Annotated in this window: 51 protein-coding genes and 1 pseudogene (1 of these 52 cut by a window edge); 29 read left to right on the forward strand and 23 right to left on the reverse strand. The window is 71.4% G+C overall.

All coding sequences use genetic code 11. The annotated features are described in order from the left end of the window. Positions 1-128 precede the first annotated feature (128 nt). Positions 129-1130 (reverse strand): Gfo/Idh/MocA family protein, encoded by a 1002-nt coding sequence (locus ACFV5H_RS25415; RefSeq protein WP_385197416.1) that lies wholly within the window; start codon positions 1128-1130, stop codon positions 129-131. A gap of 140 nt (positions 1131-1270) precedes the next feature. Here ACFV5H_RS25415 and ACFV5H_RS25420 point away from each other — a divergent pair, with 140 nt between their 5' ends. The 6 genes from ACFV5H_RS25420 (at position 1271) to ACFV5H_RS25445 (ending at position 7855) form a co-directional block, all read left to right on the forward strand. After that, positions 1271-2644: a multidrug effflux MFS transporter gene (locus tag ACFV5H_RS25420; RefSeq protein ID WP_385197418.1), complete on the forward strand. Its 1374-nt coding sequence runs from the start codon at positions 1271-1273 to the stop codon at positions 2642-2644. Continuing rightward, positions 2596-3774 (forward strand): serine hydrolase domain-containing protein, encoded by a 1179-nt coding sequence (locus tag ACFV5H_RS25425; RefSeq protein ID WP_385048491.1) that lies wholly within the window; start codon positions 2596-2598, stop codon positions 3772-3774. Before ACFV5H_RS25420 ends, ACFV5H_RS25425 begins: the two co-directional genes overlap by 49 nt. Positions 3775-4150: 376 nt before the next feature. Continuing rightward, positions 4151-5197, forward strand: a complete 1047-nt coding sequence (locus tag ACFV5H_RS25430) for a S66 peptidase family protein (protein WP_385048517.1) — start codon at positions 4151-4153, stop codon at positions 5195-5197. A gap of 78 nt (positions 5198-5275) precedes the next feature. Beyond that, a complete protein-coding gene (locus ACFV5H_RS25435) occupies positions 5276-5728 on the forward strand; it encodes a hypothetical protein (RefSeq protein WP_385197420.1) in 453 nt (150 codons plus the stop codon). A gap of 69 nt (positions 5729-5797) precedes the next feature. Next, a complete protein-coding gene (locus ACFV5H_RS25440; RefSeq protein ID WP_385197422.1) occupies positions 5798-6631 on the forward strand; it encodes a transposase family protein in 834 nt (277 codons plus the stop codon). Positions 6632-6856: 225 nt separating this feature from the next. Then, positions 6857-7855, forward strand: a complete 999-nt coding sequence (locus ACFV5H_RS25445) for a small ribosomal subunit Rsm22 family protein (protein ID WP_385197424.1) — start codon at positions 6857-6859, stop codon at positions 7853-7855. Here the strand turns inward: ACFV5H_RS25445 and ACFV5H_RS25450 are convergent. Further along, positions 7798-8019 carry a DUF6243 family protein gene (locus ACFV5H_RS25450; protein ID WP_385048515.1) on the reverse strand — a complete coding sequence of 74 codons (222 nt, stop codon included), beginning with the start codon at positions 8017-8019 and terminating at the stop codon, positions 7798-7800. The two genes, ACFV5H_RS25445 and ACFV5H_RS25450, sit on opposite strands and share 58 nt — an antisense overlap. A 123-nt stretch (positions 8020-8142) precedes the next feature. Between ACFV5H_RS25450 and ACFV5H_RS25455 the strand changes: the two genes are divergently transcribed. Continuing rightward, positions 8143-8760 (forward strand): TetR/AcrR family transcriptional regulator, encoded by a 618-nt coding sequence (locus tag ACFV5H_RS25455; protein ID WP_385048479.1) that lies wholly within the window; start codon positions 8143-8145, stop codon positions 8758-8760. A gap of 37 nt (positions 8761-8797) precedes the next feature. Here ACFV5H_RS25455 and ACFV5H_RS25460 read toward each other — a convergent pair whose 3' ends face one another. Continuing rightward, positions 8798-9664 carry a glycerophosphodiester phosphodiesterase gene (locus ACFV5H_RS25460; protein WP_385197426.1) on the reverse strand — a complete coding sequence of 289 codons (867 nt, stop codon included), beginning with the start codon at positions 9662-9664 and terminating at the stop codon, positions 8798-8800. 214 nt (positions 9665-9878) lie between these two features. Here ACFV5H_RS25460 and ACFV5H_RS25465 point away from each other — a divergent pair, with 214 nt between their 5' ends. Then, on the forward strand, positions 9879-10619 hold the full coding sequence (locus ACFV5H_RS25465) for a bifunctional DNA primase/polymerase (RefSeq protein ID WP_385048473.1): 741 nt from the start codon (positions 9879-9881) through the stop codon (positions 10617-10619). A gap of 72 nt (positions 10620-10691) precedes the next feature. On the opposite strand, the gene ACFV5H_RS25470 is transcribed toward ACFV5H_RS25465, so the two are convergent. Both ACFV5H_RS25470 and ACFV5H_RS25475 read right to left on the reverse strand, forming a co-directional pair. Beyond that, positions 10692-11672 (reverse strand): hypothetical protein, encoded by a 981-nt coding sequence (locus ACFV5H_RS25470; RefSeq protein ID WP_385048470.1) that lies wholly within the window; start codon positions 11670-11672, stop codon positions 10692-10694. After that, a pseudogene (locus ACFV5H_RS25475) lies at positions 11569-11791 on the reverse strand (hypothetical protein); the annotation flags it as partial. The pseudogene ACFV5H_RS25475 and the gene ACFV5H_RS25470, both read right to left, overlap by 104 nt. 140 nt (positions 11792-11931) lie before the next feature. Between ACFV5H_RS25475 and ACFV5H_RS25480 the strand changes: the two are divergent. Continuing rightward, positions 11932-12219, forward strand: coding sequence for a hypothetical protein (locus ACFV5H_RS25480; RefSeq protein WP_385197428.1), 288 nt, complete (start codon positions 11932-11934; stop codon positions 12217-12219). A 161-nt stretch (positions 12220-12380) separates the two neighbouring features. After that, positions 12381-13025, forward strand: coding sequence for a PhzF family phenazine biosynthesis protein (locus ACFV5H_RS25485; RefSeq protein WP_385048465.1), 645 nt, complete (start codon positions 12381-12383; stop codon positions 13023-13025). A 225-nt stretch (positions 13026-13250) separates the two neighbouring features. Here the strand turns inward: ACFV5H_RS25485 and ACFV5H_RS25490 are convergent, their stop codons facing one another. Both ACFV5H_RS25490 and map read right to left on the reverse strand, forming a co-directional pair. Continuing rightward, the gene (locus ACFV5H_RS25490) at positions 13251-13898 is read right to left on the reverse strand and encodes a heme oxygenase (biliverdin-producing) (protein ID WP_385048462.1); all 648 of its coding nucleotides are present in this window, start codon (positions 13896-13898) and stop codon (positions 13251-13253) included. 133 nt (positions 13899-14031) lie between these two features. After that, entirely contained in the window at positions 14032-14889 is an 858-nt protein-coding gene (map, locus tag ACFV5H_RS25495; protein WP_385048459.1) for a type I methionyl aminopeptidase, read from the reverse strand. A gap of 75 nt (positions 14890-14964) precedes the next feature. Here map and ACFV5H_RS25500 point away from each other — a divergent pair, with 75 nt between their 5' ends. Continuing rightward, positions 14965-15195, forward strand: a complete 231-nt coding sequence (locus ACFV5H_RS25500) for a hypothetical protein (protein ID WP_385048456.1) — start codon at positions 14965-14967, stop codon at positions 15193-15195. A gap of 20 nt (positions 15196-15215) precedes the next feature. On the opposite strand, the gene ACFV5H_RS25505 is transcribed toward ACFV5H_RS25500, so the two are convergent. Further along, complete coding sequence (locus tag ACFV5H_RS25505) at positions 15216-15830, reverse strand: hypothetical protein (protein ID WP_385197429.1); 615 nt, start codon at positions 15828-15830, stop codon at positions 15216-15218. A gap of 140 nt (positions 15831-15970) precedes the next feature. On the opposite strand from ACFV5H_RS25505, the gene npdG reads away from it, so the two are divergent. Beyond that, positions 15971-16690, forward strand: coding sequence for an NADPH-dependent F420 reductase (npdG, locus tag ACFV5H_RS25510; protein WP_385048450.1), 720 nt, complete (start codon positions 15971-15973; stop codon positions 16688-16690). A 66-nt stretch (positions 16691-16756) separates the two neighbouring features. Continuing rightward, entirely contained in the window at positions 16757-16948 is a 192-nt protein-coding gene (locus ACFV5H_RS25515) for a hypothetical protein (protein WP_385048447.1), read from the forward strand. Here the strand turns inward: ACFV5H_RS25515 and ACFV5H_RS25520 are convergent. Next, the gene (locus tag ACFV5H_RS25520) at positions 16938-17738 is read right to left on the reverse strand and encodes a site-2 protease family protein (RefSeq protein ID WP_385197431.1); all 801 of its coding nucleotides are present in this window, start codon (positions 17736-17738) and stop codon (positions 16938-16940) included. The two genes, ACFV5H_RS25515 and ACFV5H_RS25520, sit on opposite strands and share 11 nt — an antisense overlap. Before the next feature lie 475 nt (positions 17739-18213). On the opposite strand from ACFV5H_RS25520, the gene ACFV5H_RS25525 reads away from it, so the two are divergent. Next, on the forward strand, positions 18214-21495 hold the full coding sequence (locus ACFV5H_RS25525; RefSeq protein WP_385197432.1) for a BTAD domain-containing putative transcriptional regulator: 3282 nt from the start codon (positions 18214-18216) through the stop codon (positions 21493-21495). On the opposite strand, the gene ACFV5H_RS25530 is transcribed toward ACFV5H_RS25525, so the two are convergent. From ACFV5H_RS25530 to panB, 3 genes are all read right to left on the reverse strand, one after another. Further along, positions 21496-22314: an ABC transporter permease gene (locus ACFV5H_RS25530; protein WP_385048440.1), complete on the reverse strand. Its 819-nt coding sequence runs from the start codon at positions 22312-22314 to the stop codon at positions 21496-21498. Beyond that, positions 22311-23339, reverse strand: coding sequence for an ATP-binding cassette domain-containing protein (locus ACFV5H_RS25535; RefSeq protein WP_201263093.1), 1029 nt, complete (start codon positions 23337-23339; stop codon positions 22311-22313). The genes ACFV5H_RS25530 and ACFV5H_RS25535 overlap by 4 nt, the downstream gene beginning before the upstream one ends. Before the next feature lie 333 nt (positions 23340-23672). Then, positions 23673-24551: a 3-methyl-2-oxobutanoate hydroxymethyltransferase gene (panB, locus tag ACFV5H_RS25540; protein ID WP_385048437.1), complete on the reverse strand. Its 879-nt coding sequence runs from the start codon at positions 24549-24551 to the stop codon at positions 23673-23675. A 191-nt stretch (positions 24552-24742) separates the two neighbouring features. On the opposite strand from panB, the gene ACFV5H_RS25545 reads away from it, so the two are divergent. From ACFV5H_RS25545 to ACFV5H_RS25555, 3 genes are all read left to right on the forward strand, one after another. Then, the gene (locus tag ACFV5H_RS25545; protein WP_385197433.1) at positions 24743-26338 is read left to right on the forward strand and encodes an MFS transporter; all 1596 of its coding nucleotides are present in this window, start codon (positions 24743-24745) and stop codon (positions 26336-26338) included. A gap of 76 nt (positions 26339-26414) precedes the next feature. Beyond that, a complete protein-coding gene (locus ACFV5H_RS25550; protein WP_385048432.1) occupies positions 26415-27035 on the forward strand; it encodes a TetR/AcrR family transcriptional regulator in 621 nt (206 codons plus the stop codon). Between the two features lie 184 nt (positions 27036-27219). Further along, the gene (locus tag ACFV5H_RS25555; RefSeq protein ID WP_385197434.1) at positions 27220-28269 is read left to right on the forward strand and encodes an endonuclease/exonuclease/phosphatase family protein; all 1050 of its coding nucleotides are present in this window, start codon (positions 27220-27222) and stop codon (positions 28267-28269) included. Between the two features lie 83 nt (positions 28270-28352). Here ACFV5H_RS25555 and ACFV5H_RS25560 read toward each other — a convergent pair whose 3' ends face one another. From ACFV5H_RS25560 to ACFV5H_RS25570, 3 genes are read right to left on the reverse strand one after another with little or no spacing between them, the layout of a single operon-like run. Further along, positions 28353-30119 carry an NAD+ synthase gene (locus ACFV5H_RS25560; RefSeq protein WP_385048427.1) on the reverse strand — a complete coding sequence of 589 codons (1767 nt, stop codon included), beginning with the start codon at positions 30117-30119 and terminating at the stop codon, positions 28353-28355. A gap of 49 nt (positions 30120-30168) precedes the next feature. After that, complete coding sequence (locus tag ACFV5H_RS25565; protein ID WP_385197435.1) at positions 30169-30792, reverse strand: DUF305 domain-containing protein; 624 nt, start codon at positions 30790-30792, stop codon at positions 30169-30171. Further along, positions 30789-31454 (reverse strand): DUF3105 domain-containing protein, encoded by a 666-nt coding sequence (locus tag ACFV5H_RS25570; protein ID WP_385048422.1) that lies wholly within the window; start codon positions 31452-31454, stop codon positions 30789-30791. The genes ACFV5H_RS25565 and ACFV5H_RS25570 overlap by 4 nt, the downstream gene beginning before the upstream one ends. Positions 31455-31720: 266 nt before the next feature. Here ACFV5H_RS25570 and ACFV5H_RS25575 point away from each other — a divergent pair, with 266 nt between their 5' ends. Both ACFV5H_RS25575 and ACFV5H_RS25580 read left to right on the forward strand, forming a co-directional pair. Beyond that, entirely contained in the window at positions 31721-32164 is a 444-nt protein-coding gene (locus ACFV5H_RS25575; protein WP_344565026.1) for an Rrf2 family transcriptional regulator, read from the forward strand. Positions 32165-32387: 223 nt separating this feature from the next. Next, positions 32388-33749, forward strand: a complete 1362-nt coding sequence (locus ACFV5H_RS25580; protein ID WP_385048419.1) for a glutamine synthetase family protein — start codon at positions 32388-32390, stop codon at positions 33747-33749. A gap of 265 nt (positions 33750-34014) precedes the next feature. Here the strand turns inward: ACFV5H_RS25580 and ACFV5H_RS25585 are convergent, their stop codons facing one another. Further along, on the reverse strand, positions 34015-34572 hold the full coding sequence (locus tag ACFV5H_RS25585) for a DinB family protein (RefSeq protein ID WP_385048416.1): 558 nt from the start codon (positions 34570-34572) through the stop codon (positions 34015-34017). Positions 34573-34876: 304 nt separating this feature from the next. Here ACFV5H_RS25585 and ACFV5H_RS25590 point away from each other — a divergent pair, with 304 nt between their 5' ends. Beyond that, positions 34877-36427, forward strand: coding sequence for a polysaccharide lyase family 1 protein (locus ACFV5H_RS25590; protein WP_385048413.1), 1551 nt, complete (start codon positions 34877-34879; stop codon positions 36425-36427). Between the two features lie 170 nt (positions 36428-36597). On the opposite strand, the gene ACFV5H_RS25595 is transcribed toward ACFV5H_RS25590, so the two are convergent. The 4 genes from ACFV5H_RS25595 to ACFV5H_RS25610 all read right to left on the reverse strand — a co-directional run bounded on the left by ACFV5H_RS25595 (position 36598) and on the right by ACFV5H_RS25610 (position 39326). Continuing rightward, positions 36598-37362, reverse strand: a complete 765-nt coding sequence (locus ACFV5H_RS25595) for a DUF3618 domain-containing protein (RefSeq protein WP_385048410.1) — start codon at positions 37360-37362, stop codon at positions 36598-36600. Then, positions 37338-37766, reverse strand: a complete 429-nt coding sequence (locus tag ACFV5H_RS25600) for a phage holin family protein (protein ID WP_385048407.1) — start codon at positions 37764-37766, stop codon at positions 37338-37340. Before ACFV5H_RS25600 ends, ACFV5H_RS25595 begins: the two co-directional genes overlap by 25 nt. 1 nt (position 37767) lies before the next feature. Continuing rightward, on the reverse strand, positions 37768-38400 hold the full coding sequence (locus ACFV5H_RS25605) for a hypothetical protein (RefSeq protein WP_385197437.1): 633 nt from the start codon (positions 38398-38400) through the stop codon (positions 37768-37770). 182 nt (positions 38401-38582) lie between these two features. After that, the gene (locus ACFV5H_RS25610) at positions 38583-39326 is read right to left on the reverse strand and encodes a TetR/AcrR family transcriptional regulator (protein ID WP_385048402.1); all 744 of its coding nucleotides are present in this window, start codon (positions 39324-39326) and stop codon (positions 38583-38585) included. Positions 39327-39514: 188 nt separating this feature from the next. Here ACFV5H_RS25610 and ACFV5H_RS25615 point away from each other — a divergent pair, with 188 nt between their 5' ends. Continuing rightward, positions 39515-40717 carry an adenylate/guanylate cyclase domain-containing protein gene (locus ACFV5H_RS25615; RefSeq protein WP_385197439.1) on the forward strand — a complete coding sequence of 401 codons (1203 nt, stop codon included), beginning with the start codon at positions 39515-39517 and terminating at the stop codon, positions 40715-40717. Then, positions 40704-41195 (forward strand): Pycsar system effector family protein, encoded by a 492-nt coding sequence (locus tag ACFV5H_RS25620; RefSeq protein ID WP_385048396.1) that lies wholly within the window; start codon positions 40704-40706, stop codon positions 41193-41195. Before ACFV5H_RS25615 ends, ACFV5H_RS25620 begins: the two co-directional genes overlap by 14 nt. A 52-nt stretch (positions 41196-41247) precedes the next feature. On the opposite strand, the gene ACFV5H_RS25625 is transcribed toward ACFV5H_RS25620, so the two are convergent. Then, positions 41248-41688, reverse strand: a complete 441-nt coding sequence (locus tag ACFV5H_RS25625; RefSeq protein ID WP_385048393.1) for a VOC family protein — start codon at positions 41686-41688, stop codon at positions 41248-41250. Between the two features lie 241 nt (positions 41689-41929). Here ACFV5H_RS25625 and ACFV5H_RS25630 point away from each other — a divergent pair, with 241 nt between their 5' ends. After that, positions 41930-44929: a bifunctional [glutamine synthetase] adenylyltransferase/[glutamine synthetase]-adenylyl-L-tyrosine phosphorylase gene (locus ACFV5H_RS25630; RefSeq protein WP_385048390.1), complete on the forward strand. Its 3000-nt coding sequence runs from the start codon at positions 41930-41932 to the stop codon at positions 44927-44929. Between the two features lie 91 nt (positions 44930-45020). On the opposite strand, the gene ACFV5H_RS25635 is transcribed toward ACFV5H_RS25630, so the two are convergent. Together ACFV5H_RS25635 and ACFV5H_RS25640 are read right to left on the reverse strand one after the other, a co-directional pair. Next, complete coding sequence (locus ACFV5H_RS25635; RefSeq protein ID WP_385197440.1) at positions 45021-45890, reverse strand: phosphatase PAP2 family protein; 870 nt, start codon at positions 45888-45890, stop codon at positions 45021-45023. A 131-nt stretch (positions 45891-46021) separates the two neighbouring features. Beyond that, complete coding sequence (locus tag ACFV5H_RS25640) at positions 46022-47056, reverse strand: LacI family DNA-binding transcriptional regulator (protein WP_073935656.1); 1035 nt, start codon at positions 47054-47056, stop codon at positions 46022-46024. A gap of 421 nt (positions 47057-47477) precedes the next feature. Between ACFV5H_RS25640 and ACFV5H_RS25645 the strand changes: the two genes are divergently transcribed. From ACFV5H_RS25645 to pulA, 6 genes are all read left to right on the forward strand, one after another. Continuing rightward, positions 47478-48749: an extracellular solute-binding protein gene (locus tag ACFV5H_RS25645; RefSeq protein ID WP_385048384.1), complete on the forward strand. Its 1272-nt coding sequence runs from the start codon at positions 47478-47480 to the stop codon at positions 48747-48749. Positions 48750-48846: 97 nt separating this feature from the next. Further along, on the forward strand, positions 48847-49851 hold the full coding sequence (locus ACFV5H_RS25650; protein WP_385048381.1) for a carbohydrate ABC transporter permease: 1005 nt from the start codon (positions 48847-48849) through the stop codon (positions 49849-49851). A gap of 13 nt (positions 49852-49864) precedes the next feature. After that, positions 49865-50776, forward strand: a complete 912-nt coding sequence (locus ACFV5H_RS25655; protein ID WP_385048378.1) for a sugar ABC transporter permease — start codon at positions 49865-49867, stop codon at positions 50774-50776. Between the two features lie 148 nt (positions 50777-50924). Further along, positions 50925-52619: a glycoside hydrolase family 13 protein gene (locus ACFV5H_RS25660; protein ID WP_385048375.1), complete on the forward strand. Its 1695-nt coding sequence runs from the start codon at positions 50925-50927 to the stop codon at positions 52617-52619. 166 nt (positions 52620-52785) lie between these two features. After that, positions 52786-54159: an alpha-amylase family protein gene (locus tag ACFV5H_RS25665; protein ID WP_385197442.1), complete on the forward strand. Its 1374-nt coding sequence runs from the start codon at positions 52786-52788 to the stop codon at positions 54157-54159. 208 nt (positions 54160-54367) lie between these two features. Further along, positions 54368-56299: the beginning of a pullulanase-type alpha-1,6-glucosidase gene (pulA, locus tag ACFV5H_RS25670; protein WP_385197443.1), read on the forward strand. The gene runs 3480 nt beyond the window's last position; the window shows 1932 of its 5412 coding nt (coding positions 1-1932); its start codon is at positions 54368-54370; its stop codon lies beyond the right edge, outside the window.

A 56299-nucleotide genomic window follows, 5' to 3' on the forward strand; every position in this document is an offset into this window, starting at 1 on the left:
GGGGCCCCCGGGCGTCCCCGGGCGGGCGGACCGGGGGGGGCGTGAATGTCTGGGGGGGGGGGGGGGGGGGGGGGGGGGGGGGGCGGGGGGCCCCCCCGGCCCCCCGGCTGCCGGGTGGTGGGTGTCGCTCAGCGGGTCTCGCCGGGGTAGCGGACGCCGACACGGTCCCGGATCGCGTCGAGCGTCCGCATCACGGCGAGGGTGCCGTCGAGCGGGACCAGCGGGGACTCGGTCTCGCCGGCCCGCAGGGCCCGCATCACCTCGACGGCCTCGTGCTTGAGGCTGTCGCGGGGGCCGTCGGCCGGGTCGGCCGTGAACTCCTCGGCGTCACGGCCGTCCCGGTGCAGCACGAACCGGTCCGGGAAGAAGAAGCCGGACGGAATGTCGATGCGGCCCTGCGAACCGGTGACCGAGGCGTAGGTCGCCGTACCGCCCACGATGGAGCAGTGCACCGAAGCGAGAGCACCGCTATCCCAGGAGAGCAGTGCCCCCGTCTGGAGATCGACGCCCTCCTCGGAGAGCATCGCCCGCGCCGTGACGTCCGACGGCTCCCCGAGCAGCAGCTGCGCGAACGACACCGGGTACACGCCCAGGTCCAGCAGTGCGCCCCCGCCCAGCGCCGGGTCCCGCAGCCGGTGCGACGCCGGGAACGGCCCCGAGAGGCCGAAGTCCGCCTGCACGTGGCGCACCTCGCCGATCGCGCCGTCGTCGACCAGCGCCTTCAGCCGCCGCACCATCGGATGGCAGTACGTCCACATGGCCTCCATCAGGAAGCGCCCGTTGCCCCGCGCCAGCGCGACCAGCTCCTCGGCCTCCCGCGCGTTCAGCGTGAACGGCTTCTCGCACAGCACGTTCCGCCCGGACTCCAGCATCAGCCCGGCCGCCGCGCGGTGCGCCGTGTGCGGAGTGGCGACGTAGACGACGTCGACCTCCTCGTCGAGCGCCAGCGACTCCCAGTCGCCGTACGCCCGCGGTATCCCGAACCGCTCGGCGAACGCCTTCGCCGACTCCACCGACCGCGACGCCACCGCCACGACCTCCGCGTCCGGCACGTCCGCCAGGTCCGCGGTGAACCTCGCGGCGATCCCCCCGGTCGCCAGGATGCCCCAGCGCACCTTCTGTTCCGTCATGTGTCCCACCCTGTTCGTGTCGTTCGTCACATCGTGAAGGGATGTAGGTGGAAGCGCTCCCATGACATCGCCGTTGACGCCGAGCACTCCGTACGAGCTGAGAGCATAGGGAGCCGAAGGTATGAAAAGGGAGGGGCCACATGCCCGAGGGTGGGGCGTCCATATCGAACCCGTCGGCGAACGCGACGGCGAACCCGTCGGCGAACGCGACGGCGAACCCGGGAGCGGGCGGGGCACCGGACAAGGCCGGCCCGGACCCGACGACGGCCGGGGCGGTGCTCCGCACGACCGCCGCCCGCCGCACCAGCCTGCTGGTCACACTCCTCCTCGGCGGCCTGACCGCCACGCCCCCGCTGGCGATGGACATGTACCTCCCCGCGCTCCCGGAGGTCACCCGGTCCCTGCACGCGCCCGCCGCCACCGTCCAGCTCACGCTCACCGCCTGCCTGGCCGGCATGGCGCTCGGGCAGCTGGTGGTCGGCCCGATGAGCGACCGGTGGGGCCGCCGCCGGCCGCTGCTCGTCGGCCTCGTGGTCTACGTCGTCGCCACCGTGCTGTGCGCCTTCGCGCCGACCGTCGAACTCCTCGTCGCCTTCCGGCTGGCGCAGGGCCTCGCGGGCGCGGCCGGCATCGTCATCGCGCGGGCGGTCGCCCGTGACCTGTACGACGGCGTGGCCATGGCCCGCTTCTTCTCGACCCTCATGCTGATCTCCGGGGTCGCGCCGATCGTGGCGCCGCTCATCGGCGGGCAGATCCTACGGGTGACGGACTGGCGGGGCGTGTTCGTCGTCCTGACCGTCGTCGGGGCGCTGCTGACGGCCGTGGTCTGGGCGAAGCTGCCGGAGACGCTGGCGCCCGCCGACCGGCACGGCGGAGGGATCGGCGACGTGTTCGGCTCGATGCGCCGCCTGCTCACCGACCGCGCCTTCACCGGCTACATGCTCGCCGGTGGTTTCGCCTTCGCGTCGCTCTTCGCGTACGTCGCGGCCTCCCCGTTCGTCATGCAGGAGATCTACGGCGCCTCCCCGCAGACCTTCAGCCTGCTGTTCGGGCTCAACTCCATCGGCCTGATGATCATGGGGCAGGTCAACGGCAAGGTGCTGGTCGGCCGGGTCCGGCTGGACAAGGTGCTCGGCCTGGGGCTCGTCGTCGTGGTCGTCGCGGCGGTCGTGCTGCTGCTGATGTCGCTGGGCGCGTTCGGCGAGGTCGGCCTTGTGCCCATGGCCGCCGCGCTGTTCGTGCTGATGTCCGCGATGGGCATCACCCTGCCGAACACGCAGACGCTCGCCCTGATGCGCACCAAGCACGCCGCCGGCTCCGCGTCGGCGCTGCTCGGTACGACGTCCTTCCTCATCGGCGCGGTCGCCTCCCCGCTGGTCGGGATCGCCGGGGAGGACACCGCCGTCCCGATGGCCGTCGTCCAGCTGGTCGCCGCCCTCGTGGCGCTGGCCTGCTTCCTGGGAATGTGCCGTCCGCGCAGCGGGTGGGCCGGCGCGAAGGGCGGGGGCATCTGAGCGCGCCCAGACTGCGCCACGGCACACCGGAACGGGCCGGGCTCGACGCACCGGAACTCCGTCACCTGGTCCGGGAGGTCCGCGCCCGGACCCGTGGCGAGCGGCCCTGGGCGGCGGGCGCCGTCGTGGTCGTCGGGCGCGGCCCGGTGCTCGCCGTGCGGGAGGCGGTGGGCTGGGCCGTGCGCTACGCGGCGTACGACGAGGAGACGGACACCCCGGTCGAACTGCCGCCGGCCGAACGCGTCCCGATGACCGTGGACACCCCCTTCGACCTGGCGTCCCTGACCAAACTGTTCACCTCGGTGGCGGCGGTGCAGCAGATCGAGCGGCGCACGCTGGGCATCGACGCGCGCGTGGGCGCGTACCTGCCGGACTTCACGGCGGCGGCACGGCACGGGATCACCGTCCGCCAGCTGCTCACCCACACCTCCGGGCTGCGCCCCGAACTCCCGCTGTACGACTGCGCCGACGACGCGCAGCGGCTGGCGCTGCTGCGCGCGGAGCGGCCCGTCGGGGCGCCCGGCACGTACTGCTACTCCGACCTCAACATGCTGCTGCTCCAGCACGTCCTGGAACGCGTCACCGGCCGCACGCTCGACGTCCTCGTGCGCGACGGCATCACCCGGCCGCTGGGCATGACGGCGACCGGCTTCGGGCCGTGCCCGTCCGCGGCGGCGACGGAGGACCAGCGGCGGCCGTGGGCCAAGGCGGACCGGGGGATGCTGCGGGGCGAGGTGCACGACGAGAACGCGTGGGCGCTGGGTGGCGTGGCGGGCCACGCGGGGCTGTTCTCCACGGCCGGGGACCTGGCGGTCTTCTGCCGCACGCTGCTGGCGGGCGGTTCGTACGGCCCCGCCCGCATCCTCGGTCCCGACTACGTGGACCTGCTGTTCACCCGGCCCGGCCTGGGCTTCGCCCTGGACCAGCCGTGGTTCATGGGCGAACTGGCGGGGCGGGGGGCCGCGGGCCACACGGGGTTCACGGGCACGTCCCTGGTCCTCGACCGGGTCACGGACACGTACGTGATCCTCCTGGCGAACACGGTCCACCCCCGGCGTCCGGTGCGGCCGGACAGTACGCCCAGGGCGCAGGCGGGGACGCGGGTGGCGCGGGCGGTACGGGGGATGTGAGGGGGCGCCCCTCTTTCTTGGGCGAGGCCCGGCTTCTGCGGGGGCCGGTGCTGGTGTGGGCCGGGGATGGTCGCGTGTCCGGTGCTTGCGGGGTGCCTGGAGTGGGTGTTGGCCGGGGGTGAGTCGCGCGGCCCGGCGCTTGCGGGGTGCCGTCGCGCCTACCCGTGCCGCCCTGAGCCTCCGCCAACTTGAATTCGCAGGTCAAAGGGCTGGCGTGACGTCCCTTTGAGGTACTTTCGCTGGCTGTGGGCGGCAGTCCACGAAGTAGACCCCCCGTCAGGGGATGACTTCGGTCCCTGTTTGAAGTCGATGAACGGAGAGGACCCGACTGAAATGAAGATGATCAGTGGTCGATCAGACCTCTAACCTGACGGTCATGACCTCACCTGCCTATCCTCCAAAGCCTGTCCCCGGTGACCGCATAGCGATCATCTCCCCTTCGTCTGGATTATCCGATCTCTTCCCTCTTCCGTACGAGCTGGGGCTCAAGCGGTTGCGTGAGGATTTCGGCCTCGAACCAGTGGAGTACCCGTCCACTCGCAAAATGGGATCCACACCCAAGGAACGCGCCGACGACATCCACGCCGCGTTCGCCGATCCCTCGGTCAGGGCGGTGATGGCCAGCATCGGTGGCGACGACCAGATCACTGTGCTTCCTTTGCTGGACCGCGAGCTGATCCGCGCCAATCCAAAGCCCTTCTTCGGCACGAGCGACAACACCAACCTGCTGGTCTTCCTGCACAATCTGGGCATCGTTGCCTACCACGGCGCCTGCCTGATGACCGAGCTCGGCCGCCCCTACGCACTCCATCCCATGACCGCTGACTCGGTACGCGCGGCCTTGTTCACCTCGGGCCCGTACGAACTCCGCCCGGCCACCCGCTACCGCGACACCGCACGCGACTGGGCCGACCCGGCCACCTTCGACAGGGAACCGGACTCGCAGCCAGCTGACGGGTGGATCTGGCACCAGCCCGACCAGCTCGTCAAGGGCCGCGCCTGGGGCGGCAATCTGGAAATCCTGTCGTGGCTGCTGATGGCCGACCGCGAGATCGCACGCGACCCAGCCGTCTACGAGGGCTGCGTGCTGTTCTTGGAGACGTCGGAGGAGATGCCGAGCGGGGAGGAGGTCTTCCGGATCTTGCGCAACATGGGAGAACGGGGCCTGCTGGCGCGCTTCCCGGCCCTGTTGATGGGCCGCGCCAAGGCATGGTCCTTCCAGCAGCCGAACAAAGTGGAGGACAAGCTGCGCTACGCCGCTGAGCAGCGCGAAGCGGTGCTGCGCGCGCTGGCGACGTACGCCCCGCACACCATGGCGGTGTTCGACGTCGACTTCGGACACACCGATCCCCAACTGGTGATCCCCTACGGCGGAACGGTCAGCGTGGACGGTCCCGCGCAGCGGATCACGGTGACGTACTGACGGCGCTGGAGATCCTCAGCTCACGACAAAGGACCAGAAACGGGCCCTCGCCAGGAGGCGCACAGTACGATCCGGTGCATGGACCCCGAGTTACTGAAACGGATCACCGCGCGGCGCGCGGAACTGGACGAACTCGAAAAACAGCTGGCCAAGGAGCTGGCGGACGTACGGGCCGAGCGCGACGAGCTCGCGGTCGCCGAACGGGTCCTTGAGCGCGTGAGCGAGCAGCTCGCCGACGAGCGTGCCTCGGCCAGGCCGGCGCCCGGGCAGGTGGGTGGGCGGGCCGTGATGCTGATCCCGCACCGCGCGCCGGACGTGGAGGAGGCCATGCTTCCGCCGGACTACCAGCGCATCCTCGCCGCTGTACGGCAGGCCGCCGGGCCGGTCATGGCCCGGCAGGTTGGCGACGCGCTGCGAATCGACATCAGCGTGCGGTCCAGGCTGGAGCCGCTGCGCGGGAAGCTGGTCAGACTCGCCGACCGCGGCTGGCTGCGCAAACTGCCCGACGGCCGGTTCACCACCCGTCTGTGATCTGCTCCACCGCCTGCGGCAGCGCGACGCGGGCGTAACCGGGGCGCCCCCGGCGGCCGTTGGAATTGTGTGACGAAAACCAAAAAGCACGCCGAGGACACCTGCCCGCTTGTCTACCAGTGCCGCCTGCCGCTGTCCACGCGCACCGTCAGCCACCTCGCCGGTCTGCTGCGGCGTCACCTGAAAGTGATCCGGTCCAGGTGGCGGATCCTGCCGCCCGGGAAGATCGCGGTGATCGTCCTGGCCGTGCTGCGTCACGACCAGCGCCTGGCCGACATGGCCGGCGGCAACAACGTGTCCGAGTCCACCGTCCGCCGCTGGCGCGACGAGCTGATCGGCCTGCTCGCCGCGCAGGCGCCGCGGCTGGACCGCGCCCTGAAGAAGGTCGCCAGGCAGGGCGGGGAGGTGGTCCTGATCGACGGCACCCTCATTGCCACCCAGCGCCGCACCAGGAAGGCCGACCGACAGAACTACTCCGGCAAGCACCACCATCACGGCCTGCACTTCCTCGCCCTGACCGACGAGCGGGGACGGCTGATCTGGATATCCGCCGCCCGGCCCGGCCGCACCCACGACAACACTGCCGCTCGCCAGGACCACGTCCTGGCCCACCTGCGCGCCGTCGGCCTCGGGGCACTGGCGGACCTCGGCTTTCGCGGCCTGGACAACGACGTACTCGATCCCGTGATCGTCACCGGCTTCCACGCCAGCCGCACCCACCAGCTCACCCCCGGCCAGAAGACCGCCAACCGCGTCCTCGCTGTCGGACGCGCACCGGTCGAACACGGCTTCGCCCACCTCAAGAACTGGCGGATCCTCACCAAGCTCCGCACCAACCCCGCCCGCGCCACCCAGCTCCTGCGCGCCCTGCTCGTTCTGACGAATCTCGAAGTCAACCGCTGACAAACGATCTACTCCGCAGACAGCCGCTCACGACCGGCGCAAGTACTTCGAGAGCCGGTCACACCAGACCGCTGACCTGTTTCTTCAGGTTGGCGGAGGCTCCCTGCGGCACGACTGCTCGTGGAGGGCGGGGATGCGGCACGACTGCTCGTCGAGGGCGGGGATGCGGCACGACTGCCGCTGTCGGCGGGCCGGGGCTCGAGTCGGGCGCCGTAGAATCTGCGGGTGAACGCCCCCGCCTCCCCCCTGCCCACCGCCGACACCCTCCGTACCGCCCTCGCCGGGCTGCTCGACGGGATTCCGGCGCGGCAGGCCGCGCAGGCCGTCGAGCGGCTGATCGCCAACTACCGGGGCGCGACCCCGACCGAGGCGCCGATCCTGCGGGACCGGGCGGACGTGGCCGCGTACGCCGCCTACCGGATGCCCGCGACCTTCGAGGCGGTGCGGTCCGCGCTGGAGGCGTTCGCGGACGCCGTGCCCGGGTGGGTGCCCGGCGACCACGTGGACGTCGGCGGCGGCACCGGCGCGGCGGCCTGGGCGGTGAGCGCGACCTGGGACGGGGAGCGCCCCGTGACCGTCCTCGACTGGGCCGAGCCCGCCCTCGCCCTCGGCCGGGAACTCGCCTCCGCCAACCCCGCCCTGCGCGACACCCGCTGGCACCGCTCTCGTATCGGATCAGCGCTCACCGTCGAGAGCACCGATCTTGTCACCGTCTCGTACGTCCTCAACGAGCTCACCGCCCCCGACCGCGCAGCCCTCGTCGACGCCGCCGCCCACGCGGCGCAGGCCGTTGTGATCGTCGAACCCGGCACCCCCGACGGCTACGCCCGCGTCATCGAGGCCCGCGACCGCCTGATCTCCGCCGGCTTCCACGTCGCCGCCCCCTGCCCGCACAGCGCCGCCTGCCCCATCGCCCCCGGCACGGACTGGTGCCACTTCTCCGCGCGGGTCAGCCGTTCCTCCCTGCACCGCCAGATCAAGGGCGGTTCCCTCGCCTACGAGGACGAGAAGTTCAGTTACGTCGCCGCCACCCGCCTCCCGGTCACCCCGGTCCCGGCCCGCGTCGTCCGCAAGCCGCAGATCCGCAAGGGCCAGGTCCTCCTCGACCTGTGCGAGAAGGACCCGGCCCTGCGCCGTACCACCGTCACCAAACGCCACGGCGACCTCTACCGGGCGGCCCGTGACACCGACTGGGGCGACCCCTGGCCGCCCGCCGGCGTCTGACCCGGCGCCGCGCCGCCCTCCTCCCCCCGCTGCTCCTGCAGCTTGCGCAGCAGTTCCCGCTTCTGGGCCCGGGGATCGACCCCGCCCCCGATCCGGCCCCCGCGTCCGCCCCCGCGCAGGGCCTTGCGGCCCAGGTGCTGCCGGGCGCCGCCGACGCCCAGCATGTTTCCGGCTCCACCTCGGGTCATGACACTCCCCTCTCGCCAGTACGAGACGTATCGTCTCGTCTTCGGACGCCTCCACTGTCCGGCGAGACGCACCGTCTTGTCAACTGGTAAATTCGACCCATGTCCGCGAACCAGTCCGCCCCCGACGCCACCCGCCGCAGCGAGCGCTCCCGGCGGGCCATCTACGACGCCGCCCTCGCCCTGGTCGCCGAGGTCGGCTACCCGAAGACCACCATCGAGGGAATCGCCGCCCGCGCCGGCGTCGGCAAGCAGACGATCTACCGATGGTGGTCGTCGAAGGCGGACGTACTCCTGGAAGCCTTCCTCGACATGGGCGAGCAGGCCGCGGAGGCCGCCGGCCAGGCCCCGTACGCCTTCCCGGACACGGGGGACCTCGCCGCCGACCTCAAGCACGTCCTGCGCGCCACGGTCGACGAACTGCGCGACCCCGCCTTCGAGGCCCCCTCCCGCGCCCTGGCCGCCGAGGGCGTCGTCAACGAGGAACTCGGCCGCGAGTTCGTCACCAGACTGCTGGAACCCCAGCTCCGGCTCTACGCCGACCGCCTGCGCTCCGCCCAGGACGCCGGAGACGTCCGCCCCGACGTCGACCCGCGCATCGCCCTGGAACTCTTCGTCTCCCCCCTCGCCCAGCGCTGGCTCCAGTACACGGCCCCGATCACCTACGACTACACCGACACCCTCGTCGACTACGCCCTCAACGGCATCGCGCCCCGCTGACCGCCCCGGACCGCCCCGGACCGGACGGCCGGCGCCCTCACCGCCCCAGCACCGCGCTCACCCTCCCCGGCACCCGCGCCGGATGCCGGGCCAGCCGCCCCGGCGCGTCCGTGACGATGCCGTTGCAGCCCAGGGCCAGGGCACGGTCGCGCTGGCTCGGGGTGACGACCGTGTGGGCCCACACCCGGGGGATGCCGGAGCGCACCGCGCGCCGCAGATCGGCGTCCCGCGCCTTGACGTCGACGTCGAGCAGATCGACGTAGGAGCGCCACCGCCCGGGCCGGTCGGTGCGCAGCTGGCGGGCCGAGCGCCACAGCTGGGTCAGCAGCCCCAGGCGGTGGACGCGGCGGGCGACCCCGGGGTCGTTGGTGTTCACGAACACCGAGCGGGTCAGCCCGCGGGCACGGATCAGCGCGGCCAGCCGCTCCACACCGCGCGGATCCTTCGCCTCCAGCATCAGCACGATCCGCCCGCCGAACCGGTCCAGCACCTCGGCGACCGTCGGCGGCCGCTCCGAGCGCCAGCTCCCCGGCAGCCGGTCGCGCGGACGCAGCCGTACGCCCCGCCACTCCCCGGCGTCGAGACCGCGCACCTCGCCGCCCAGGAAGGTCGTGCGGTTCAGGGTCGCGTCATGGAAGACCACCGGCGTGCCGTCCCGCAGCACCCGCGTGTCGAAGTCCAGCACCTGCGCCGTACCGCGCCGGAACGCCGCCATCAGCCCCGACATGCTGTTCTCCGGCACCTCGCGCGCCCCGCCCCGATGGGCGACGTACGGGATGCGCGGCAGCGAGTCCACCGTCAGCGGCCCGCCGCCCCACTCCAGCGGCCCCGGAGGGCCCGTGAGGGCCAGCACGACCACGGAAGCCACGGCCGCCAGGCCCGTCGACGCGACACTTGTGACCATGACGACCACGGTAGGTCCGTGGATCACCGCAGACCGTCCGACGACACCCGAACCGGTGTACGCGCCCGCACCGCGCGTGTACCTTTCACCACCCCTCGTCCCCTCGGGGCTCCCTCGCCCCACCTGCGCCGATTGTGAGCTCCGGCCCCCCGGCGCGCACGATCGTGGGACCATGGGGCATGCTGTTGGGCACGACGGCGAGGCGAGGGGATAGATGAGCGCGGAGTTCGGCGGCCGGACCGGCCGACAGGGCAGGCTCTCCCAGTGGCTGCGCGGACGCCGCCCGAACCCGAAGCAGGCCGCCGACGAGGGCGGCCGTGAGGCCCTGCTGCTCGCCACCGCCGGAGCGGGACTGCCGCTCGCACCCGCCGCCCACCCCGCCGCCGGCTACGGCTGCTCCTGTGACCGTGTGGGCTGTCCCACCCCCGCCCGGCACCCGGTGTCGTTCGCCTGGCAGACGCAGTCCACCACCGACCGCGCCCAGATCGAGCGCTGGGCCCGCCACCAGCCGCAGGCCAACTTCATCACCGCCACCGGCATGGTGCACGACGTCCTCGACGTGCCTCTCGACGCCGGCCGCGAGGCGCTCACCCGCCTCCTCGACGCCGGTGTCGAGGTCGGCCCCGTCGCCGAGAGCGACGACGGCCGCCTGCTGTTCTTCACCCTCACCCGCGGCACCCCCGAGGACGAGGACGAGTGGTGGCCGTGCGAGCTGGACTGCCACCCGGAGACCATGGACGAGCACCCCGGCCTGCGCTGGCACTGCCGGGGCTCCTACGTCCTCGTCCCGCCCGCCCGCCTCCCCGGCGACGACCGGTCGGTGCGCTGGGTACGCGGCCCCGAGCATCCGCTCCCGGACCCGCTGAGCCTGCTGGAGGTCCTCACCGACTCCTGCGCCCGCCACGCCGGCGAACAGCCCGACCACGCGGGCGCGGCCTGGCCCCTGCGCCACTGACGACGGAGCCGCCGCCACTCACCAGCGGGACCGGCCGCCACTCGCCCTGCGCCACTGATCCGAGCCGGGGATCTACTCGCCCTGCGCCGACGTCAGCCCCTGGATCCGCCCCAGCACCTCCACCGCACCGTCGCCGGCCGGATCCAGCACCACCTCGTTGGAGACGAACTCCATCGTCAGCGACTGCCGTATCTCCCCGGTCGTCAGCGCCAGCACGTCCTTGTTCGGCGTCGGCACCGACGCCCCGGCCGCCGCGGTCTGCTTCTCGAAGTGACGCGTGGTGAAGAACACCAGCGCCCCGCCGTCCTTCGTGCGCAGCGCCAGCGGCGCGTAGTCGCCGTTCGTCATCGGCTCGTCGATGTACTGCGTGGCCAGCCCCGGCCGCGACGACTTCTTCCCGCGCTGCGCCCGCCACGCGCTGGTGTACGGGCCCTCGGCGAAGGCGTTCCCGCCGTCCTTCAGATACGTGGTGTAGCTCTTGCTCAACTCGCCGGGCTCCACCGCCAGTTCCGCCGAGTTCGCGGGTACGGCCTCGGCCCACCCGTCCTTGTCGGTCTTGAACTCCGGTATGTCGTCCGGGGCGACCAGTGTCAGATACGCCGCTTCCCAGGTCTCGTCCAGCCCGTTCCGGGTGAACACCAGCAGCCAGCGCGACCCGCCGCCCTTGTTGCCGGCCGCGTCGGCGAGGAACCAGCGCGGCCAGCCGGCCTTCTTCGGGATGGTGAACTTCGCGTCCGTCAGCTCCAGCGGCGTGTGCGAGGTGTTGCCCTCCGGGCTGTTGACCTGCCCGGCCTTCAGCCGCGCCCCGTCGATGTCGGCGAGGGCACCGGTGGTGTGGTCGGCGTCCAGGGAACTGTCGTACGCCTTGTCGGCCTCGTTGTACGCGGCCGTGAACTCCTCGAGTGCCTCGGCGGCTTCGGCGCGGGTGGTGGCCGGGAGCACCTCGCGCTCACCGTGCACCACCACACAGCCGCTCGCCGTGACCGACAGAGCGACCACGAGCACGCACCTGTCGAGTCCGCGGAGCCCACGAGAGCCGAGATACCTGCTCATCCGGTTCCCCTCACCTTCCCCTTCCCGGAGGCGAACCCTACCGGGGCGCGGAACGGCGCGAGCGCCGGGACCGGATCCAGCGGCCGCACCGTGACCCGGAGGCCGGCCGTCGGCGCCGGGCCGGGCCGGACGACCGGCTGAGGAGTATCCGGTGAATGCCGTTGCCGCCCGCATCGGAGAATCCTGTGGGGCGGCAACGTCATGGGGGCGGGGCCGCCGATCCGTTGAGCACGTCAGGTGGAAAAGTCCAGTTCGGGGAATGGGTATGAGGCGTTTTTCCGTGCAGGGGCGCGAATACTTCGCGCTCGTCGTCCTGAGTGACCACAACGACTTCGATGCCATGGAAGTGGTGGAGCGGGTCGAGGGCGCACCCGGTGGGACACTGCTCGAATTCCGCATGGACGACACCTCGGCGAGGCTGAGCTTCATCCGGCCGGACATCGACATCACCCTGCTCAGGGCGGCGGTGGACATCTTCCGGGAGGAGTTCTTCGAACCCAGATGGGCTTCCGGTGCACCTTGCCCTCCCTGGGGGGAAGCACTGTGAGAGGGGCCGAGGGCCGGCCCCGCTGCGTTTCGAGACGACGGACAGGGCCGGATGCCGCTGCGGCAGCGGGACCGGCCGTTGCCGCCGGGCCGTGCGCACACCGAGGGCTGCCGCCGTGACCTGGGACGACCTCGCCGCCCGCGCGGTGCTTGAATGCCCCCGTGACTGACTACGACGTGCTGCGTGTCTTCTGCGGGCCCCGCGGCGGGTACGGCAATGAACTGGGTGTCGTGCGCGACGGCTCCGTGATGCCCGAACGGGAGGAGCGGCAGGCGTTCGCCGAGAAGCTCGGGTTCAGTGAGACCGTGTTCGTCGACGACCCCGAGCGCGGGGTGATCGACATCTACACCCCCACCCTGCGCCTGCCCTTCGCCGGCCATCCCTGCGTCGGCACGGCCTGGCTGCTCGACGTGCCCGAGCTGGTCGTCCCCGCCGGGGTGGTGGGCGCCCGGCAGGACGGGGAGTTCTGCTGGATCGAGGCGCGGGCGGAGTGGGCGCCGCCGCGCACCCTGCGCCAGTACGCGAGCGCTGCCGAGGTCGACGACCTGCCCGTGCCGCCCAAGGGGGAGTGGATCTACGCGTGGGCCTGGCTGGACGAGCCGGCCGGCCGCATCCGGGCCCGCGCCTTCCCCGGCCGCGACGACGGCATCGACGAGGACGAGGCGACGGGCGCCGCGGCCCTCCTCCTCACCGACCGCCTGGGCCGCGCCCTGAACATCACCCAGGGCACCGGCTCCCAGATCCTCACGGCACCCCAGCCGGAGGGCTGGACGGAGATCGGCGGCCGCGTCTACCTGGAACGCTGACGGCCCAACTGCGCGACGAAGACGCCCCAGACGTCAAGGCGTTGAGGAGCCCTCGCTGCCCCACCCACTTGAAAAGCGCGAGCGTTTCAGCCTTCACTGTCCGCATGTCGCTCATCCGAGCGCCTGACTGACATTTCCCTGCACGCTGCTCACGCTTTCAGCAGAGGGTGCCTCCTCCCGCCCCGCGTTGCCGTGGTGAGGTGAGGTCGGGGAAAGCTCGGAGAGTCACGCCGACAACGGGAACTCCTCGCCCAGCGCCCGGAACACGTCCGTGTTCAGCGCGAACGCCCGCTTGCACTCCGCCACGACGCGCTGCTTCTCCAGGTCGTCCGCCGGGACCGCGTCCAGGAGTTCGCGGTAGTCCCGCTTGAAGGCCGCCGGGTTGGAGATGTCCTCGAAGACGTAGAAGCGGACGCCGTCGCCCTTCCGCTCGAAGCCCCACGTCCTCTCCGCCTTGCCGCGGATGATCTGGCCGCCGGAGAGGTCGCCCAGGTAGCGGGTGTAGTGGTGGGCGACGTAGCCGGACGGCCAGGTGCGGGCGCACTCGGCGACCCGGGCCGCGTAGGCGCGGGTGGCGGGGAGGGCGGTCAGGCCGGCGCGCCAGTCGGGGCCGCGCAGGTGGGCCAGGTCGCGTTCCAGGGAGGGCAGGCGGAACAGTTCCGGCCGGACGAACGGGCCCGCCACCGGGTCCGACGTCAGCCCCCGCGCCCCGGACTCCAGGGCCTCGTACACGAACCACAGCTGTTCGGTGTAGCGCGCGTACGCGTCCACGCCCAGCCGGCCGCCGAGCAGATCACTCATGAACGTCGACGTCTCCGCCTCCATGTGCTGCTCGTGGGAGGCGGTGCGGATGAGGGTCGAGAAGGAGTCCATGAGTCCAGATCTTTTATGGTTAGGCTTACCTAAGTCAATGGCTTGCCGACGGTTTGTCGGTAACTCCCACCCTGCCACGGCACGGAAAAGCCCGCCCTCCGGGAGGAGGGCGGGCCAGGAGAACGAGAAACCGCTACGGCAGCGTCAGGATGTCCGCGCCCGTGTCCGTCACCACCAGCGTGTGCTCGAACTGGGCCGTGCGCTTGCGGTCCTTCGTGACCACCGTCCAGCCGTCGTCCCACATGTCGTACTCGTGGGTGCCCAGCGTCAGCATCGGCTCGATGGTGAAGGTCATCCCCGGCTGGATCACCGTCGTCGCGTGCGGGCTGTCGTAGTGCGGGACGATCAGGCCCGAGTGGAAGGACGTGTTGATGCCGTGGCCCGTGAAGTCACGGACCACGCCGTAGCCGAACCGCTTCGCGTACGACTCGATCACCCGGCCGATGATGTTGATCTGCCGGCCCGGCTTGACCGCCTTGATCGCGCGGGCGAGGGACTCACGGGTGCGTTCCACCAGCAGGCGGCTCTCCTCGTCCACCTCCCCGACCAGGTACGTCGCGTTGTTGTCGCCGTGCACCCCGCCGATGTACGCCGTCACGTCCAGGTTGACGATGTCGCCGTCGCGCAGCACCGTCGAGTCCGGGATGCCGTGGCAGATCACCTCGTTGACCGACGTGCACAGCGACTTGGGGAAGCCGCGGTAGCCGAGCGTCGACGGGTAGGCGCCGTGGTCGCACATGTACTCGTGCGCCACCCGGTCCAGTTCGTCCGTCGTCACGCCGGGCGCGATCAGCTTCGCGGCCTCCGCCATCGCCCGCGCGGCGATCCGGCCGGCGGTGCGCATCGCCTCGACCGTCTCGGGCGTCTGCACCTCCGGACCGGTGTACGGCGTCGGGGCGGGCTTGCCGACGTATTCGGGACGACGGATGTTCCCGGGCACGGAACGGGCGGGGGACAGCTCCCCGGGGGCGAGCAGCGACTGGCCAGACATGTCGGCGAGTCTAATTCAGCGCCGACGGGGGACCATCTTTCTGGTGAGATGGCGAGACGGTGAGAGGAGCCGGTCATGCCCCTGTTCAAGAAGCGGACGGTCGGAAAGCCGGGCGAGTGGTACTACTGCCTGGAGCACCAGAAGGTCGAGGAGGGGCCCGACTGCCCCGCCAAGGACCGCTTCGGCCCGTACGCCGGCCGCACCGAGGCCGAACACGCCATGGAGACGGCCCGCGAGCGCAACCTCCAGTGGGAGAACGACTCCAGGTGGCGCGACGCCCCCGCGGGCGAGCGGGACGGCGACTGACCGCACCGGCGCGGGCCTCGCTACCAGCGCGTCGGCGGCGGGGCCGTCAGCAGGTCGGCCAGCCGCGACAGGCGGTCCCGGAAGCGGCGGGGGCCCCGGCGGGCCGGCAGCGCGTTCTCGCCGGCCGCCGCGCTGACCAGGTGCTGCACGGTGTCCAGGTCCAGCTCGGAGCCGTCGGGGACGGGCAGGACCTCGTGGGCCATCGCCGGGAGCTCACCCTCGCCGGGGCCCAGCGACAACACCGTCGCCCCGGCCCGGCGGGCGTCGCACACCCGCTCCAGGAGCGGGGCCGCACCCTCCCCGACCGTCTCCCCGGGCGCCACCACCAGCAGCGTCTCACCCCGCCGCGCCGCCTCCAAACGCCCCAGCCCCACCGCCAGATGCGCCGGGTCCGAGGGGCACGCGTCATGCCGTACGAGCGTGGGGGCCAGCTCCGGGGTGCCCGACCAGGCGGCCTCGTCCGCCAGATGCGCCGCCAGATGCCACGGCTCGTACGCCGGTGTGCCCACGAGCAGCAGCCCGCCGCCGTGCGGGACCACCGACCCGCGCAGCGTCCCCGCGAAGTGCCGGGTGGCGCCCAGCCATTCCGTCCCGGCGAGCACTTCCCGCAGCAGCGCGACCCGTACCGCATCCATACGGCCGCATCCTGTCCCAACCACGCGCCCGCGTCCCGGTGTTCGGCCCGGATTCGCCCGAACCGGGGACACGGCCCCGGACCGCGTGACAGGGCTCACGTACACCGGGCGCGACGCCGTCACGGACGTAGAGTCGGGCCATGACCTCCAGTGACAGTGACAGCGCACAGCCGCCCGCGAAGGCCCCCGCCAAGGACCCCTGGGACCTGCCCGACGTCTCCGGGCTCGTCGTCGGCGTGCTCGGCGGCACCGGACCGCAGGGCAAGGGCCTGGCCCACCGGCTCGCCAAGGCGGGCCAGAAGGTGATCATCGGCTCCCGCGCCGCCGAGCGCGCGCAGGCCGCCGCCGAGGAGCTCGGGCACGGCGTCGAAGGCGCCGACAACGCCGAGACCGCCCGGCGCAGCGACATCGTGATCGTCGCCGTGCCGTGGGACGGCCACGGCAAGACGCTCGAGTCCCTGCGCGAGGAACTGGCCGGCAAGCTCGTCGTGGACTGCGTCAACCCGCTCGGCTTCGACAAGCAGGGCGCCTACGCGCTGAAGCCGGAGGAGGGCAGCGCCGCCCAGCAGGCCGCCGCGCTGCTGCCGGACTCCCGGGTCACCGCCGCCTTCCACCACCTGTCCGCCGTGCTGCTCCAGGACCCGGAGATCGACGAGATCGACACCGATGTGATGGTGCTCGGCGAGGTCCGGGCCGATGTCGAGATCGTGCAGGCGCTCGCCGGACGCATCCCGGGCATGCGGGGCATCTTCGCCGGGCGGCTGCGCAACGCCCACCAGGTGGAGTCGCTGGTCGCCAACCTGATCTCCGTCAACCGCCGCTACAAGGCACACGCCGGGCTCCGCGTCACGGACGTATGAGGCGATGGGGGACACTGGACGCCGTAGCAGTGCCGTAGCAGTGTCCCCCGACAGGAGCCCCCAGCCATGCCCCGCCTCGCCCTCTACGCCCTCGCCGTCTGCCTCCTCACCGTCGCCGCGGCCGTCGTCTCCTTCGTGCGGGGCAGCGTGTTCATCGGCATCGTCTGGGTGCTGCTGGCGGGACTGTCGTCCAACATGACCTGGTACTACGCGCGGCGCGGGCGTGCGGCGGCGCGGAACGGCTCCGTCACGGGCTGACCGAGCAGTACCCGTTCGCCTCCCGCCAGAAGCGGAACAGGTCGTAGCCGCAGTACGTGTCGAGCTCGTCGATGCCCAGCGTCCCCAGCAGCGAGTCGATCACGTCGAAGAACGCGCCGTTCACCGACGGCACCCACAGCAGCGCGAACACGAACAACAGACCGAACGGGGCGAACGGCTCCACCTGCCGCCGGACGTCGTACGACAGCCAGGGCTCGATCACGCCGTAGCCGTCCAGGCCCGGAACCGGCAGGAAGTTCAGGATCGCGGCCGTCACCTGGAGCAGCGCCAGGAACGCCAGCGCGAACCGGAACTCGGCCGGTACGCCGTCCAGCGCGCCCAGCCAGAACGGCGCCGTGCACACGATCGCGAACAGCACGTTCGTCAGCGGGCCCGCCGCCGAGATCAGGCTGTGCCGCCAGCGCCCCCGGATCCGGCCGCGCTCGATGAACACGGCACCGCCCGGCAGACCGATCCCGCCCATGATGACGAAGACGACCGGGAGCACGATGCTCAGCAGGGCGTGCGTGTACTTCATCGGGTTCAGCGTGAGATAGCCCTTCGCGCCGACCGATATGTCGCCACTGTGCAGGGCCGTGCGCGCGTGCGCGTACTCGTGCAGGCACAGGGAGACGATCCAGGCGGCCGTCACGAACAGGAACACGGCCACGCCCGGCTGCTCGGCGAACCCGGTCCAGGTGGCCCACCCGGTGACCGCCGTCACGGCCAGGATGCCCAGGAAGACCGGGCTGATCCTCCGGTCACTGTGACGGGTGGCGGCGGTGGTCATGGGGCTCCTCAGACGGTCGGGCGTACGCGGGGACCGCCCGACGGTACCGGGCGCACGGTGAAAACGTCTCGCGTCGGCCGCCGGTTCCACGCAGGGTGGGGACGACCACGACGACTACGACGACTACGACGACCAGGGCGACCAGGACGGCCAGGACGACCAGGACGGCCAGGGCGACCAGGACAGCCGCGGCGGCCAGGGCGACCAGGACGGCCAGGACAGCCGCGACGACCAGGGCGACCAGGACGGCCGCGGCGGCCAGGGCGACCAGGACGGCCAGGGCGACCAGGACGGCCAGGACGGCCAGGACGGCCAGGACAGCCAGGACAGCCAGGACAGCCAGGACGGCCAGGACAGCCGCGACGACCAGAGCGACCAGGACGGCCAGGACAGCCGCGACGACTACGACGGCCAGGACGACCGGAAAGACCGGGCCGACCGGGCCCCGTGACCCCTGCCACCACCACCGGAGACAATGGACCCCGTGCGCTACCGCATCCTCGGCACCACCCAGGCACTCCGTCCCGACGGCACCGTCGTCCCCGTCGGCGGGGCGCGGCTGCGCGCCCTGCTGACCGTGCTCGCCCTGCGGACCGGGCGCACCGTGCCCGTGGGCCTGCTGGTCGACGAGGTCTGGGGGGACGCCGATCCGCCGGCCGACGCCACCGGGGCGCTCCAGGCCCTGATAGGGCGGCTGCGCCGGACGCTCGGCGCGGACCAGATCGCCTCCGTCGACGGCGGCTACCGGCTGACCGCCGCGCCCGACGACATCGACCTGCACCGTTTCGAGCGGCTGGCCGGCGACGGCCTGCGCGCCCTCGCCGACGGCGACCCGGCGAAGGCGGCCGTCGTCCTCGACGACGCCCTCGCCCTGTGGCGCGACCCCGCCCTCACCGGCCTGCCCGACCGCACCGCCGACGCGGCCCGCCTGCAGACCCGGCACCTGGACGTGCTGCGCGCCCGGCACACCGCCGCCCTCGCCCTCGGCGACGCCGAGCAGTCCCTGCCCGAGCTGACCGCGCTGTGCGACGGTCACCCCCTCGACGAACCCCTCCAGGCGCTGCGGCTGCGCGCCCTGCGCGACACGGGCCGCACCGCCGAGGCGCTGGCCGCCTACGAGGACGTACGACGTCTGCTCGCGGACCGTCTCGGCTCCGACCCCGGCACCGAACTGCGCGCACTGCACGCCGAGTTGCTGAAACCCGGGCCGGCGACCGGAACCCGGGCCGGCGCGTCGCCCGGCAACCTGCGGGCCCGGCTGACCTCGTTCGTCGGCCGGGAGGCCGACATCGAGACCATCCGCGCCGACCTCGCCGCCGCCCGCCTGGTGACCCTGCTCGGACCGGGCGGGGCCGGCAAGACCCGGCTGTCGCAGGAGGCCGCCGAGACCGTACGGCAGACCCTCCCCGACGGCGTGTGGCTCGCCGAACTCGCCCCGGTCGACGACCCCGACGCCGTCCCCGAGGCCGTCCTCACCGCCGTCGGCGCCCGCGAGACCGTGCTCTACGGCGCCGGCGCCGAGAGCATACGGGCCGTCACCGACCGGCACGACGACCCGGTGGAGCGCCTCGCCGAACACTGCGGCCCGCGCCGCATGCTGCTGATCCTGGACAACTGCGAGCACGTCGTCGAGGCCGCCGCCCACCTCGTCGAGGCGCTGCTGGAACGCTGCCCCCGGCTCACCGTCCTCGCCACCAGCCGCGAACCCCTCGGCGTGCGCGGTGAGTTGCTGCGGCCGGTGGAGCCGCTGCCCGAGCCGGTCGCGCTGCGCCTGCTCGCCGACCGGGGTGCCGCCGCCCGCCCCGGTTTCCGCATCGACGCCGACGACGACACCACGGCGGCCTGCGCGGAGATCTGCCGCCGCCTCGACGGACTGCCGCTGGCCATCGAACTCGCCGCCGCCCGGCTGCGGATGCTCACCCCGCGCCAGATCGCCGACCGGCTCGACGACCGCTTCCGGCTGCTCACCTCCGGCAGCCGCACCGTCCTCCCCAGGCAGCAGACCCTGCGGGCCGTCGTCGACTGGTCCTGGGACCTGCTCGACGCGGACGAACGCGACGTGCTGGGCCGCCTTTCGGTCTTCGCGGGCGGCTGCGACCTCGCCGCCGCCGAGGCCGTCTGCGGACCGGCCGCGCTCGACGCGCTCGGCTCCCTCGTCGACAAGTCCCTGGTGGTGGCCGCCCCTTCGGGCGACGGCGAGATGCGCTACCGGCTCCTGGAGACCGTCGCCGAGTACGCCGGCGAACGCCTCGACGAGTCCGGCCGGCGCCCGGAGGCCGAGCGGGCGCACCTGACGTACTTCCGTGAAGTCGCCCGCACCACCGAGCCGATGCTGCGCGGCCCGGACCAGCCGGCCGCCATCGCACTCCTGGAGCGGGAGTACGAGAACGTGCGCACGGCCCTGCGCCACGCCCTCGCCCTGCGCGACGAGCAGGAGGCCCTCTGCATCACCCTGTCGCTCGTCTGGTACTGGCAGATGCGCGACCTGCGCATCGAGGCCCGCAACTGGTGCTCCGAGGTCATGACCCTCGCCCCCGACCCGTTCACCGAACCCGTACAGCCCGCCGTCCCGCTGTGGGAGCGCTGCACCGACGCCCCGCCCCCGATGACCGGCGAACTCCTCGCCGAGGCCCGGCGCGGGGTACACCTGGCCCATCTCGCCCACATGGACACCGAACTCGACGACTGGCAGACCCCGCAGGCACAGCACAAGCTGCGTCTCGTCGGCGCGACGTACGAGCCGGGCATGCCGCAGGCCTGCCGGCCGCCCGGACTGCTCTGGATCTTCGCCGTGATGCTGACCGGCGACATGGAGCGGCTGCGCCACGTGGTCGACGCGGCCATCCGCACCTGCCGGGAGAACCCCGGATTCGAATGGGAGCTGGCCTCCAACCTCCAACTGCGCGCCAACTTCCTGGCCAACCGCAGCGACTGGGCCGGCGACGCGCGCCGCGACGCCGACGAGGCACTGGAGATCCACTGCCGGCTCGGCGACACCTGGGGCATCGCCGAGGCCCTCTCCGCGCGCGGCGAGGCCCTCGAACGCGCCGGAGCGTACCGGGACGCCGCCGCGGACTACGAGGCGGCGATCGAGCACGCCGACCGTCTCGGCGCCCGTGCCCACACGGCCATCCTCACCGCCCGGCTGGGCAGCGCGCTGCTGGAGGCGGGTGAGGCGGAGCGCGGTGAGCGGCTGCTGCGCGAGGTCATCGACGACACGCGCGGCCGGCATGTCGAGGCCCTGCCCGCCGCCCGGCTCTTCCTGACCGGCCGGCTGTGCACGACCGGTCGTACGGCGGAGGCCCGGGAGCATCTGCGGGCCCTGCGCGAGGAGTTCCGCATCGCGCACTACGTCGTCTTCGACGCGTTCATCCTCGGTGCCGAGGGCTGGCTGGAGGTGGCCGACGGCAACGACGAGCAGGCCCTGGTGATCATCCGCGAGGCGATCCGGCAGGCGGGCGATCCGCTGTCCGCCGCCATGGCCCCCCACATGCGCTCGGCGTACGTCACCCTGGGCGCCCTCGCCCTCGCCGGACTCGACGGCGGACGGCACGCCCGGGACGCGGCCCGCTGCCTCGGCGCCGCCGACTCCTGGCTGCCGCCCGAGCACCACGCCGGGCAGGTGGAACGCGAGGCGCGCGCACGCGCCGAGACGCGCGTCCGGGCGGCACTCGGCGACACGGCGTACGCCACCGCGTACGCCGAGGGCGCCGGCCTCTCCCCGGAGGAGGCCGCCGCCCTGCTCGAACCGGCGTGATCAGCTCTTCGTACGGAACTTGTGGATCGCGACCGGTGCCATCACCGCCGTGATCCCCACCGACCAGGCCAGTGTCATCCACAGGTCGTGGGCGACCGGGCCGCCCACCATCAGCCCGCGCGCGGCGTCCGCGAGCGCGGACAGCGGGTTGACCTGGGTGAAGGACTCCAGCCAGCCCGGCATCGACTGGGTCGGCGCGAAGATCGACGAGCCGAACTGCAGCGGCATCAGCACCAGGAAGCCCATCGCCTGCACCGACTGCGCGTTCTTCATCACCACACCCAGCGTGAGGAAGATCCACATCAGCGCCGAGCCGAACACCGCGGACAGTCCCACGGCGGCGAACAGTCCCGGCCAGTTGTTGATGTCGAAGCCGACGAGCACACCGACGACCATCAGGATGGCGGTGGCGATCAGCATCCGCACCATCTCGACCGAGATCTTCGCGAACAGCACCGAGCCGCGCCCGATCGGCAGCGACCGGAAGCGGTCCATGACCCCGGTGTTGAAGTCCTGGTTGAACCCGGTGCCCACCCCTTGGGCCATGTTCATGCCCATCATGGCCATCAGACCGGGCACGATGTACTGCACGTACGCCTCCTGTCCGCCGCCCAGCGACTGCCCGATGGAGCCGCCGAAGACGTACACGAACAGCAGGGTGAAGACGATCGGGAACAGCACGGCGTCGAACATCGACTCCGGGTCCTGCCGTATCCACAGCAGATTGCGGCGCACGAGCGCCCCGGTGTGCCGCAGATGGGCACGCAACGGGATCCGCGCGTCCGCGCGGAGGTCGGCGGTGGCGGTGGCGGCACTCATACGGCGACGACCTCCTCGTGGGTCTCGGCGGGTACGGCGTCCTGCGGGGCACTGGCGCGGTGGCCGGTGAGGGACAGGAACACCTCGTCCAGGCTGGGCAGTTCGGTGGTGATGGAGCTGAGGGTGATGCCGCGCGCGGTGACCGCGCCGACCACGGCGGTCAGTTGCTCGTCACTCAGCACCGGGACGAGCACGGCACCCCGCTCGGTGTCCACGGTGGTCGTGGCGAGCCCGGTGATGCCCAGCGTGTCGAGGGCGTCCGCCAGTGGGCGCAACTGCAGCGGGTCGGCCGGGCGGACCCGCAGCGTACGGCCGCCGACCTTGGCCTTCAGCTCCTCGATGCCGCCGCTCGCGATGACCTTGCCCCGGTCCACGACGGTCAGCTCGGAGGCGAGCTGTTCGGCCTCCTCCATGTACTGGGTGGTCAGCAGCACCGTCACCCCGTCCCCGACCAGCCGCTTGACCTCGTCCCACACCTCGTTGCGGGTACGGGGGTCCAGTCCCGTGGTCGGCTCGTCCAGGTACAGCACGGCCGGCCGGCCGATCATCGAGGCGGCCAGGTCGAGGCGCCGCCGCATACCGCCCGAGTAGGTGGCCGCAGGCCGGCGGGCCGCCTCGGTGAGCGAGAACCGCTCCAGCAGCTCGTCGGCGCGGGACCGCGCCTCCTTGCGGGACAGGTCGAGCAGCCGCCCGATCAGATACAGGTTCTCCCACCCCGGAAGCTTCTCGTCCACGGAGGCGTACTGCCCGGTCAGCCCGATCACCCGGCGCAGCTGCCTCGGCTGGCGCACCACGTCGTACCCCGCGACGGTGGCGTGCCCGGCGGTCGGCGTGAGCAGGGTGGACAGGATCCGTACGAGCGTGGTCTTCCCGGCCCCGTTCGGCCCGAGCACCCCCATCACGGTGCCCTCCCGCACATCCAGGTCGACACCGTCCAGCGCCTTGGTCCCGCCGTAGTGCTTGACCAGCCCCCGCACGGTGACGGCGCTCCCCGCGCCCCCCAGGTCCTTGTCGTTTCGCGTCATGCCGAGAACTGTCCCAACCCCCACCGACAAACCCCCGACATCCCACCGACAGCCCTCCTACGCCCTCCGCGGGCAGCCTCATGCCGCGTCAGCCGCGGGCAGTCGTGCCGCCGTACCCACCGTTCCCGCGGGCAGTCGTGCCGCTGGGGCGGCACGGGTGGGCGGTGGGGGCACCTCCCGCTCGAGCGGAGCCGAGAGTGGGGGAGGCACCCCGCAAGCGCCGGGTTGCGCAACACCCCCGCCCGGCCCCGGACATGCGCCGGCCCCGCCGACGGGGGAAGATCGACGGGGCCGACAGGTGGTGCGACAGTGGCTCAACAGCAGCGGAGCTGCTCAGTGCACGGAGTGCGCTTCCTCCGGGAAGGTCCCGCCCACCACATCCTCGGCGAACGCCTTCACCGCCCCGCTCATGACCTCACGCAGATCGGCGTACCGCTTCACGAACTTCGGCACCCGCCCCCCCGTCAGCCCCAGCATGTCGGTCCACACCAACACCTGCGCATCCGTCCGAGGCCCGGCCCCGATCCCGACGGTCGGGATGTGCAGCACCCGGGTCACCTCGGCCGCCAGCTCCGCCGGCACCAGCTCCAGCACCACCGCGAACGCCCCCGCGTCCTGCACGGCCTTCGCGTCCCGCAGCAGCTGCTGCGCCGCCTCCTCGCCCCGCCCCTGCACCCGGTAACCCATCGCGTTCACCGACTGCGGCGTCAGCCCGATGTGGGCCATCACCGGGATCCCGGACTCCACCAGCAGCTCGATCTGCCGGTGCGACCGCTCGCCGCCCTCCAGCTTCACGGCGCCGACACCGGCCTCCTTCACCAGCCGGGTCGCCGAGCGCAGCGCCTGCACCGGACCCTCCTGGTAGGAGCCGAAGGGCAGGTCGCCCACGATCAGCGCGCGCGAGGTACCGCGTACGACCGCCGCCGACAGCATGGTCATCTCGTCGAGGGTCACGGGCACGGTGGTCTCGTACCCGAGGTGGCAGTTACCGGCCGAGTCACCGACGAGCATGACCGGGATGCCGGCCTCGTCGAACACGGACGCGGTCATCGCGTCGTACGCGGTGAGCATGGGCCACTTCTCGCCGCGCTCCTTGGCGGCGGCGATGTCGCGGACAGTGATACGGCGCGTGCCCTTGCCCCCGTACAGCGTCGCTCCGCCGGAGGGGGAACCGGACGTCGTCCCGGTCTGGGCAGCCGAAAGCTGCGTCATTGAACCGTCTCCCAACACGTCATCTCGAGGCGCCCTGACGGCGTCCCCGGACCACGTCCATGGTGGCACCTCGCCCCGGCGAGGGCCAGAGGACCCCCTGTGAGTTCCGCCGTGCAATATTCCGGCAAGTTCTGGGCAAAACGTTTACGATACGAGACGGTTCCGTATCGTAATTCACTACTCTGGGCCACATGACTTCTCCTGCCGCCCCTGCCCGCCACCGGGTCCCGGAAGCCGTGCACCGGCGCCGTTGGGCGATCCTCGGCGTGCTGATGCTGAGCCTGCTGATCGTCGTACTCGACAACTCGATCCTGAACGTCGCCATCAAGACGATCTCCACCCCCGCCCCCACCGGCCTGGGCGCCACCCAGAGCGAGCTGGAGTGGGCGATCAACGCCTACACGCTCGTCTTCGCCGGTCTGCTCTTCAGCGCGGGACTCCTCGGCGACCGGCTCGGCCGCAAGAAGGTGCTGATCGGCGGTCTCGTCGTGTTCGGCGTCGGCTCGGCGCTCGCCGCGTTCTCCGGCTCACCGGCCGAGCTGATCGGCTTCCGCGCGGTGATGGGCCTGGGGGCCGCGTTCGTCATGCCGGCCACCCTGGCCGTCCTGATGAACGTCTTCGAACGCGACGAGCAGCCCAAGGCCATCGGCATCTGGGCGGGCGGCGTGGGCCTCGCCATCGCCATCGGCCCGATCACCGGCGGATTCCTCCTGGACCACTTCTGGTGGGGCTCGGTCTTCCTCGTCAACGTGCCCATCGTCGTCCTCGCCGTCGCCCTGATGCTGTGGCTGGTCCCCGACTCCCGCGACCCGAACCCCGGCCGGATCGACCCCGTCGGCGTCGTCCTGTCCGTGACCGGACTGGTCCTGCTGGTCTACGGCATCATCAAGGGCGGCCAGCTCGCCGACTTCACCGACGTCACGGTGGTGTCGACGATCGGCGCCGGCCTCGCCGTACTCGCCGCGTTCGTGGTGTTCGAGAAGCGCAGCGACCACCCGTCCATCGACGTCACCTACTTCAAGAACAAGGTGTTCTCCGCCTCGGTCGTCGCGATCGCGCTGGTCTTCTTCGCGCTGATGGGCGTGACGTTCTTCGCCGTGTTCTACACCCAGAGCGTGCGCGGCTACTCGCCGCTGGAGACGGGCCTGCTGTTGCTTCCGCTGGCCGCCACACAGATGATCTTCGCGCCGCGGGCCCGCCTCCTGGTGGACCGCTTCGGCAACAAGGTCACCACGACCGCCGGCCTGCTGGTGCTCGCCGCGACACTGGCCGCGTTCGCCACCCTGGACGGGGACACGCCGATCTGGATCCTGGAGGCCGTCTTCTTCCTCATGGGCGCCGGCATGGCGCACGTCATGACACCGGTCAGCGTCGTCATCATGCAGGCGCTGCCCCGCGAGAAGGCCGGCTCCGCCTCCGCCCTCAGCAACGTCTTCCGCCAGGTCGGCGGCGCCCTCGGCATCGCCGTACTCGGCTCGGTGCTGTCCGCCGCCTACCGCAACGGCATCGAGGACGATCTCGGCCTGCTGCCGCCCGGCGTCCGGCACGCCGCCGGCGAGTCCATCGAGGCCACCCTGGCCGTGGCGGACCGGCTGGGCGCGCGCGGCGAGCCCCTGATCGGCGCGGCCGACGACGCGTTCCTGCACGCCATGCACGTCACCGCGCTGTGGGGAGCGGGCGTCGCGGTGCTGGGCGCGGTCGTCGTCGCCGTGTTCCTGCCCGGCCGTACGCCGACGTCCGAAGGGGACGAGGAGAAGCGGGAACTGATGCCGGCGACGGACCGATGACCCCCGGGCGGTGGACCGTCGCCACCGCCCACCGGGAGAATCGTCCCAGCCCACCCCGACGTAAGGACCCGACGACGTGATCCCGGCCGACACCGACCCCCGGCAGGACGGTCCCGCACGGGGCCGCCCCCGCAGCGAGGCGGTCGAACGCGCCATCATCGAGGGAGTGATGAAGCTCCTGGAGGACGGCGTGCCCCTCGCGGAGCTCTCCATCGAGCGCATCGCCCGCACCGCCGGCGTCGGCAAGGCCACCATCTACCGCCGCTGGAGCGGCAAGGAGCAGCTCCTCGTCGACGTCCTGCGCGCCGCCGAGCCCCCGGACCCCGAACTCCCCGGCACCTCCATGCGCGACGACCTCGTCGTCCTGCTGGAGTCCCTGCGCCTGCGCGGCCTGGCCGGCCGGACCTCGGCGATCCTGCACAACGTGCGCGCCCAGATGAAGAGCAGCCCCAACCTCTGGGCCGCCTACCACGACACCGTCATCCTGCCGCGCCGCCGGCTCGGCCTGGAGGTGCTGCGCCGGGGCCGGGAGAACGGCGAACTGCGCGCCGACGTCGACATGGAGATCCTCAACGACATCGTCGTGGGCCCCATCCTCGTCCGCACCGTCCTGCGCCCCGACGCCGACCTCCCGGACGACCTGGCCGAACAAGTCGTCGACACGCTCCTCCAGGGCCTACGCCCCGTCACCGGCTAGCCACGATGTGCGCGTTTGGTCACAGAGGGCGCTTTCACCACCCCCGCCCGGAACTCCCCGAGCGCCCCCGCGCGTCCTCGCCCCCGTACGGCCGTCGAGGGGCGGCAGGAACGGAACCGATCATCCCCTAGGGTCTTACGGACACGGGGGCGACGGTGTGCACGGCAGGTTGTGAGGCGACGGTATGGCGCGGCAGGCGTACATGACGGAGACGGACAACGGCGGTTCGGGGTCCGAGCCGCGGCCGACCCGGCTCCGGCGCCTGCGCGAGCGCCTCACCAGAGGCTGGGGCGACCGCCGCATCTGGCGCCGCGGCCTCGTCCTGGCCGCCTGCTCGGTCCTGACGGCCCTGGTCATGCTGGCCCACGGCCACATCCCGAACGCGATCGGCAACCTGGGCAGCCTGGTGGACACCTTCCTCCCCTGGGTGGGCCTGCTGATCCCCGTACTGCTCGTCCTCGGCCTGATCCGCAAGTCGGCGACGGCGCTGATCGCGACGATCCTGCCGGTGGCCGTCTGGCTGAACCTCTTCGGCAGCCTGCTCACCGACAAGACCGCCACGGGCGGCGACCTCACGGTGGCCACGCACAACGTCAACGCCGACAACCCGGACCCGTCCGCCACCGCCCGCGGCGTGGCCGCCTCGGGTGCGGATGTGCTGGCCCTGGAGGAGCTGAAGGCGTCGGCGGTCCCGACGTACGAGCGGGCGCTGGAGTCGACGTACGAGTACCACGAGGTGGTCGGCACCGTCGGGCTGTGGAGCAAGTACCCCCTGAGCGACGTGAAGGCGGTCGACATCCGCCTCGGCTGGAAGCGCGCGATGCGTGCCACGGTGGCCGCGCCGACCGGTCAGGTCGCCGTCTACGTCGCCCATCTCCCTTCCGTCCGGGTGAAGCTGGAGGCCGGTTTCACGGCCCGTCAGCGGGACAGGAGCGCCGACGCCCTGGGCGAGGCCATCGCCGACGAACCACTGCCGAACATCGTGCTGCTCGGCGACCTGAACGGCACGATGAACGACCGCGCCCTGAACGCCGTCACCTCCCAGATGCGCTCCACCCAGGGCGCCGTGGGCAGCGGCTTCGGCTTCAGCTGGCCGGCGTCGTTCCCGATGGCGCGGATCGACCAGATCCTGGTCAAGGGCGCCGAACCGGAGAGCTCCTGGACCCTCCCGGCCACGGCGAGCGACCACCTCCCCATAGCGGCCCGTGTGAGGGTCACCGCACAGGGCGACTGAGGATCCGGGCCGCAGGCGGGTCCGCGTACGGCGCGGACCCGCCCCACTCGCCGGCCGCGGTCGCGACGCGCGGCCCTCTCGCGTCAGACCGCCGGAAGAGCCCCCTCGCGCCAGCCGTTCGTGATCGGGAGGCGGCGGTCCTTGCCGAAGCCCTTCGGGGAGATCTTCGTGCCCGGCGGATACTGCCGCCGCTTGTACTCCGCCCGGTCCACCATCCGCAGGGTCTTCGTCACCAGCTCCGCGTCGAACCCGGCCGCGACGATCTCGTCCGCCCCCCGGTCCCGGTCCACGTACAGCGCCAGGATCGCGTCCAGCACCGGATAGTCCGGCAGCGAGTCCGTGTCCACCTGCCCCGGCCGCAGCTCCGCGCTCGGCGGCTTGGAGATCGAGTTCTCCGGGATCGGCGGCGTCTGCCCCCGCTCCGCCGCCGCCCGGTTGCGCCACTCGGCCAGCCGGAACACCGACGTCTTGTACACGTCCTTGATCGGCCCGTACGCCCCGACCGAGTCCCCGTACAGCGTCGAGTACCCCACCGCCAGCTCCGACTTGTTCCCCGGCGCCAGCACGATGTGCCCCTCCTGGTTGGAGATCGCCATCAGCAGCGTGCCCCGCAGCCGCGACTGCAGGTTCTCCTCCGCCAGCCCCGTCAGCCCCAGCGCCCCCATGTACGCGTCGAACATCGGCTCGATCGCCACGGTCCGGTAGTTCAGCCCCGTCCGCCGCGCCAGCTCCGCCGCGTCGTCCTTCGAGTGCTCGGACGAGTACTTCGACGGCATCGACACGCCGTACACGTTCTCCGCCCCCACCGCGTCACAGGCGAGAGCGGCGACCAGCGCCGAGTCGATCCCCCCGGACAGCCCGATCAGCACCGACCGGAACCCGTTCTTCTCGACGTACGCCCGCAGCCCCACGACCAGCGCGGAGTACACCTCCTCGTCGTCGTCGAGCCGCGAGGCGTACCCTCCGGCCGACGAGGCGTCGTACGCGGGCACGGGCTCCTCCGACAGCACGACCCGGTCGATCCGCAGCCCGTCGTCGACGACCCCCGTCGGCGCGTCGGCCTCCGCGAGGGGCAGTTCGAGGTCGACCACGACACACGCCTCGGCGAACTGCGGCGCACGCGTCACGACGCCGCCGTCACGGTCCACGACGATCGAGTCCCCGTCGAAGACCAGCTCGTCCTGCCCGCCCATCATCGCGAGGTACGCGGTCGTGCACCCGGCCTCCTGCGCCCGCTTGCGCACCAGCTCCAGCCGGGTGTCGTCCTTGTCCCGCTCGTACGGCGAGGCGTTGATCGACAGCAGCAGCCCGGCCCGGGCCGACCGCGCCGCCGGCACCCGCCCCCCGTCCTGCCACAGGTCCTCACAGATGGCGAGGGCGACATCGACCCCGCGCACCCGCACCACCGGCATGGTGTCGCCGGGCACGAAGTACCGGAACTCGTCGAAGACGCCGTAGTTCGGCAGGTGGTGCTTGGCGTAGCTCAGCACCACCTCACCCCCGTACAGCACGGCGCCCGCGTTCTGCGGCGCACCGGCCGGCTGCCCGTACTTCGGCTGGGCGGCGGCGCTGCGGTCGAGGTATCCGACGATCACCGGAAGCTCCCCGAACCCCTCCTCGGCGAGCCGCGCGGCCAGCGAGCGCAGCGCCGCCCGCGAGGCCTCCACGAAGGACGACCGCAGGGCGAGATCCTCGACGGGGTACCCGGTCAGCGCCATCTCGGGGAACGCCACGAGGTGCGCTCCCTGCTCGGCGGAGTGCCGGGTCCGGCGGACGATCGTTTCGGCGTTGCCGGCGAGGTCGCCGACGCTCGAGTCGATCTGGTTCAGGGCGAGACGTAGTTGAGGCACGGGCCCAGTGTAATCGTCAAAGCGACGCGATGTCCCGGAGCCCCGTCCGCTACGGCCGGGCAGCCGCCCCCCGCTCCTCCAGCATCCCCGCCATCAGCGCGATCTCGGACTCCTGCCCCTCCACCATCCCCCGGGCGAGCCGCTTCTCGACCCTCACCCCACACGCACGGACGCACGCCTGGGCCATGTGCACCCCACCCTTGTGGTGGTCCGTCATGAGCTGCAGATAGAAGACCTCGGCCCGCTCCCCGCTCAGCGACCCCAGCCGCTCCATCTCGGCGTTGGTCGCCATCCCCGGCATCAGCGCCCCGTCCTTGCCGGAGGCCGTGTCCCCCATGCCCATCCAGGTCATCGGCGGATCGGCGGACACCTTGGGCAGCTCCCACAGGTCGAGCCAGCCCAGCAGCATGCCCCGCTGGTTGGCCTGCGTCTGGGCGATGTCGTAGGCGAGCCGCCGGACCTCCTCGTCGTCCGTGCGGTCCCGTACGACGTACGACATCTCGACGGCCTGCTGATGGTGCACGGCCATGTCCCGGGCGAACCCGGCGTCCGCGGACTCCGCGGTCGGGACCGCGTCCGAGGACCCCTCGTCCCCCGCCACCGCGTAGGTGATCGCCCCGGTCGCGACCAGCGCCAAGGCCGCGGCCCCCGCGATCAGCCCGACCTGCCTCACTTGGACAGCCCGTTGGTGCAGGCGGCCCCCGGCTCGGGCGTCTGCTCCCCCTGGACGAACTTCTCGAAGAACGCGTCCAGGTTCGGATCGTCCGCACCGGTCACCGTGCGCTGGTGCCCCCAGGCGGACAGCATGACCGGGTCCTTCTGGCCGTCCACCGGACTCATCAGCGTGTACGGCGTCTTCTTCACCTTCGCCGCGAGCGCGTCGACGGCGGCCTTGTCGGCCGAGGCGTTGTACGTCACCCACACGGCGCCGTGCTCCAGCGAGTGCACGGCGTTGGTGTTGTTGATCTCGTCGGTGTAGACGTCCCCGTTGCAGTTCATCCACACCGGGTTGTGGTCACCGCCCACCGGAGGCGAGACGGGGTAGTCCACGGCCTTGGTCACGTGGTTGCGCCCCAGTTCACCGTCCCACTTGCGCACGCCGTCGTCGCCCGTGACGAACTTGCCCGAGTTCTTCGAGTCGCTCGCCGCGCTGCCGCCGTCGTCGTCCGACTGGGACTGGACGAGCACCACACCGCCGGCGACGAGCCCCACGACGACCACCACACTGGCGGCGATGGTGAGGATGCGGGCGCGACGCTCGCGGGCCTTCTCGGCACGCCGCATCTCCTCTATGCGCGCCGAACGTGCCGAGCTGCTCTTCTTGGCGGAGCCCATGGGAGTGTCCTTCGGGGGAGTGGGACGAACGGGTCAGCTGATCGTAATAGGGGAGAGGGGGAGAGCCGTAGGGTTCACGGACAACGGAACCGGACCGCACCACATGGATCCGGACCTCACAGATCCGGACCTCACAGATCCGCACCACATGGATCCGCACCACATAGGGCCGGATTCCACGGATCCGCACCCCGCGGAGCCGGACCCCGCAGAGCCGCACCCCAGAAAACTTGAACCCAAGATGCGTATTACCTACGCTCTCTGCCATGCGGCTCCTCCGCTCCACAGACCTGGCCCTCCGCGTCCTCATGCGCCTCGCCGTGGCCGGCGACTCCAACCCGACGACGCGCGACGTCTCGGAAGCCATGGACGTGCCCTACACGCACGCCGCGAAGGTGGTCGCCGAGCTCCAGCACATGGGTCTGCTGACGGCCCGCCGCGGCCGGGGCGGCGGGCTGGGCCTCACGGAGGAGGGCCGTACCGCCTCGGTGGGCGCGGTGGTCCGGGCCTTCGAGGGCGAGGGGGACGTCGTCGACTGCGAGGGCACCGCCACCTCGTCCCCCTGCCCGCTGAACTCGGCCTGTCGGCTGCGCGGCGCCCTGCGCGGGGCCCAGGAGGCGTTCTTCGCCTCGCTGGACCCGGTCACGGTGGCGGACATCGTCTCGGCCCCCACCGGCCCCCTCCTGCTGGGCATCTCCCCGCGGCCGTGAGCCGCCCGTTACGGATGTCGGCCCGAGCGGGCAAGATGGGCCCCGGAGCGGTACAGCGGTACACCTGTCGTGTGCGAGCTGTTCGAGCCACGGCAAGCCGTCCGATCAAGGTCGGCAACGCGTATGAAACGCTGGTGTGGTGGGATGCTCGCAATGCCCGGCCGTCTCCCCGGGACGCGGGAGCGGACAGGCGGCCTGACCGGCAAGGATGGGGAAGCGGAAGATGGACAAGCAGCAGGAGTTCGTGCTCCGGACGTTGGAGGAGCGCGACATCCGGTTCGTGCGCCTGTGGTTCACCGACGTGCTGGGCTTCCTCAAGTCCGTGGCCGTCGCCCCCGCCGAGCTCGAACAGGCGTTCGATGAGGGGATCGGCTTCGACGGCTCCGCCATCGAGGGCTTCGCCCGGGTGTACGAGTCCGACATGATCGCCAAGCCGGACCCGTCGACGTTCCAGATCCTCCCCTGGCGCGCCGAGGCCCCCGGCACGGCCCGCATGTTCTGCGACATCCTCATGCCGGACGGCTCCCCGTCCTTCGCGGACCCGCGCTTCGTCCTCAAGCGCGCCCTGGCCCGCACCTCCGACCTGGGCTTCACCTTCTACACCCACCCGGAGATCGAGTTCTTCCTGCTGAAGGACAAGCCGCTGGACGGCAGCCGCCCGACCCCCGCGGACAACTCCGGCTACTTCGACCACACCCCGCAGAACGTCGGCATGGACTTCCGCCGTCAGGCGATCACCATGCTGGAGTCGATGGGCATCTCGGTGGAGTTCTCCCACCACGAGGGCGCCCCCGGCCAGCAGGAGATCGACCTCCGTTACGCGGACGCGCTCTCCACGGCGGACAACATCATGACGTTCCGCCTGGTCATGAAGCAGGTGGCCCTGGAGCAGGGCGTCCAGGCGACCTTCATGCCCAAGCCGTTCTCCGAATACCCCGGCTCCGGCATGCACACCCACCTCTCCCTCTTCGAGGGCGACCGCAACGCGTTCTACGAGTCCGGCGCGGAGTACCAGCTCTCCAAGGTGGGCCGCTCCTTCATCGCGGGCCTGCTGCGGCACGCGGCGGAGGCCTCGGCGGTCACCAACCAGTGGGTCAACTCCTACAAGCGCATCTGGGGCGGCACGGAACGCACGGCGGGCGCCGGCGGCGAGGCCCCGTCGTACATCTGCTGGGGCCACAACAACCGCTCGGCGCTGGTCCGCGTGCCCATGTACAAGCCCGGCAAGACCGGTTCGGCGCGCGTGGAGGTCCGCTCCATCGACTCCGGCGCCAACCCGTACCTGACCTACGCCGTCCTGCTGGCCGCCGGCCTGAAGGGCATCGAGGAGGGCTACGAGCTCCCGCCGGGCGCCGAGGACGACGTATGGGCCCTGTCCGACGCGGAACGCCGCGCGCTGGGCATCGAGCCCCTGCCGCAGAACCTGGGCGAGGCCCTGACCCTGATGGAGCGCAGCGACCTGGTCGCCGAAACCCTCGGCGAGCACGTCTTCGACTTCTTCCTGCGCAACAAGCGCCAGGAGTGGGAGGAGTACCGCTCGGAGGTCACGGCCTTCGAGCTCCGCAAGAGCCTGCCGGTGCTGTAGGCGCGGCCGGGAGCGGACGCCCGGCCGTCCGCCCGCGGGCCCGCCACCTCGCACGGGGCGAGCGGCCGTGGGTTCGCCACCTCGCACGGGGCGAGCGGCCGTGAGTCCGAGATCCCGCACGGGACGAGCGGCCGTGAGTCCGAGATCCCGCGCGCGGTGGGCAGCCGTGGGCCCGCACGGGGCGGACAGCGGCGGGCCCGCGCCCCCCGCACGGGGGCGTATCGCCGCAGGCCCGCGTGGACCCGCCCCGGCGGACCAACGGGCGTCAGCCCATGCTCTTCGCGCCGTCCAGGGACTCACGGATGATGTCGGCGTGGCCGGCGTGCTGAGCGGTCTCGGCGATGATGTGCATCAGCACCCTGCGGGCCGACCACTTCGCGCCGGACTCGAACCACGGGGCCTTCGGCAGCGGCCACGCGGCCTCCAGGTCGGGCAGGGCGACGACCAGGTCATCGGTCCGGCGGGCCACGTCGGCGTACTCGGCCAGCACACCGGCCAGCGTCTCGCCGGGCAGCATCCGGAACTCGTCGGCCCGCCGGGCCCAGTCGGCCTCGGTCATGGCGGTGAAGTCCCCCATCGTCGATGGGCCGTCCAGGATGAAGTCCACCCAGTTCCGCTCGACCGCGGTGACGTGCTTGATCAGACCGCCCAGGCAGAGCTCGCTGCTCGTGGTCCGCAGCCCGGCCTGTTCGTCGGTGAGGTCACGGGTGGTGAAGCGCAGGAAGTGCCGGTGCTTGGCGAGCGTCTCCAGCAGGTCGGCGCGCTCACCGGTCACCGCCGGGGCCTCGGCGGAGTCGCTGGTGGTCAGCTCGTTCACGGTCATGGATCTGCCTTCCGTAGTTCCTGTTCCGCGGTCGAGGACCACGCTAGAAACGATGTAGGACAGATCGTGGCCTAAAGGGCGCGCACCTGCCCCGGGGAAACGGAAGCATTACTTCCGTAACTGCGCGGAACCTTGCCAGTCCCTCGAATGTGGCCCTACTGTCGCGGCAGACATCAAGAAAGCGCTTTCTCGCCGATGGGTCGGCTCACCCCCGCCTCCCCTCATCGGTAGCACTGACATGCCCATGACATGAAACGGCTCGGTGCGGAACGCCCGGCACACGAGAGTGAAAGGCGAGACGAGAATGAAGCGATCAGTCGCAGTGCGACTCTCCGCGTTACTGGCCGCGGGAGCCCTCGCGGCAGCGACCGGTTTGACCCTGTCCACCTCCACGGCATCCGCCGCGACCGGCGGTGTCACCGGCTACGCGACCCAGAACGGCGGGACCACCGGCGGCGCGGGCGGCCAGACGGTCCGTGCCACCACCGGCACCGCGATCCACCAGGCCCTGTGCGGCCGGGCCAGCAGCTCCACCCCGATCATCATCCAGGTCGAGGGCACCATCAACCACGGCAACACCGCCAAGGTGTCCGGCAGCAGCTGCAACACCGCCGCCGGCGTGATCGAGCTCAAGCAGATCAGCAACGTCACGATCGTCGGTGTCGGCAACGGCGCGGTCTTCGACCAACTGGGCATCCACATCCGGGAGTCCAGCAACATCATCATCCAGAACGTGACGGTCAGGAACGTCAAGAAGTCCGGCTCGCCCACGTCGAACGGCGGCGACGCCATCGGCATGGAAAGCGGTGTCCGCAACGTCTGGGTCGACCACACCACGCTGGAGGCGTCCGGCGGTGAGTCGGAGGGCTACGACGGCCTCTTCGACATGAAGGACAACACCCAGTACGTGACGCTGTCCTACAGCACCCTGCGCAACTCCGGCCGCGGCGGCCTCATCGGCTCCAGCGAGAGCGACACCTCGAACGGGTACGTCACGTTCCACCACAACCTGTACGAGAACCTCGACTCCCGTACGCCCCTGCTGCGCGGCGGCATCGCGCACATCTACAACAACCACTACAAGAACCTGAACGAGTCCGGGATCAACTCCCGGGCAGGCGCCCGCGCCAAGGTGGACAACAACTACTTCGAGGACTCCAAGGACGTCCTCGGTACGTTCTACACCGACGCGGCCGGTTACTGGCAGGTCAGCGGCAACATCTTCGACAACATCACCTGGTCCGAGCGGGAGGGCGACAACAACCCGGCCGGTCCGAACCCGACGTCGAACACCTCGGTCGGCATCCCGTACGCGTACACCCTCGACGCGGCCAACTGCGTACCGGGCGTGGTGAGCCAGACGGCGGGCGCCAACAAGGGCCTGAAGGTCTCCGACGGCAGCTGCACCCCGCAGAGCCCGGACCCGACCGACCCCGACCCGACGGACCCGGACCCGGACCCGACCGACCCGGACCCCACCGACCCGCCCACCGGCACCAACCTCAGCCTCGGCGCGGGTGCCGACGGCTCCTCCAAGGCCTCCGGGACGAGCTACGGCAACGTCGTCGACGGCAGTACGAGCACGTACTGGTCGCCGTCCGGCTCGACCGGCTCCGTCTCGGTCAAGTGGGGCTCGGCCACCACCGTCTCCAAGATCAACGTCAGGCAGGCGTCGGGCTCGGGCACCATCGGCTCCTACCGCGTCCTCAACCACGACACGGGCGCCGTCCTGGCCTCCGGCAGCGGAGCGGGCGTCATCAGCTTCTCCGCGACCTCCCTGAAGAAGATCACCTTCGAGATCACCAGCGCCTCGGGCACCCCGAGGATCGCCGAGTTCGAAACGTACGCGAGCTGACCCGCACCGGGGGCCGTCCTCGCGGCGGCCCCCGGTCCCAGCCGGCGTGACGCGTCACGAAGCGGGCCCACGTCGCCGCCGTGAGGACGGGACGGGGACCGCCGGGACCGGTCGGCCGGAGCCCCGCCTCCGTACCCGTGCGGGCGCCGGAGGCAGGGCCGCCGCGTCGCTCACGCCGGACCGGACCGGCGGCCGGCCTCGTCCTTGAGGCTGCGGCCGGAGTCCTTGGCCTGGTCGGTGACCTGGCCGGCCTGGTCGCGGGCCTCGTCCTGGGTGGTGCGGGCCGCCTGTTGCGCGGTGTCCTTCACCTCCGCGGCCGCGCTCTGCGTGACCTCCTTGGCGCCTTCCTTCAGGTGCTGCGCGGACTCGCCGGCGGCCTGCTTCACCGGCTCCAGCGCCTCGGCGCCGCGCTCCATCAGCTCGGACGCCTTCTGCCGCTCCTTCTCGGAGGCGGGCACCATCGAGGCGGCCAGCAGGCCGACGCCGAAGGCGATCAGGCCGGCGGCCAGCGGGTTGCCCTGCGTCTGGCGGCGGGCCGTCTCGGGTGTCTGCTGGACGGCCTGTCCCGCCTGACCGGCGACCTCACGCGCCGAGTCGGCCGCCCGTCCGGTGCCCTCCTGCACCGAACCGGCCGCCGACTGCACGGACTCGGCCGCCGAGCCCGCCGCCGACTGCACCGACTCGGCCGCCGAACCGGCCGCCGACTGCACCGAGTCGGCCGCCGACCGGGCGGTGTCGGCCATGCCGTGCGCCGTGTACGAGGCGGTGCCCATGACGCGGTCACGGACGCCCGACACCGTGCGGCGCATCCTCGCCCTGCGGCGGCGGGCCATGCGGCGCGGGCTGGCCCGGTCGGCGAGCCGGTCCACGTCCGCGGACAGCTGGTTGCGGGTGGCCGCGATCTCGGCCCTCATTTGGTCGGGTGACGTGCCCATTCCGCGTCCTCCTTCAGGGTTTGGACGGTGTGCTCGGGCTTCGGCGAGACGGTGCGCATCTTCGCGCGGCCCTTCTGGTACAGCACGGCCGCGGCGACGGCCCACAGCGCGGCGATGATCAGCGCGGCCCAGCCCTCGTCCATCACACTGGCCAGACCGAACATGGCCGCCAGCGACAGGAACAGCAGGACCATGTAGGCGGCGAAGCCGGCACCGCCGTACATCCCGGCCGCCTTGCCCGCCTTGGTGCCCTCCTCCTTGACCTCGGCCTTGGCCAGCTCCACCTCCTGACGGAAGAGGACCTGGAGGTCGGAGGTCACCCGGGACAGCAGCTCACCCGCGGACCGCTCCCCTTCGTACGGCTCGGCCGAGCGGGCCCGGGACAGCGGTGACATCGTGGCCATCTCACGCCTCCGGGAACGGGCGGCCCGGCGTGCCGAGGCTCGGCGGAGTGGACGGCGCGGGCGGTGCGGTCCCCGGCGGGGGAGCGACCGGCAGGGCCTCGGGAGCCGGGGCCGCGGTGATCCGCCGCTGCCCGTTCCCGTCGGCCCGGGAGGCCGTCTGCGTCACCTTCGCCAGGCGTCCGACGGCCAGTCCGGCCAGCAGCGCGCCGCCGAGGAAGACGCCGGGACGGCGCCGGGCGAAGCCCTGGAGGTCGGCGGCGATGCCTTCGACCCCCTGCCGCTCCAGATAGTCGGCCGCCCGCATTCCCTTGTCGCCCGCGCGGGCCGCCATGCTGCGGGCGGGCGAGTCGCTCCCGGCGTGCGCGGCCAGGCCCGAGAAGTCGTTCGCCCACTGCCGCAGCGTGCCGGCCGCCCGCCTGGTCTGCCCGTCCGCCTCGTCCATGGCGCGGCCGCGCAGGTCCTCGATGACCGTACCGGCCTGCTGCCGCGCCTCGTCCACGACGGTCCGGGCCTGTTCCGCCGCGGTCCCCGCCACCTGGCCGGCGGCCTGCTTCGCCTGGCCGGCCGTCGCGGAGGTCTCTGCCTTGACCTTGTCTCCGGTACTCCCGGATCCGGTTCGTACGGACTCACTCATCGGCGGCTTCCCCTCATCGCATGTCGTGCGTGCGGCCCGTGTTCCCGATGACCCGGCGTGTACCGGAGGTCGCGCGTCGGGCACCACACGGAGCCGTCCGTCCCACTCCGAGTGGCCATTTGTCCATGCTTGACACGCTATGGAGGGAATTGCCGCTCCTCAAAAAGCGGATCCCCGTGAGGTCATCCCGGTTCCGGGGCGGGCGGATTCCTCCGTCGCTCCGGGGGGCACGCCACGCCCAGGAGTGCGAGCAGGTCGTCGACCATGTGCTCGAAGAGGGGGACGCAGTCGTCGAAGGCCGTGGCGAGGTGGCTGTAGACGGACATGCAGAGCAGCCCGTAGAGCTGACGCCAGCAGGTGACCATGAGCAGGGCGACGCCGGCCGGGAACTCCTGTCCGATCACGCGGCGGTACGCCAGCATCTGGGCGTGCAGCGCGGGGTCGATCTCGTCGTCGGACGGGAAGTCGAGTCCGCCCCGTTCCCAGAGCCGGCCGAACAGCTCCCCGAACAGGCCCCCCAGCCTCCGCGCGAGCACCTGGTCGACCGCGCTCTCCGCGGACAGGCGGGCGTGTCCCGCGCCCATGAGGAGGTCGAACTCGGCGGGGTGGGCGACGGACCAGTCGAGGACGGCACGGGTGGCGGCGTACAGCCGGGCGCCCAGGTCCTCGGGGTCCTCGCGCCGGACGGCCGCCGAGACGGCCGACACGAACTCGTCGGTCAGGTCTTCGCAGACCGCGAGGATCAGCCCCTTCCTGCCGTCGAAGTGCCGGTAGAGGGCCGGCGGGGAGACGCCGACGGCACGGGCCACCGCCGACAGGCTCAGACCCTCGACGCCGTGCGCCGCCGTGAGCCTGCGCGCCTCGTCCCTGGCCTCGCGCTCCAGCGCCGCGCGCATGCGCTCGCGGCGCGACGGCCCGGTCTGCATGCCTCTGCCTCCCTGATCGCATCGATGTTCGACGTTCGCAACCGAGTTCACGTCACTACATCACACGTCGGGTCATTCCTGGGCTTGCGGTGACAGGCGTTCGCATGGTTAATGGTATTAACGAAGTGACGGGTCGTCACTTCGGGGCGGCGGGCCGCCCACGGAACAGCACACGCATGGGGGTAGTCATGGCCACGGACCACTTCTCGCTCTTCCAGGAAGCGCTGAGCCACCAGGACCGTCCGCCGCGGGTGATCCTCTTCGCGGACCTCGCGGGCTCCACGGAGATGAAGGGGAAGACGGGGGAGGTCGGCTGGCTCCCCACGATCGGGAAGTTCCTGGACATCACCGCCCGGGCGGTCACCGAGCACGGCGGGACCGTGATCAAGTACCTGGGGGACGGCACCCTGGCCGCGTTCGACGGCGAGCGCGCGGCCGAGGCGATCTGCGCGGCCATCACCATCCAGGAGCTGCTGAAGGAGGAGAACAGCAAGGGCAGGGTCAACGACTGCCTCGCCACGGTCGGCATCGCGACCGGCCGGGTCGTCGAGTACGAGGCCCCGGGCGGCGGCCTGGACTACATCGGTTCCGTCGTCGACCTGGCCGCACGGCTGTGCAGCGCCGGAGCTCCCCAGGCGATCTGGGTCGACAGCGCGACCGTCGTCTCGGCCAACATGAGCAGGGTCAGCTCCGAGATGGGCCGGGTCCTGGAGTACTCCCCGGACGACTACCTCTCGGACGAGGAGAAGGTGGACCTCAAGGGGTTCGCCAAGCCGATCAAGTACCGCGAGGTGATCTGGCACCGGAAGGCGTTCGGTGTGAAGAACACCGTGCTGACCGAGGCCATCGACCGGGCCCAGACACAGGCGCACGTCCAGGTCCGGACCCAGGCGACGGTGCCCCCGCAGGCGGGCCCGCCCGCGAGGCCCGCCGACGCGACCCTCGACGGTACGGTCACCCGCTGGGACCCGGACCAGGGCCGGGGCTTCATCGCGACGGCCGGGCACGGTGACCACTACGTCGACCGGCGGTACATCTGCAACGAGCAGAACCTCACCGAGGGAGGCGCCGTGAGGTTCGTCCCGCTGGCGCCGCTCAAGGAGGGGCAGCGCCCGGTGGCGGGCTGCACGGTTCAGGAGGGGCACGAGATCCAGGGCACCTTCCAGCGCGTCCTGGCCGACAAGGGCTACGGCTTCGTCGAGGTGCGCGACGTGCGCGGCAACCAGCAGAACCTCTTCGTGTACCTGGGGGACGCGGCGGCCGGCCATCAGTTCGGGGAGCAGGTCCGCCTGGAGGTCCGCAGGAACTACAAGGGCATCTCGGGGCAGTTGGTCGGCGGAGGCGGGAGCGGGGTCGCGAGCGACAGCGGTGCCGGCAGTGACCTCATCTGACCTGCGGCTGCGGCCGGCACTGGCCGAGGTCCGCGCGGAGCTGAGCCGCGCGGACCAGAAGGCGGCGACGCTCCTGGCACTGTTCTCGGCGATCACGGCCGGGATCGCCGCCGCCCTCGGTGTCCGCCGGGCCGGTGTCTTCACGCTCTGGAACGGTGCGGAGTGGATGGCCTGGCTCGGTTTCGTCTGCCTGGCCGGCAGCCTCGTCCAACTGCTCGTCTGCGTCCGGCCCGGCGGTGTCTCCCGCCCGGCCGGCGGCGCCTACTTCCTGTTCTACGCCCAGTACGCGGGCCGACCGGGCGACCTGGTCGCCCACCTGTCCGCACAGGGGGACGCCGAGCTGGAGCGGTGCGCCCAACTCGTCGAACTGTCGGTCCTGGTGACACGCAAGTACAGAATGATCGCCCGCTCCGTCGACCTCCTGGGCTGCGCCCTCGCCCTGGTCGCCGGAGCGGTCCTGCTCGACGCGCTGCGCTGACGCCCCGCGCGGGCCGTGGTCTCCATGCAGTACATGTCGCTACGCGGGTGTCCTACGCCCCCGCCAGGTCCCCCAGCACCTTGTGCAGCGGCTCCGCCGCCCGTCGCCGGTACTCCTGTACCGCCCAGCCGTTGCCGTCCGGGTCCGTGAAGTACATGAAGGTGGCGCCGTCGGCCGGGGCGTACTCGACCGGGTCGGAGACGTCCAGGCCCCGGGCGGTCAGTTCCGCGTGGGCCGTCTTGATGTCGGCGACGCAGAGCTGGAGCCCCTGGTAGGAGCCGGGGGCCGGGGCGGGTCCCGGGGTCATCTCCCAGATGCTGTCGCCCAGGGCGATCGAGCAGCCGGAGCCGGGCGGGGTCAGCTGGACGATGCGCATGCCCGGCATGACCTCCTGGTCGATGTCGACGTGGAAGCCGACCTTGTCCCGGTAGAAGTCCCTGGCGCGGTCGATGTCGCTCACCGGGAGCGGGATCACTTCGAGGGTCATGTCCATGGAACAGCGACTCCTTCGTCGGCGTATCGGCTGCGCGTCGGCCGGACCGTCACCCGGTCCGGCCGGCCGGCTGTCCCCACCGAATCCGAAAACCGTCCGCCGCGCCACCGAAATGCCGACACAGGCACGTCTCATCGCGTCCCGGGCCGCAACCTCGTACTCCGGATAGGCTCATGGCCGTACGACCCTGATCCGAGGCATGTGCACCAGGCACAGGCACGAGGCACGAGGGAGGCCGGGGATGACGTCGGCGCCGGGGCGCAGGAGCAGTACCTTCACGCGGCTGCTGCGGCACGGCTTCACCGATCCGTCCGCCGCGGAGCGGCTGCTCGACAGCGCCGGACTCGCACTCGTGCGCAACGACCCCGTGCTGCTGGAAGCCCTCGGCGCCACCGCCGACCCCGATCTCGCGCTGCGGGGCCTGGTGCGGCTGCTGGAGGCGCAGGAGGGGCCCACCGCCCGCCAGGAGCTGCTGGACACGCTGATAGCCGCCAAGCCGCTGCGGGACCGGCTGCTCGGGGTGCTCGGCGCGTCCGAGGCACTCGCCGACCATCTGGCCCGGCACCCGAGCGACTGGCAGGCCCTCGTCACCTACGAGCCGCGCGACCTGCACCCGGGCGTCGAGGAGTTCGAACGGGGCCTCGCCGAGGCCGGCGACCCGGTCTCGCTGCGCGTCGCCTACCGGCGCTGTCTGCTGTCCATCGCCGCCCGTGACGTCTGCGGCACCATCGAGGTCGCCCAGACCGCCGCCGAGCTCGCCGACCTCGCCACCGCCACCCTGCGCGCCGCCCTCGCCCTCGCCGGGGCCGCCGCGCCCGAGGACGCCGCGCTGTGCCGGCTTGCGGTGATCGCGCTGGGCAAGTGCGGGGGACACGAGCTGAACTACGTCTCCGACGTCGACGTCGTCTTCGTCGGAGAGACGGTGGACGGGGCCGACGAGGACAAGGCGCTGCGCGCCGCGACCCGGCTCGCCGCGCACATGATGCGGATCTGCTCCGAGACCACCGTCGAGGGCTCCATCTGGCCCGTCGACGCCAACCTCCGCCCCGAGGGCCGCAACGGGCCGCTGGTGCGCACCCTCGCCTCCCACCTCGCCTACTACCAGCGCTGGGCCAAGACCTGGGAGTTCCAGGCGCTGCTCAAGGCCCGCCCGGTCGCCGGTGACCTCGCGCTCGGCGAGGAGTACGTCGCCGCTCTCCAGCCGCTGGTGTGGGGGGCCGCCGAGCGGGAGAACTTCGTCGCCGACGTGCAGAAGATGCGCCGCCGGGTGGTGGAGAACATCCCCGCCGCCGAGATCGACCGGCAGCTCAAGCTGGGCCCGGGAGGGCTGCGGGACGTCGAGTTCGCCGTGCAGCTGCTGCAACTGGTGCACGGGCGCGCCGACGGCTCCCTGCGCAGCGGCACCACCCTCGACGCGCTGAAGGCCCTCGCCGCCGGCGGCTACGTCGGCCGCGCGGACGCCGCCCAGCTCGACGACGCCTACCGCTTCCTGCGCTCCATGGAGCACCGCATCCAGCTCCACCGGCTGCGCCGCACCCACCTCGTCCCCGAGGACGAGGCCGACCTGCGCCGCCTGGGCCGCTCACTCGACCTGCGCACCGACCCGGTCGCCACCCTGACCCGGGAGTGGAAGCGGCACGCCTCCGTCGTACGGCGGCTGCACGAGAAGCTGTTCTACCGGCCGCTGCTCGACGCCGTCGCCGCGCTCGCCCCCGGCGAGGCCCGGCTCAGCGCCGAGGCCGCGCGGGAGCGGCTGATCGCGCTCGGGTACGCCGATCCGGCCGCCGCGCTGCGCCACCTGGAGGCGCTGGCGTCCGGTGTCACCCGCAAGGCCGCCATCCAGCGCACCCTGCTGCCGGTGCTGCTCGGCTGGTTCGCGGACTCCGCCGACCCGGACGCCGGTCTGCTCACCTTCCGCAAGGTCTCCGACGCGCTCGGCAAGACCCCCTGGTACCTGCGGCTGCTGCGCGACGAGGGCGCCGCCGCCGAGAACCTGGCCCGCGTGCTGTCCGCCGGACGGCTCGCCCCCGACCTGCTGATGCGCGCCCCCGAGGCGGTGGCGCTGCTCGGCGACGGGGGCGGCGGGCTCGAACCGCGGCCCCGCGCCCATCTGGAGCAGGAGATGCTCGCCGCGGTCCGCCGCGCCGACAACGCCGTCCAGGGCGTCACGGCCGCCCGCGGGGTGCGCCGCCGCGAACTGTTCCGTACGTCCGCCGCCGACATCGTCGGCTCCTACGGAACCGAGTCGCAGCCCGCCGAGGCCGACCAGGGCGCCCTGGTGGACCTGGTGGGCGGCGCGGTGTCCGACCTGACGGCCGCCACCCTCGCCGGCACGCTCCGCGCGGTGGTCCGCGAGGGCTGGGGCGACAGCCTCCCCACCCGGTTCGCGATCATCGGCATGGGCCGTTTCGGCGGGCACGAGCTGGGCTACGGCTCCGACGCGGACGTCCTGTTCGTGCACGAACCGCGCGACGGCGTGGACGAGCGGGAGGCCGCCGAGGCCGCCAACAAGGTGGTCGCCGAGATGCGCCGGCTGCTGCAGATACCGAGCGCCGACCCGCCCCTGCTGATCGACGCCGACCTGCGCCCGGAGGGCAAGTCAGGCCCGCTGGTGCGCACGCTGAAGTCGTACGAGGCGTACTACCGCCGCTGGTCGCTGGTGTGGGAGCGGCACGCGCTGCTGCGCGCCGAGCCCGTCGCCGGGGACGAGGACCTGGGCCGCCGCTTCACCGGGCTGATCGATCCGCTGCGCTATCCGGCCGCCGGGCTCGACGAGGAGGCCGTCCGGGAGATCCGGCGGCTGAAGGCCCGTATGGAGTCCGAGCGGCTGCCGCGCGGCGCCGACCCCAAGCTGCACGCCAAGCTCGGGCCGGGCGGGCTGTCCGATGTGGAGTGGACCGTGCAGCTCCTCCAGCTGCGACACGGCGCCCAGGAGCCGGGTCTGCGCACGACCCGCACACGGCAGGCGCTGGCCGCCGCCCGCGCGGCCGGGCTGATCTCCGAGGAGGACGCCTCCACCCTCGACGAGGCCTGGGTGCTCGCCACCCGCGTGCGCAACGCGGTGATGCTGGTCCGGGGCCGCGCCGGGGACACCTTCCCCACCGTCCCCCGCGAACTGGGCGCCGTCGGCCGCTACCTGGGCTACGGCCCCGGCCACGCCGGCGACATGCTCGACGCGTACCGGCGTACGGCACGACGGGCGCGGGGTGTGGTGGAGGAGCTGTTCTACGGGGGACTGTGACCCCCGGCGGGGCCCGGCCTCCTCCCCGTCTCCCCGACGAAGGCGGCAAACCGCCCGTCACCAGGTTGACCAACGTCCCTGGGCAGTACAGCTAGCCCTGCTTCGGCACCGGGATCCGTTCCGGCTCCCGTTTCCGTTGTTCGGGCACCAGCCTGGGCAGGGTGTACGGCCGGCGGCCGTACCAGAGCAGCGCGATGCCGTAGCCGAAGGACAGGCAGAGGACGCCGCCCACCGCGTCCAGCCAGAAGTGGTTGGCGGTGGCGACGATGACCACCAGCGTGGCCGCCGGGTACACCAGGCCCAGCACCCGCACCCACGGGACGGTGGCCAGTGCGAAGATCGTCAGCCCGCACCACACCGACCAGCCGATGTGCATCGACGGCATCGCGGCGTACTGGTTCGACATGTTCTTCAGGTCGCCGGAGGCCATCGACCCCCACGTCTGGTGGACCATGACGGTGTCGACGAATTCCTGGCCGTTCATCAGCCGGGGCGGGGCGAGCGGATACAGGTAGTAGCCGACGAGGGCGATGCCGGTGGTGGTGAAGAGGACCAGGCGGGCCGCCGCGTACCGGCCGGGATGACCACGGTAGAGCCACACCAGGACACCCAGCGTGACCACGAAGTGCAGGGTGGCGTAGTAGTAGTTCATGCCGACGATGAGCCAGGTCACCGAGTTCACGGCGTGGTTGACGGACTCCTCGACGGCGAGTCCCAGTTGCTGTTCGAGGCGCCAGATCCAGTCGGCGTTGCGCAGCGCCTCGGCCCGCTGTTCCGGCACGGCGTTGCGGACCAGCGAGTACGTCCAGTAACTCACCGCGATCAGCAGGATCTCGAACCACAGCCGGGGCCGGCGGGGGGCACGCAGGCGGCGCAGACGGCGTGGCCCCGTCTCCTCCGTGACGGGGTGCGCTGCGGCCTCTTCCCGGCCTTCCAGCGTTGTCACCGTCGTGTCACCCATGGGCCAGAGTCTGCCAGAAAAGAGCCTTCCCCCAGATCATCCCCTGGTCGGGCCGTACCCGCATGTTCTCCCCCGGGGGAAGGCCCGTTCCCTCCTCCCGCGGCAGTGCGCCGAAGGTCCTCTTCTCCGCCCTAGGGACGATTCCGGTCCCCGGGGGCCGAAGCGGTCGAACCGCGCACCACCAGTTCCGGCATGAACACGAACTCGCTGTGCGGCGCGGGCGTCCCGCCGATCTCCTCCAGCAGCGTGCGCACCGCGGCCTGGCCCATCGCCGGGACCGGCTTGCGGACCGTGGTCAGCGGCGGGTCGGTGAAGGCGATCAGCGGGGAGTCGTCGAAGCCGACCACCGAGATGTCCTTCGGCACGTCCAGACCGCGCTGCCGGGCCGCCCGTATCGCGCCCAGCGCCATCATGTCGCTCGCGCACACCACCGCCGTGCAGTCGCGGTCCATCAGCGCGGTGGCGGCGGCCTGGCCGCCCTCCAGCGTGTACAGCGAGTGCTGGACCAGCTCGGTCTCGACCGTCTCGGCGCTCAGGCCGAGCTGCTCCTGCACGGTGCGCACGAAGCCCTCGATCTTGCGCTGCACCGGCACGAACCGTTTCGGCCCGAGCGCCAGCCCGATCCGGGTGTGGCCGAGGGAGGCGAGGTGGGTGACGGCGAGCGCCATCGCGGCTCGGTCGTCGGGGGAGATGAACGGCGCCTGCACCTTCGGCGAGAAACCGTCCACGAGTACGAACGGCACGCCCTGCGCCCGCAGCCGCTCGTAGCGCTGGGTGTCGGCGGTGGTGTCCGCGTGCAGTCCGGAGACGTAGATGATGCCGGCCACCCCGCGGTCCACGAGCATCTCGGTGAGCTCGTCCTCCGTCGACCCGCCCGGGGTCTGGGTGGCGAGCACCGGCGTGTAGCCCTGCCGGGTCAGCGCCTGCCCGATGACCTGGGCCAGCGCCGGGAAGATCGGGTTCTCCAGCTCCGGGGTGATCAGACCGACCAGGCCCTCGCTGCGCTGCCGCAGCCGCACCGGCCGCTCGTAGCCGAGGACGTCGAGGGCGGCGAGCACGGACTGGCGGGTGGTGGCGGCGACGCCCGGTTTGCCGTTGAGGACGCGGCTGACGGTTGCCTCGCTCACCCCCGCCTGAGCAGCGATATCGGCAAGGCGTGTGGTCACAGGACTGGACTGTAGCTGCCGCTTCTCCCCTTGCACACCGATCGGACGCCTGGTGCGCGCCGTCGAACGGCCCGCTGCGGGCTGCTGGGTCATCGCGGTCCCTCAAGTCGTGGTCGGCGTCCGGTCCGCAAGGGATGATTCCCCCGGCGACAACGGATGGCAAGTACTTGCAGAGTCTTGCACAACAGTCCGAACCCCTGTCGTACGGGCGGAAACCCGGGTTGCCGAGCGGTCGAGAACAGGTCACGGCGGCATAACTCTCGGCGGTGCTTGCAAAACTTTTCTGCAAGGTCTTTCGAAAAGGTTCCAGCGCTGTTACGTTCACGTCGCCCGGCGGCGGCAACGGCGCGGTCGGCAAGTCAGCAGGACGGCAGACGGGGCCGCACCTGCAATCACGGGCTTAACCCTCAAGGAGAACCTCATGCGGCGTGGCATAGCGGCCACCGCGCTGGTGGCGTCCCTCGCCCTCGCGGCGACGGCCTGCGGCGGAGACAGCGACAGCGGCGACTCGGCCGGCGGCCCGGTCACCATCACCTGGTGGGACACCTCCAACGCGACCAACGAGGCGCCGACGTACCAGGCCCTGGTCAAGGAGTTCGAGGCCGCCAACAAGGACATCAAGGTCGAGTACGTCAACGTCCCCTTCGACCAGGCGCAGAACAAGTTCGACACCGCCGCCGGTTCCAAGGGCGCCCCCGACGTGCTGCGCGCCGAGGTCGGCTGGACCCCCGCCTTCGCCAAGAACAGTTTTCTCCTGCCGCTGGACGGCACCGAGGCCCTCGCCGAGCAGGACAAGTTCAAGCCCAACCTGATCGAGCAGGCCAAGTACGAGGGCAAGACCTACGGCGTCCCGCTGGTCACCGACACCCTCGCCTTCGTCTACAACAAGGAACTGTTCGAGAAGGCCGGCGTCGAGGCCCCCAAGACCTGGGACGACCTGAAGAAGGCCGCCGCCACCATCAAGGACAAGACCGGCGTCGACGGCTACTGGGGCTCCACCGCCGGCTACTACGCCCAGCCGTTCCTGTACGGCGAGGGCACCGACACCGTCGACGCCGACGCCAAGAAGATCACCGTCAAGTCCGCCGAGGCCGAGAAGGCGTACGGCACCTGGCTGGACCTCTTCGACGGCAAGGGCCTGCACAAGGCCGACGTCACCGCCGACGCCTACGCGCACATCCAGGACGCGTTCATCAACGGCAAGGTCGCCTCGATCGTCCAGGGCCCGTGGGAGATCACCAACTTCTACAAGGGCTCCGCGTTCAAGGACAAGAACAACCTCGGCATCGTCACCGTCCCGGCCGGCTCCACCGGCAAGGCGGGCGCCCCGACCGGCGGCCACAACCTCTCCGTCTACGCCGGCTCCAGCAAGGACAAGCAGGCCGCCGCGCTGAAGTTCGTGAACTTCATGACCTCGGCCAAGGCGCAGGAGACCATCGCGCTGAAGAACTCCACGCTGCCCACCCGCGACGACGCCTACACCGACAAGGTCAAGGCCGACCCGGGCATCGCCGGCTACCAGACGGTCCTCTCCGCCGCCCAGCCGCGCCCGGCCCTGCCCGAGTACAGCTCCCTGTGGGGTCCGCTGGACGACGAGCTGCCGCAGATCGCGAGCGGCAAGGAGTCCCTGGACAAGGGCCTCGGTGACGCGGAGACCGCGATCGCCAAGCTGGTGCCGGACTTCAGCAAGTAACGCCCGTGTGGCCGCCGGACCCGCTTCCAGGAGGGGAGGGTCCGGCGGCCGCCGGCCTGTGTGCCGTACCCCTTGACCATCCAGAAGGTGCCGAACCATGACAGTCGCCATCGACCGCGCGACCGGCAAGCGCCGCGGTGACCGCGCGCCCCGCCCCGGGCCGGTCAGCCGCCTGAAGCGCGGATACCAGAAGCACTGGTACGCCTACGCCATGATCGCGCCGGTGGCGCTCGTGCTCGGCGTCATCGTGCTGTACCCCCTGGCATACGGGCTCTACCTCACCCTCACCGACGCCGACAGCCTGAACTCGGCCCGCACCATCGGCGTCAACGAGATCGAGGCCACCTACAAGTTCATCGGCATCGACAACTACGCCGACATCCTGTGGGGCGAGACGGCCTACGACCGCTTCTGGTCCAAGTTCATCTGGACGATCGTATGGACGGCCGCCTGTGTCGCCCTGCACTACGGCATCGGTCTGGGCCTGGCCCTGCTGCTCAACCAGAAGCTGCGCGGCCGCACCCTCTACCGGCTGGTCCTGATCCTGCCGTGGGCCGTGCCGACCTTCGTCACCGTCTTCGGCTGGCGCTTCATGCTCGCCGACGCCGGCATCATCAACACCGCCCTGGACTCCCTCGGCCTGCCGACCCCGGCATGGCTGGAGGACACCTTCTGGCAGCGGTTCGCCGCCATCATGGTCAACACCTGGTGCGGTGTGCCGTTCATGATGATCTCCCTGCTCGGCGGCCTGCAGTCCATCGACGCCAGCCTGTACGAGGCGGCCGAGATGGACGGCGCGAACGCCTGGCAGCGGTTCCGCCACGTCACCCTGCCCGGCCTGCGCTCGGTCAGCTCCACCGTGGTCCTGCTCGGCGTCATCTGGACCTTCAACCAGTTCGCCGTCATCTTCCTGCTGTTCGGCAACACCGCCCCGGAAGCACAGATCCTCGTGACCTGGGCCTACCAGCTCGGCTTCGGACAGCAGCCGCGCGAGTTCGCCGAGTCCGCGGCCTACGGCATGCTCCTGCTGGCCATTCTCGTCGTCTTCACCTCCTTCTACCGCCGCTGGCTGAACCGCAATGAGCAGCAGCTCGCGATCTGAGGCAGGAGTCCCCATGAGCACATCCACCGTCACCACCACTGCTCCGGCGGACCGGCCTGCCGACGGGACGACCCCGCCCCGCCCGTCCCGCCGGCGCGGCGAGAGCGGCCTCCTGGCCCGCCTCACCACGCACGGCGTGCTGACCGTGGCCAGCCTGATCGCGCTGTTCCCGGTCGCCTGGCTGGTCTTCCTGTCCCTCGGCCCCGACAAGGACGACTATCTGCGTCCCGGCGGCATCTGGGGCAAGATGACGCTGGACAACTACACGTTCGTCCTGCAGAACACGAACTTCTTCGACTGGCTGAAGAGCTCGCTGATCGTCTCGCTCGGCACCACGTTCATCGGTGTCCTGGTCGCCGCCACCACCGGCTACGCGGTCTCCCGCATGCGGTTCCCGGGCTACCGGAAGTTCATGTGGGTGCTTCTGCTCACCCAGATGTTCCCCGTGGCCGTCCTGATGGTCCCGATGTACCAGATCCTCTCGGACCTGCAGCTCGTCGACAGTTACCTTGGACTCATCCTCGTCTACTGCTCGACGGCGGTGCCGTACTGCGCCTGGCTGATGAAGGGCTACTTCGACACCATCCCGTTCGAGATCGACGAGGCGGGACGCGTCGACGGGCTGACCCCCTTCGGCACGTTCGCGCGGCTGATCCTGCCGCTCGCCAAGCCCGGGCTGGCGGTCGCCGCGTTCTACAGCTTCATCACCGCGTTCGGCGAGGTCGCCTTCGCCACGACGTTCATGCTCGACGACGAGAAGTACACGCTCGCCGTCGGTCTGCAGAGCTTCGTCAGCGAGCACGACGCACAGCGCAACCTCATGGCCGCCACCGCGGTCCTGATCGCGATACCGGTCTCCGCGTTCTTCTACCTCGTGCAGAAGAACCTGGTCACCGGTCTCACCGCCGGCGGCACGAAGGGCTGACCCCCTTCGTACGACGACTCCCGCGCGCGCCCGCCGCGCGCGGGTAGGCGGCCGCGGTGTCCATCCGACCCCGCCGTCACCGCGGCCGCCTCGTCTCCAGCCGCGCACCCCCACTCGTCTCCCCGACCGCACTCGCATCAAGGACGACATGAGCCAGCAGCACTCCGCCGCCCCGGCCCCGACCCCCACCACCGACGCGGCCGTCGCCACCGTCACCCGGCGCCGCGACTGGTGGCGGGACGCGGTGATCTACCAGGTGTACCCGCGCAGCTTCGCCGACAGCAACGGCGACGGCATGGGCGACCTGGAAGGCATCCGCTCCCGCCTGCCGTACCTGCGCGACCTCGGCGTGGACGCCGTGTGGCTCAGCCCCTTCTACGCCTCCCCGCAGGCCGACGCCGGCTACGACGTCGCCGACTACCGCGCCGTCGACCCCATGTTCGGCACCCTGCTCGACGCGGACGCGCTGATCCGGGACGCCCACGGACTGGGCCTCAGGATCATCGTCGACCTGGTCCCGAACCACTCCTCCGACCAGCACGAATGGTTCAAGCGCGCCCTCGCCGAGGGCCCCGGCTCGCCCTCGCGCGACCGCTACCACTTCCGCCCCGGCAAGGGCGCGGACGGCGAGCTGCCGCCCAACGACTGGGAGTCGATCTTCGGCGGCCCCGCCTGGACCCGTGTCACCGAGCCCGACGGCACCCCCGGCGAGTGGTACCTGCACCTGTTCGCCCCCGAGCAGCCCGACTTCAACTGGGAGCACCCGGCCGTCGGCGACGAGTTCCGCTCCATCCTGCGGTTCTGGCTCGACATGGGTGTGGACGGCTTCCGCATCGACGTCGCCCACGGCATGGTGAAGGCCGAGGGCCTGCCCGACCTTGGAAACCACGAGCAGCTCAAGCTGCTGGGCAACGATGTCATGCCGTTCTTCGACCAGGACGGCGTCCATGACATCTACCGCCAGTGGCGGCTCATCCTCGACGAGTACAGCGGCGAGCGCATCTTCGTCGCCGAGGCCTGGACCCCGACCGTCGAGCGCACCGCCAACTACGTCCGCCCCGACGAGCTGCACCAGGCGTTCAACTTCCAGTACCTGGGCACCCACTGGGACGCCGAGGAGCTGCGCACGGTCATCGACCGCACCCTGGATGCCATGCGCCCGGTCGGTGCCCCCGCCACCTGGGTGCTCTCCAACCACGACGTCACCCGGCACGCCACCCGCTTCGCCAACCCGGCGGGCCTCGGCACCCAGATCCGCCTGGCCGGCGACCGCGAGCTGGGTCTGCGCCGCGCCCGCGCCGCCACCCTGCTGATGCTGGCGCTGCCCGGTTCGGCGTACGTCTACCAGGGCGAGGAGCTCGGCCTGCCGGACGTCGTCGACCTCCCCGACGAGGTGCGCCAGGACCCGGCGTACTTCCGGGGCGCGGGCCAGGACGGCTTCCGCGACGGCTGCCGCGTCCCGATCCCGTGGACGCGCGAGGGTTCCTCGTACGGCTTCGGCGACGGCGGAAGCTGGCTGCCGCAGCCGGCCGGCTGGGGTGAGCTGAGCGTCGAGGCGCAGGCCGGCGCGCCCGGCTCGACCCTGGAGCTGTACCGCTCCGCGCTCGCCGTCCGCCGGGACCAGGCCGACCTGGGTGCCGGCGACGCGGTGGAGTGGCTGCGCGCCCCCGAGGGCGTCCTCGCCTTCCGGCGCGGGGAGTTCGTGTGCGTCGCCAACACCACGGGGGAGTCGGTGACGACTCCGTCGTACGGCCGTGTCCTGCTCGCCAGCGGTGAGGTGGACGAGACGGCCGGCGAGGCGAAGGTGCCCGCCGACACGACCGTGTGGTGGACCACGGGCTGAGGTTCGGCTCGCAACTTTTTTCGTTCAAGTCGGTACGGCCCGCTGCCCTTTCGGGCGGCGGGCCTCTAACATCTGCGTTGCCGCAAGGTTGCTGAAGTTTTCTGCAAGAAGATTCAGGCGATCCGGGCGGTATCCCCACACCCTTCGATGAAGAAGGTAACCCCACATGGCACGCAGAACCCTCGCCGGGGTCGCCGCTCTCGCGGCCGCCTCGGTTGTCATGGCTCCGACCAGTGCGGAGGCGTCCCCGCCCGGCGGCAAGGACGTCACCGCCGTCCTCTTCGAGTGGAACTTCGCCTCGGTCGCCCGTGAGTGCACCACCACCCTCGGCCCCGCCGGGTACGGATACGTCCAGGTCTCCCCGCCCGCCGAGCACATACAGGGCTCGCAGTGGTGGACGTCGTACCAGCCGGTGAGCTACAGGATCGCGGGGCGGCTCGGTGACCGCGCCGCGTTCAAGAGCATGGTCGACACGTGTCACGCGGCCGGCGTGAAGGTCGTCGCCGACACGGTCATCAACCACATGTCCGCGGGCAGCGGCACCGGTACCGGCGGATCGTCGTACACGAAGTACGACTACCCGGGGCTGTACTCCTCGTACGACTTCGACAACTGCACCTCGCAGATCGGCAACTACGGCGACCGCGGGAACGTCCAGAACTGCGAACTGGTCGGCCTCGCCGACCTCGACACCGGCGAGGAGTACGTCCGCAAGACCATCGCCGGGTACATGAACGACCTGCTGTCGCTGGGCGTGGACGGCTTCCGCATCGACGCCGCCAAGCACATGCCGGCCGCCGACCTGGCCAACATCAAGTCCCGGCTGACCAACCCCTCCGCGTACTGGAAGCAGGAGGTCATCTACGGCGCCGGCGAGGCCGTCCAGCCCACCGAGTACACGGGCAACGGCGACGTCCAGGAGTTCCGGTACGCGTACGACCTCAAGCGGGTCTTCAACAACGAGAACCTCGCCTACCTGAAGAACTACGGCGAGGGCTGGGGCTACATGAACAGCTCCGTCTCCGGTGTCTTCGTCGACAACCACGACACCGAGCGCAACGGCTCCACGCTGAACTACAAGGACGGTGCCAACTACACCCTGGCCAACGTCTTCATGCTGGCCTGGCCCTACGGCGCCCCGGACATCAACTCCGGGTACGAGTTCTCCGACCACGACGCCGGACCGCCGAACGGAGGCCGGGTCGACGCCTGCTGGCAGAGCGGCTGGAAGTGCCAGCACGCCTGGCCGGAGATCAGGTCCATGGTCGCCTTCCGCAACACGACCCGCGGCCAGGCGGTGACCGACTGGTGGGACAACGGCGGTGACGCGATCGCCTTCGGCCGGGGCGGCAAGGGCTTCGTGGCCGTCAACCACGAGTCGAGCAGTCTGAGTCGCACCTACCAGACCTCCCTCCCCGCAGGGACGTACTGCAACGTCCAGAACAACACCACGGTCACCGTGAACGGTTCCGGACAGCTCACCGCCACCCTGGGCTCCGACACGGCCCTCGCGGTGTACGCCGGCAAGTCGTCCTGCTGAACGCGCGCGGGCCGCGCCGCCGTTCACGGGGCGGCGGCGCGGCCCGCGTTTGCATGCAAGTCCTTACCGTTACTTTCACAACCCTTGCTGTAAGGCTTTCAACGGCGATACGGTCACGCCGACGCTCCGGTGACGTGGCCGAAACAGGCCGTGCCGCGGCGTACGGGGTCGGACCCGAATCGAGCCGTAAGCGCAAGGAGTTCTCGCCTTGATACCCAGATGGCCCGCGCCCCCGGGGCGCCGCACCGCGCGCGGCAGACGCGTCGCCGCCGTCACCGTGGCCGCGCTCGCCGCCGCCCTGGCGCAGCCGGTCGCCGCCGGCGCCGCGACCCCGCCCGCGCCGCCCTCGGACGCGAAGCTCGCCGAGTCGCCCGCGCGGCACGACCTGACCCGCGAGCAGTTCTACTTCGTCCTGCCGGACCGTTTCGCCAACGGCGACGCGAAGAACGACCGCGGCGGACTGACCGGCTCCCGCCTCAGCACCGGGTACGACCCCACCGACAAGGGCTTCTACCAGGGCGGCGACCTCAAGGGCCTGACGAAGAGGCTCGACTACATCAAGGGGCTCGGCACCACCGCCATCTGGATGGCGCCCATCTTCAAGAACCAGCCCGTGCAGGGGACGGGGGAGAACGCCTCCGCCGGCTACCACGGTTACTGGATCACCGACTTCACCCAGGTCGACCCGCACTTCGGCACCAACGACGACCTCGAGAAGCTCATCGACAAGGCCCACGACAAGGGCATGAAGGTCTTCTTCGACGTCATCACCAACCACACCGCCGACGTCGTCGACTACGAGGAGAAGTCCTACGGCTACCTCTCCAAGGGCGCCTTCCCGTACCTGACGAAGGACGGCGAGCCCTTCGACGACGCCGACTACGCCGACGGCTCCCGGAAGTTCCCGCGCGTGGACGCCGGCTCCTTCCCGCGCACCCCGGTCGTGCCCGGGGCGAAGGAGGACCTCAAGGTCCCGTCCTGGCTCAACGACCCGGGCATGTACCACAACCGGGGCGACTCCACCTTCGCCGGCGAGTCCGCCGAGTACGGCGACTTCTCCGGCCTCGACGACCTGTGGACCGAGCGTCCCGAGGTCGTCGACGGCATGGAGAAGATCTACCAGCGGTGGGTCAGGGACTTCGACATCGACGGCTTCCGGATCGACACCGTGAAGCACGTCAACATGGAGTTCTGGACCCAGTGGGCCACCGCCCTGGACGCCTACGCGGCCAAGAGGGGCCGGGACGACTTCTTCATGTTCGGCGAGGTGTACTCCGCCGACACGGACATCACCGCCCCGTACGTCACCCAGGGCCGCCTGGACGCCACGCTCGACTTCCCGTTCCAGGAGGCGGCACGGCAGTACGCCTCGCAGGGCGGCAGCGCGAAGAAGCTCGCCTCGGTCTTCGGCGACGACTACAAGTACGCCACCGACAAGGCCAACGCCTACGAGCAGGTCACCTTCCTCGGCAACCACGACATGGGCCGCTTCGGGACGTTCCTGACGCAGGACAACCCGGAGGCGTCCGACGCGGAACTGCTGAGGAAGGACATGCTCGCCAACGAGCTGATGTTCCTCAGCCGCGGCAACCCGGTCGTCTACTACGGCGACGAGCAGGGCTTCACCGGCGCCGGCGGCGACAAGGACGCCCGCCAGACCCTGTTCGCCTCGCGTACGGCCGACTACCTCGACGACAACCTGATCGGCACCGACCGCACCCACGCCGAGGACAGCTACGACACGCGAGCACCGCTCTACCGGCAGATCAGTGCTCTCGCGAAGCTGCGCAAGGCCCACCCGGCCCTCACCGACGGCATCCAGCAGGAGCGGTACGCGGCCGACGGCGCGGGCGTCTACGCCTTCTCCCGCACGGGCACCGGCAAGGACACCACCGAGTACGTCGTCGCCTTCAACAACTCCGGCGAGGCCGAGAAGGCCACCTTCGCGACCGGCTCCGCCCGGATGACGTTCAAGGGCCTCTACGGCACCGACGCCACCGTCACCAGCGACGCCGACAAGAAGGTCACCGTCACCGTCCCGGCCGGCTCGGCGATCGTCCTCAAGGCGTCCGGCCCGCTCGCCGGGCCGGCCGCGAAGCCCACGGTCACCCTCGAGGCCCCCGGGGCGGGCGCCACCGGC

The organism is Streptomyces sp. NPDC059787, assembly GCF_042732315.1.
Classification (GTDB): domain Bacteria; phylum Actinomycetota; class Actinomycetes; order Streptomycetales; family Streptomycetaceae; genus Streptomyces; species Streptomyces atrovirens.

Bases quoted from the DNA above. Each gene is read 5' to 3' on its own strand.
- ACFV5H_RS25415 (WP_385197416.1), bottom strand. From the start codon at position 1,130: ATGACGGAACAGAAGGTGCGCTGGGGCATCCTGGCGACCGGGGGGATC.
- ACFV5H_RS25420 (WP_385197418.1), top strand. From the start codon at position 1,271: ATGCCCGAGGGTGGGGCGTCCATATCGAACCCGTCGGCGAACGCGACG.
- ACFV5H_RS25430 (WP_385048517.1), top strand. From the start codon at position 4,151: ATGACCTCACCTGCCTATCCTCCAAAGCCTGTCCCCGGTGACCGCATA.
- ACFV5H_RS25435 (WP_385197420.1), top strand. From the start codon at position 5,276: ATGGACCCCGAGTTACTGAAACGGATCACCGCGCGGCGCGCGGAACTG.
- ACFV5H_RS25450 (WP_385048515.1), bottom strand. From the start codon at position 8,019: ATGCTGGGCGTCGGCGGCGCCCGGCAGCACCTGGGCCGCAAGGCCCTG.
- ACFV5H_RS25455 (WP_385048479.1), top strand. From the start codon at position 8,143: ATGTCCGCGAACCAGTCCGCCCCCGACGCCACCCGCCGCAGCGAGCGC.
- ACFV5H_RS25460 (WP_385197426.1), bottom strand. From the start codon at position 9,664: ATGGTCACAAGTGTCGCGTCGACGGGCCTGGCGGCCGTGGCTTCCGTG.
- ACFV5H_RS25465 (WP_385048473.1), top strand. From the start codon at position 9,879: ATGAGCGCGGAGTTCGGCGGCCGGACCGGCCGACAGGGCAGGCTCTCC.
- ACFV5H_RS25470 (WP_385048470.1), bottom strand. From the start codon at position 11,672: ATGAGCAGGTATCTCGGCTCTCGTGGGCTCCGCGGACTCGACAGGTGC.
- ACFV5H_RS25480 (WP_385197428.1), top strand. From the start codon at position 11,932: ATGGGTATGAGGCGTTTTTCCGTGCAGGGGCGCGAATACTTCGCGCTC.
- ACFV5H_RS25490 (WP_385048462.1), bottom strand. From the start codon at position 13,898: ATGGACTCCTTCTCGACCCTCATCCGCACCGCCTCCCACGAGCAGCAC.
- map (WP_385048459.1), bottom strand. From the start codon at position 14,889: ATGTCTGGCCAGTCGCTGCTCGCCCCCGGGGAGCTGTCCCCCGCCCGT.
- ACFV5H_RS25500 (WP_385048456.1), top strand. From the start codon at position 14,965: ATGCCCCTGTTCAAGAAGCGGACGGTCGGAAAGCCGGGCGAGTGGTAC.
- ACFV5H_RS25505 (WP_385197429.1), bottom strand. From the start codon at position 15,830: ATGGATGCGGTACGGGTCGCGCTGCTGCGGGAAGTGCTCGCCGGGACG.
- npdG (WP_385048450.1), top strand. From the start codon at position 15,971: ATGACCTCCAGTGACAGTGACAGCGCACAGCCGCCCGCGAAGGCCCCC.
- ACFV5H_RS25515 (WP_385048447.1), top strand. From the start codon at position 16,757: ATGCCCCGCCTCGCCCTCTACGCCCTCGCCGTCTGCCTCCTCACCGTC.
- ACFV5H_RS25520 (WP_385197431.1), bottom strand. From the start codon at position 17,738: ATGACCACCGCCGCCACCCGTCACAGTGACCGGAGGATCAGCCCGGTC.
- ACFV5H_RS25525 (WP_385197432.1), top strand. From the start codon at position 18,214: ATGGACCCCGTGCGCTACCGCATCCTCGGCACCACCCAGGCACTCCGT.
- ACFV5H_RS25530 (WP_385048440.1), bottom strand. From the start codon at position 22,314: ATGAGTGCCGCCACCGCCACCGCCGACCTCCGCGCGGACGCGCGGATC.
- ACFV5H_RS25535 (WP_201263093.1), bottom strand. From the start codon at position 23,339: ATGACGCGAAACGACAAGGACCTGGGGGGCGCGGGGAGCGCCGTCACC.
- panB (WP_385048437.1), bottom strand. From the start codon at position 24,551: ATGACGCAGCTTTCGGCTGCCCAGACCGGGACGACGTCCGGTTCCCCC.
- ACFV5H_RS25545 (WP_385197433.1), top strand. From the start codon at position 24,743: ATGACTTCTCCTGCCGCCCCTGCCCGCCACCGGGTCCCGGAAGCCGTG.
- ACFV5H_RS25555 (WP_385197434.1), top strand. From the start codon at position 27,220: ATGGCGCGGCAGGCGTACATGACGGAGACGGACAACGGCGGTTCGGGG.
- ACFV5H_RS25570 (WP_385048422.1), bottom strand. From the start codon at position 31,454: ATGGGCTCCGCCAAGAAGAGCAGCTCGGCACGTTCGGCGCGCATAGAG.
- ACFV5H_RS25575 (WP_344565026.1), top strand. From the start codon at position 31,721: ATGCGGCTCCTCCGCTCCACAGACCTGGCCCTCCGCGTCCTCATGCGC.
- ACFV5H_RS25580 (WP_385048419.1), top strand. From the start codon at position 32,388: ATGGACAAGCAGCAGGAGTTCGTGCTCCGGACGTTGGAGGAGCGCGAC.
- ACFV5H_RS25585 (WP_385048416.1), bottom strand. From the start codon at position 34,572: ATGACCGTGAACGAGCTGACCACCAGCGACTCCGCCGAGGCCCCGGCG.
- ACFV5H_RS25590 (WP_385048413.1), top strand. From the start codon at position 34,877: ATGAAGCGATCAGTCGCAGTGCGACTCTCCGCGTTACTGGCCGCGGGA.
- ACFV5H_RS25595 (WP_385048410.1), bottom strand. From the start codon at position 37,362: ATGGGCACGTCACCCGACCAAATGAGGGCCGAGATCGCGGCCACCCGC.
- ACFV5H_RS25600 (WP_385048407.1), bottom strand. From the start codon at position 37,766: ATGGCCACGATGTCACCGCTGTCCCGGGCCCGCTCGGCCGAGCCGTAC.
- ACFV5H_RS25605 (WP_385197437.1), bottom strand. From the start codon at position 38,400: ATGAGTGAGTCCGTACGAACCGGATCCGGGAGTACCGGAGACAAGGTC.
- ACFV5H_RS25610 (WP_385048402.1), bottom strand. From the start codon at position 39,326: ATGCAGACCGGGCCGTCGCGCCGCGAGCGCATGCGCGCGGCGCTGGAG.
- ACFV5H_RS25615 (WP_385197439.1), top strand. From the start codon at position 39,515: ATGGCCACGGACCACTTCTCGCTCTTCCAGGAAGCGCTGAGCCACCAG.
- ACFV5H_RS25625 (WP_385048393.1), bottom strand. From the start codon at position 41,688: ATGGACATGACCCTCGAAGTGATCCCGCTCCCGGTGAGCGACATCGAC.
- ACFV5H_RS25630 (WP_385048390.1), top strand. From the start codon at position 41,930: ATGACGTCGGCGCCGGGGCGCAGGAGCAGTACCTTCACGCGGCTGCTG.
- ACFV5H_RS25635 (WP_385197440.1), bottom strand. From the start codon at position 45,890: ATGGGTGACACGACGGTGACAACGCTGGAAGGCCGGGAAGAGGCCGCA.
- ACFV5H_RS25645 (WP_385048384.1), top strand. From the start codon at position 47,478: ATGCGGCGTGGCATAGCGGCCACCGCGCTGGTGGCGTCCCTCGCCCTC.
- ACFV5H_RS25650 (WP_385048381.1), top strand. From the start codon at position 48,847: ATGACAGTCGCCATCGACCGCGCGACCGGCAAGCGCCGCGGTGACCGC.
- ACFV5H_RS25655 (WP_385048378.1), top strand. From the start codon at position 49,865: ATGAGCACATCCACCGTCACCACCACTGCTCCGGCGGACCGGCCTGCC.
- ACFV5H_RS25660 (WP_385048375.1), top strand. From the start codon at position 50,925: ATGAGCCAGCAGCACTCCGCCGCCCCGGCCCCGACCCCCACCACCGAC.
- ACFV5H_RS25665 (WP_385197442.1), top strand. From the start codon at position 52,786: ATGGCACGCAGAACCCTCGCCGGGGTCGCCGCTCTCGCGGCCGCCTCG.